Source organism: Peribacillus deserti (assembly GCF_002863585.1).
In the GTDB taxonomy this organism is placed as follows: domain Bacteria; phylum Bacillota; class Bacilli; order Bacillales; family DSM-1321; genus Paraperibacillus; species Paraperibacillus deserti_A.
Genome location: NZ_PGUY01000037.1, coordinates 1 through 57,671, shown reverse-complemented (window position 1 = coordinate 57,671; position 57,671 = coordinate 1). Strand labels below are relative to the sequence as shown.

The 57,671-nt window shown below is 41.7% G+C and carries 58 protein-coding genes and 1 riboswitch (1 of these 59 running past the window's edge); of the genes, 13 read left to right on the top strand and 45 right to left on the bottom strand.

From position 1 onward, the window contains the following. Nucleotides 1-67, top strand: partial view of an ABC transporter substrate-binding protein gene (locus CUU66_RS12075; protein WP_101642473.1) — the end only. The gene continues 1,232 nt to the left of window position 1, outside the view; the window shows 67 of its 1,299 coding nt (coding positions 1,233-1,299); the start codon falls outside the window, past its left edge; the stop codon is at nucleotides 65-67. Nucleotides 68-755: 688 nt separating this feature from the next. Here CUU66_RS12075 and CUU66_RS12070 read toward each other — a convergent pair. From CUU66_RS12070 to CUU66_RS12015, 12 genes are all read right to left on the bottom strand, one after another. Continuing rightward, on the bottom strand, nucleotides 756-1,187 hold the full coding sequence (locus tag CUU66_RS12070; protein WP_101642470.1) for an ASCH domain-containing protein: 432 nt from the start codon (nucleotides 1,185-1,187) through the stop codon (nucleotides 756-758). A gap of 187 nt (nucleotides 1,188-1,374) precedes the next feature. Beyond that, the gene (locus tag CUU66_RS12065; RefSeq protein ID WP_180955264.1) at nucleotides 1,375-2,787 is read right to left on the bottom strand and encodes a DUF4179 domain-containing protein; all 1,413 of its coding nucleotides are present in this window, start codon (nucleotides 2,785-2,787) and stop codon (nucleotides 1,375-1,377) included. Next, nucleotides 2,780-3,319 carry a sigma-70 family RNA polymerase sigma factor gene (locus CUU66_RS12060; protein WP_101642465.1) on the bottom strand — a complete coding sequence of 180 codons (540 nt, stop codon included), beginning with the start codon at nucleotides 3,317-3,319 and terminating at the stop codon, nucleotides 2,780-2,782. Before CUU66_RS12060 ends, CUU66_RS12065 begins: the two co-directional genes overlap by 8 nt. Nucleotides 3,320-3,534: 215 nt before the next feature. Then, entirely contained in the window at nucleotides 3,535-4,830 is a 1,296-nt protein-coding gene (locus CUU66_RS12055) for an NCS2 family permease (protein ID WP_101642462.1), read from the bottom strand. Between the two features lie 90 nt (nucleotides 4,831-4,920). Further along, a riboswitch (purine riboswitch) is annotated at nucleotides 4,921-5,022 on the bottom strand. 291 nt (nucleotides 5,023-5,313) lie between these two features. Continuing rightward, nucleotides 5,314-7,242: a ribosomal protection-like ABC-F family protein gene (gene abc-f, locus CUU66_RS12050; RefSeq protein ID WP_101642460.1), complete on the bottom strand. Its 1,929-nt coding sequence runs from the start codon at nucleotides 7,240-7,242 to the stop codon at nucleotides 5,314-5,316. Between the two features lie 494 nt (nucleotides 7,243-7,736). Then, nucleotides 7,737-8,444: a M48 family metallopeptidase gene (locus tag CUU66_RS12045; RefSeq protein ID WP_101642458.1), complete on the bottom strand. Its 708-nt coding sequence runs from the start codon at nucleotides 8,442-8,444 to the stop codon at nucleotides 7,737-7,739. A 24-nt stretch (nucleotides 8,445-8,468) separates the two neighbouring features. Further along, complete coding sequence (locus tag CUU66_RS12040; RefSeq protein WP_101642456.1) at nucleotides 8,469-8,966, bottom strand: DUF1456 family protein; 498 nt, start codon at nucleotides 8,964-8,966, stop codon at nucleotides 8,469-8,471. A gap of 91 nt (nucleotides 8,967-9,057) precedes the next feature. Further along, nucleotides 9,058-10,428 carry a 23S rRNA (uracil(1939)-C(5))-methyltransferase RlmD gene (gene rlmD / locus CUU66_RS12035; protein ID WP_101642454.1) on the bottom strand — a complete coding sequence of 457 codons (1,371 nt, stop codon included), beginning with the start codon at nucleotides 10,426-10,428 and terminating at the stop codon, nucleotides 9,058-9,060. 175 nt (nucleotides 10,429-10,603) lie between these two features. Beyond that, entirely contained in the window at nucleotides 10,604-11,881 is a 1,278-nt protein-coding gene (locus CUU66_RS12030) for a TIGR02679 family protein (protein WP_180955263.1), read from the bottom strand. 5 nt (nucleotides 11,882-11,886) lie between these two features. Then, nucleotides 11,887-15,999, bottom strand: a complete 4,113-nt coding sequence (locus tag CUU66_RS12025; RefSeq protein WP_101642449.1) for a TIGR02680 family protein — start codon at nucleotides 15,997-15,999, stop codon at nucleotides 11,887-11,889. Then, entirely contained in the window at nucleotides 15,986-17,155 is a 1,170-nt protein-coding gene (locus CUU66_RS12020) for a TIGR02678 family protein (protein WP_101642447.1), read from the bottom strand. The genes CUU66_RS12025 and CUU66_RS12020 overlap by 14 nt, the downstream gene beginning before the upstream one ends. Nucleotides 17,156-17,158: 3 nt before the next feature. Continuing rightward, nucleotides 17,159-18,646 (bottom strand): TIGR02677 family protein, encoded by a 1,488-nt coding sequence (locus tag CUU66_RS12015; protein ID WP_101642445.1) that lies wholly within the window; start codon nucleotides 18,644-18,646, stop codon nucleotides 17,159-17,161. Between the two features lie 104 nt (nucleotides 18,647-18,750). Here CUU66_RS12015 and CUU66_RS12010 point away from each other — a divergent pair, with 104 nt between their 5' ends. The 6 genes from CUU66_RS12010 to CUU66_RS11985 all read left to right on the top strand — a co-directional run bounded on the left by CUU66_RS12010 (nucleotide 18,751) and on the right by CUU66_RS11985 (nucleotide 23,073). Then, the gene (locus tag CUU66_RS12010) at nucleotides 18,751-19,017 is read left to right on the top strand and encodes a hypothetical protein (RefSeq protein ID WP_101642443.1); all 267 of its coding nucleotides are present in this window, start codon (nucleotides 18,751-18,753) and stop codon (nucleotides 19,015-19,017) included. A 148-nt stretch (nucleotides 19,018-19,165) separates the two neighbouring features. Continuing rightward, nucleotides 19,166-19,594 (top strand): ester cyclase, encoded by a 429-nt coding sequence (locus tag CUU66_RS12005; protein WP_101642441.1) that lies wholly within the window; start codon nucleotides 19,166-19,168, stop codon nucleotides 19,592-19,594. Next, a complete protein-coding gene (locus CUU66_RS12000; protein WP_101642440.1) occupies nucleotides 19,594-20,010 on the top strand; it encodes an NUDIX hydrolase in 417 nt (138 codons plus the stop codon). The genes CUU66_RS12005 and CUU66_RS12000 overlap by 1 nt, the downstream gene beginning before the upstream one ends. A 151-nt stretch (nucleotides 20,011-20,161) precedes the next feature. Beyond that, nucleotides 20,162-21,205, top strand: coding sequence for an ArsR/SmtB family transcription factor (locus CUU66_RS11995; RefSeq protein WP_101642438.1), 1,044 nt, complete (start codon nucleotides 20,162-20,164; stop codon nucleotides 21,203-21,205). Nucleotides 21,206-21,217: 12 nt separating this feature from the next. Further along, a complete protein-coding gene (locus CUU66_RS11990) occupies nucleotides 21,218-22,150 on the top strand; it encodes an ABC transporter permease subunit (RefSeq protein WP_101642436.1) in 933 nt (310 codons plus the stop codon). Continuing rightward, nucleotides 22,147-23,073 (top strand): ABC transporter permease, encoded by a 927-nt coding sequence (locus CUU66_RS11985; RefSeq protein WP_101642434.1) that lies wholly within the window; start codon nucleotides 22,147-22,149, stop codon nucleotides 23,071-23,073. Before CUU66_RS11990 ends, CUU66_RS11985 begins: the two co-directional genes overlap by 4 nt. A gap of 450 nt (nucleotides 23,074-23,523) precedes the next feature. Here the strand turns inward: CUU66_RS11985 and CUU66_RS11980 are convergent, their stop codons facing one another. The 8 genes from CUU66_RS11980 to ssuE form a co-directional block, all read right to left on the bottom strand. Further along, complete coding sequence (locus CUU66_RS11980; protein WP_257967979.1) at nucleotides 23,524-24,840, bottom strand: DUF2254 domain-containing protein; 1,317 nt, start codon at nucleotides 24,838-24,840, stop codon at nucleotides 23,524-23,526. A 104-nt stretch (nucleotides 24,841-24,944) separates the two neighbouring features. Next, nucleotides 24,945-25,502, bottom strand: coding sequence for a GNAT family N-acetyltransferase (locus CUU66_RS11975; protein ID WP_101642432.1), 558 nt, complete (start codon nucleotides 25,500-25,502; stop codon nucleotides 24,945-24,947). 92 nt (nucleotides 25,503-25,594) lie between these two features. Next, nucleotides 25,595-26,509 carry a diacylglycerol kinase gene (locus tag CUU66_RS11970; RefSeq protein WP_101642430.1) on the bottom strand — a complete coding sequence of 305 codons (915 nt, stop codon included), beginning with the start codon at nucleotides 26,507-26,509 and terminating at the stop codon, nucleotides 25,595-25,597. A gap of 605 nt (nucleotides 26,510-27,114) precedes the next feature. Further along, a complete protein-coding gene (locus CUU66_RS11965) occupies nucleotides 27,115-28,581 on the bottom strand; it encodes an alpha-amylase (protein ID WP_101642428.1) in 1,467 nt (488 codons plus the stop codon). 186 nt (nucleotides 28,582-28,767) lie between these two features. Beyond that, a complete protein-coding gene (locus tag CUU66_RS25415) occupies nucleotides 28,768-28,962 on the bottom strand; it encodes a DUF2197 domain-containing protein (RefSeq protein WP_142383725.1) in 195 nt (64 codons plus the stop codon). 46 nt (nucleotides 28,963-29,008) lie between these two features. After that, the gene (locus tag CUU66_RS11960; RefSeq protein ID WP_101642425.1) at nucleotides 29,009-29,983 is read right to left on the bottom strand and encodes a DMT family transporter; all 975 of its coding nucleotides are present in this window, start codon (nucleotides 29,981-29,983) and stop codon (nucleotides 29,009-29,011) included. Between the two features lie 574 nt (nucleotides 29,984-30,557). After that, entirely contained in the window at nucleotides 30,558-31,172 is a 615-nt protein-coding gene (locus tag CUU66_RS11955; RefSeq protein WP_101642423.1) for a PH domain-containing protein, read from the bottom strand. Nucleotides 31,173-32,104: 932 nt separating this feature from the next. After that, nucleotides 32,105-32,629: an NADPH-dependent FMN reductase gene (ssuE, locus tag CUU66_RS11950; RefSeq protein ID WP_308302481.1), complete on the bottom strand. Its 525-nt coding sequence runs from the start codon at nucleotides 32,627-32,629 to the stop codon at nucleotides 32,105-32,107. A gap of 352 nt (nucleotides 32,630-32,981) precedes the next feature. Between ssuE and CUU66_RS11945 the strand changes: the two genes are divergently transcribed. Continuing rightward, nucleotides 32,982-33,338: a cupin domain-containing protein gene (locus tag CUU66_RS11945; protein WP_101642419.1), complete on the top strand. Its 357-nt coding sequence runs from the start codon at nucleotides 32,982-32,984 to the stop codon at nucleotides 33,336-33,338. Between the two features lie 52 nt (nucleotides 33,339-33,390). Here the strand turns inward: CUU66_RS11945 and CUU66_RS11940 are convergent, their stop codons facing one another. Next, nucleotides 33,391-34,827, bottom strand: coding sequence for an NAD(P)H-hydrate dehydratase (locus tag CUU66_RS11940; protein ID WP_101642544.1), 1,437 nt, complete (start codon nucleotides 34,825-34,827; stop codon nucleotides 33,391-33,393). Between the two features lie 289 nt (nucleotides 34,828-35,116). Then, nucleotides 35,117-36,109, bottom strand: a complete 993-nt coding sequence (locus CUU66_RS11935) for an LLM class flavin-dependent oxidoreductase (protein ID WP_101642417.1) — start codon at nucleotides 36,107-36,109, stop codon at nucleotides 35,117-35,119. Nucleotides 36,110-36,295: 186 nt separating this feature from the next. On the opposite strand from CUU66_RS11935, the gene CUU66_RS11930 reads away from it, so the two are divergent. Further along, nucleotides 36,296-37,288 carry an NADPH:quinone oxidoreductase family protein gene (locus CUU66_RS11930; RefSeq protein ID WP_101642415.1) on the top strand — a complete coding sequence of 331 codons (993 nt, stop codon included), beginning with the start codon at nucleotides 36,296-36,298 and terminating at the stop codon, nucleotides 37,286-37,288. Between the two features lie 32 nt (nucleotides 37,289-37,320). On the opposite strand, the gene CUU66_RS11925 is transcribed toward CUU66_RS11930, so the two are convergent. The 15 genes from CUU66_RS11925 to CUU66_RS11850 all read right to left on the bottom strand — a co-directional run bounded on the left by CUU66_RS11925 (nucleotide 37,321) and on the right by CUU66_RS11850 (nucleotide 48,087). Beyond that, the gene (locus CUU66_RS11925) at nucleotides 37,321-37,629 is read right to left on the bottom strand and encodes a hypothetical protein (RefSeq protein ID WP_101642413.1); all 309 of its coding nucleotides are present in this window, start codon (nucleotides 37,627-37,629) and stop codon (nucleotides 37,321-37,323) included. 457 nt (nucleotides 37,630-38,086) lie between these two features. Continuing rightward, nucleotides 38,087-38,278, bottom strand: a complete 192-nt coding sequence (locus CUU66_RS11915) for a hypothetical protein (RefSeq protein WP_101642409.1) — start codon at nucleotides 38,276-38,278, stop codon at nucleotides 38,087-38,089. A 54-nt stretch (nucleotides 38,279-38,332) separates the two neighbouring features. Next, nucleotides 38,333-38,794 carry an NUDIX domain-containing protein gene (locus CUU66_RS11910; RefSeq protein WP_257967978.1) on the bottom strand — a complete coding sequence of 154 codons (462 nt, stop codon included), beginning with the start codon at nucleotides 38,792-38,794 and terminating at the stop codon, nucleotides 38,333-38,335. Between the two features lie 89 nt (nucleotides 38,795-38,883). Beyond that, nucleotides 38,884-40,092, bottom strand: coding sequence for a hypothetical protein (locus CUU66_RS11905; RefSeq protein ID WP_101642406.1), 1,209 nt, complete (start codon nucleotides 40,090-40,092; stop codon nucleotides 38,884-38,886). 12 nt (nucleotides 40,093-40,104) lie between these two features. Further along, nucleotides 40,105-40,941, bottom strand: coding sequence for a hypothetical protein (locus CUU66_RS11900; RefSeq protein ID WP_101642404.1), 837 nt, complete (start codon nucleotides 40,939-40,941; stop codon nucleotides 40,105-40,107). Then, complete coding sequence (locus CUU66_RS11895) at nucleotides 40,938-41,627, bottom strand: ABC transporter ATP-binding protein (RefSeq protein ID WP_101642401.1); 690 nt, start codon at nucleotides 41,625-41,627, stop codon at nucleotides 40,938-40,940. The genes CUU66_RS11900 and CUU66_RS11895 overlap by 4 nt, the downstream gene beginning before the upstream one ends. An 11-nt stretch (nucleotides 41,628-41,638) precedes the next feature. Next, the gene (locus CUU66_RS11890) at nucleotides 41,639-42,010 is read right to left on the bottom strand and encodes a GntR family transcriptional regulator (protein WP_101642399.1); all 372 of its coding nucleotides are present in this window, start codon (nucleotides 42,008-42,010) and stop codon (nucleotides 41,639-41,641) included. Nucleotides 42,011-42,160: 150 nt separating this feature from the next. Then, nucleotides 42,161-43,297: a DUF4179 domain-containing protein gene (locus tag CUU66_RS11885; protein WP_101642398.1), complete on the bottom strand. Its 1,137-nt coding sequence runs from the start codon at nucleotides 43,295-43,297 to the stop codon at nucleotides 42,161-42,163. 13 nt (nucleotides 43,298-43,310) lie between these two features. Then, the gene (locus CUU66_RS11880; RefSeq protein WP_101642397.1) at nucleotides 43,311-43,820 is read right to left on the bottom strand and encodes an RNA polymerase sigma factor; all 510 of its coding nucleotides are present in this window, start codon (nucleotides 43,818-43,820) and stop codon (nucleotides 43,311-43,313) included. Between the two features lie 147 nt (nucleotides 43,821-43,967). Further along, nucleotides 43,968-44,756 carry a Stressosome protein rsbRB gene (locus tag CUU66_RS11875; RefSeq protein WP_101642395.1) on the bottom strand — a complete coding sequence of 263 codons (789 nt, stop codon included), beginning with the start codon at nucleotides 44,754-44,756 and terminating at the stop codon, nucleotides 43,968-43,970. Continuing rightward, on the bottom strand, nucleotides 44,743-45,393 hold the full coding sequence (locus CUU66_RS11870; RefSeq protein ID WP_101642392.1) for a cobalamin B12-binding domain-containing protein: 651 nt from the start codon (nucleotides 45,391-45,393) through the stop codon (nucleotides 44,743-44,745). Before CUU66_RS11870 ends, CUU66_RS11875 begins: the two co-directional genes overlap by 14 nt. After that, entirely contained in the window at nucleotides 45,394-45,768 is a 375-nt protein-coding gene (locus tag CUU66_RS11865; RefSeq protein WP_257967977.1) for a hypothetical protein, read from the bottom strand. Continuing rightward, nucleotides 45,765-46,070 (bottom strand): antibiotic biosynthesis monooxygenase family protein, encoded by a 306-nt coding sequence (locus tag CUU66_RS11860; RefSeq protein WP_101642390.1) that lies wholly within the window; start codon nucleotides 46,068-46,070, stop codon nucleotides 45,765-45,767. Before CUU66_RS11860 ends, CUU66_RS11865 begins: the two co-directional genes overlap by 4 nt. A 152-nt stretch (nucleotides 46,071-46,222) precedes the next feature. Then, nucleotides 46,223-47,761 (bottom strand): solute symporter family protein, encoded by a 1,539-nt coding sequence (locus CUU66_RS11855; protein ID WP_101642388.1) that lies wholly within the window; start codon nucleotides 47,759-47,761, stop codon nucleotides 46,223-46,225. Continuing rightward, nucleotides 47,758-48,087, bottom strand: coding sequence for a DUF485 domain-containing protein (locus tag CUU66_RS11850; RefSeq protein WP_257967976.1), 330 nt, complete (start codon nucleotides 48,085-48,087; stop codon nucleotides 47,758-47,760). The genes CUU66_RS11855 and CUU66_RS11850 overlap by 4 nt, the downstream gene beginning before the upstream one ends. A gap of 423 nt (nucleotides 48,088-48,510) precedes the next feature. Here CUU66_RS11850 and CUU66_RS24165 point away from each other — a divergent pair, with 423 nt between their 5' ends. Next, nucleotides 48,511-48,666, top strand: coding sequence for a hypothetical protein (locus CUU66_RS24165; RefSeq protein ID WP_180955262.1), 156 nt, complete (start codon nucleotides 48,511-48,513; stop codon nucleotides 48,664-48,666). A 408-nt stretch (nucleotides 48,667-49,074) separates the two neighbouring features. Here CUU66_RS24165 and CUU66_RS11845 read toward each other — a convergent pair whose 3' ends face one another. Then, nucleotides 49,075-49,620: a DUF402 domain-containing protein gene (locus CUU66_RS11845; protein WP_101642385.1), complete on the bottom strand. Its 546-nt coding sequence runs from the start codon at nucleotides 49,618-49,620 to the stop codon at nucleotides 49,075-49,077. A 359-nt stretch (nucleotides 49,621-49,979) separates the two neighbouring features. Between CUU66_RS11845 and CUU66_RS11840 the strand changes: the two genes are divergently transcribed. Next, nucleotides 49,980-50,282, top strand: coding sequence for a hypothetical protein (locus tag CUU66_RS11840; protein ID WP_101642382.1), 303 nt, complete (start codon nucleotides 49,980-49,982; stop codon nucleotides 50,280-50,282). A 22-nt stretch (nucleotides 50,283-50,304) separates the two neighbouring features. On the opposite strand, the gene CUU66_RS11835 is transcribed toward CUU66_RS11840, so the two are convergent. The 5 genes from CUU66_RS11835 to CUU66_RS11815 form a co-directional block, all read right to left on the bottom strand. After that, nucleotides 50,305-50,922, bottom strand: a complete 618-nt coding sequence (locus tag CUU66_RS11835; RefSeq protein ID WP_101642380.1) for a flavin reductase family protein — start codon at nucleotides 50,920-50,922, stop codon at nucleotides 50,305-50,307. A 47-nt stretch (nucleotides 50,923-50,969) separates the two neighbouring features. Further along, nucleotides 50,970-51,581, bottom strand: a complete 612-nt coding sequence (locus tag CUU66_RS11830; protein WP_101642378.1) for an alpha/beta hydrolase — start codon at nucleotides 51,579-51,581, stop codon at nucleotides 50,970-50,972. Further along, nucleotides 51,581-52,537: a ring-cleaving dioxygenase gene (locus CUU66_RS11825; RefSeq protein WP_142383724.1), complete on the bottom strand. Its 957-nt coding sequence runs from the start codon at nucleotides 52,535-52,537 to the stop codon at nucleotides 51,581-51,583. The genes CUU66_RS11830 and CUU66_RS11825 overlap by 1 nt, the downstream gene beginning before the upstream one ends. A 10-nt stretch (nucleotides 52,538-52,547) precedes the next feature. Continuing rightward, nucleotides 52,548-53,522: a ring-cleaving dioxygenase gene (locus tag CUU66_RS11820; protein WP_101642373.1), complete on the bottom strand. Its 975-nt coding sequence runs from the start codon at nucleotides 53,520-53,522 to the stop codon at nucleotides 52,548-52,550. A gap of 84 nt (nucleotides 53,523-53,606) precedes the next feature. Continuing rightward, a complete protein-coding gene (locus CUU66_RS11815; protein ID WP_101642371.1) occupies nucleotides 53,607-53,993 on the bottom strand; it encodes a DoxX family protein in 387 nt (128 codons plus the stop codon). Between the two features lie 221 nt (nucleotides 53,994-54,214). Between CUU66_RS11815 and CUU66_RS11810 the strand changes: the two genes are divergently transcribed. Then, nucleotides 54,215-54,883, top strand: coding sequence for an SOS response-associated peptidase (locus tag CUU66_RS11810; RefSeq protein WP_101642369.1), 669 nt, complete (start codon nucleotides 54,215-54,217; stop codon nucleotides 54,881-54,883). 432 nt (nucleotides 54,884-55,315) lie between these two features. On the opposite strand, the gene glsA is transcribed toward CUU66_RS11810, so the two are convergent. Next, nucleotides 55,316-56,251: a glutaminase A gene (gene glsA, locus CUU66_RS11805; RefSeq protein WP_101642538.1), complete on the bottom strand. Its 936-nt coding sequence runs from the start codon at nucleotides 56,249-56,251 to the stop codon at nucleotides 55,316-55,318. Between the two features lie 116 nt (nucleotides 56,252-56,367). Next, entirely contained in the window at nucleotides 56,368-56,805 is a 438-nt protein-coding gene (locus CUU66_RS11800; protein WP_101642367.1) for a GyrI-like domain-containing protein, read from the bottom strand. Nucleotides 56,806-57,010: 205 nt separating this feature from the next. Between CUU66_RS11800 and CUU66_RS11795 the strand changes: the two genes are divergently transcribed. Further along, nucleotides 57,011-57,439 carry a VanZ family protein gene (locus CUU66_RS11795; RefSeq protein WP_101642364.1) on the top strand — a complete coding sequence of 143 codons (429 nt, stop codon included), beginning with the start codon at nucleotides 57,011-57,013 and terminating at the stop codon, nucleotides 57,437-57,439. Nucleotides 57,440-57,671: the final 232 nt, after the last annotated feature.

Sequence of the window (57,671 nt, the reverse complement as noted above, 5' to 3'; positions counted from 1 at the left end):
AGGGAAATCTTCTAAAGAAGAAGCACTTAAAGCATTGGATACAACGTGGGCTAAATTTAAGAAATAATACACCCTTGATTTAGGAGGGCCGCCGGCAAAGTTTCGGCGGCTTTTTCTTTTCGGCTGTACCGATATGTTTTTGGCGCTATCAATGAATCGTGTTTTCAGCAAGTGGAGCGGCCGGATCCAGCTATTGCAATTATATTTGTGTTCTTCCCGGTCAGATAAGCATAAGCCTTGAAACATAAGCATAAAGGCTCCAGATTAAGCATAAAGCAGAAAACATACGCATTGGGTAATTAGAGATAAGCATAAACCTTGAAAAGACAAGCATAAAACATTAAAACCTAAGCGTAAACCTCCAAAACATAAGCATAAACTCCATAAAGTTAAGCATAAACTCCATAAAGTTAAGCATAAACCATTCACAGGCTGTTAAAAATTCTGCCAATCTGGTAAAAACCTCTTACATGCACGCACTTTTTGACATAGCTGCAAATAGAAATACGCAAAAGGTCCTCTAAATCTATAATTTTAACAAAAAATAGTGTTAATCCACATAGTCTTGTACACTCATCAGAAAGACAATTCCTTTACATGCTTGCAGCAAACCACATGTTCCTTAAACCAGTTCTTTTCTTCGACGGGGAACTCTTAACCCACTGCCGCAGCGCGGATAGTTTGGCAAGCTGAAGGCTCTGCCGCTGTGGAAGAGCCTTTAAGTTTTGCCGGATCCTCTTCCTATTGATTTACAGTTAGATCTCTCCATTATATTCCCACAGCCCAAGCTGTCCTTTTGCAGGGATATATTCGTCCAGCTGCCGCATATCTTCAATTTCCCATACATACCCCCCAACGCTATAATCCCCTAAAAATAAGTCATTACCAGAAATAATCCGCCCATCTTCTAATACAGCCCAGGTGCCGTTGTTTTCAACTACTCTTATACAGTTTTGCAGTGTACAGACTCCGATTATCATTCCAGTCGGCAGGTTATCCACTGTATAACCATGCTTATTTAATAGCGCTTCGACTCCATCCAGTCTGCATGCGGGCTTATCTACTTTTTTACTCGTATGAATGGCAAGAGGACCTCGATATTTAGTTCTCCATGTCCTTGTTTCATATTTGGCTTCGCCAATGACAAACAAACTTGCCCAAGGCTGGATCATCGACAGTACTTTCAAAATAAAACCTCCAGCATCAATGTATTAATTATTATAGACTTCCCATGGATGAAAAAAACTATACCAAATGTAGGTTGAATGGAAGTAAAACAAATCTCCTAAAACATACCCTGTAAAAAAACAACTCCCCGATACATCGGGCAGCTGTCATTTATTAATACCATTGGCTGTAGCACTGGCAGCAAATTTACTTATTTTGCCTTGGAATTTTAACAGAAAAGGGCGCTATCTTTTTGTTTTCTATAAAGCTTGAAAAATCAAATTGCAATACTGTATTCTCCATCTTAAAATGGTCAATTCTTTGTTCTCCATTAAGCTTGAATACCGATTGATAATGAGACGTTTTTTCGTTGAGAACTGTTACCTTGTTTCGGGATATGATATGACTTTCGGGTGGAACAGGGTTTTCCGGATCTATTGTGTCAACATAATCTTTATCGACTAACATAAACTCGTAGGCTAAATTATTTTTTATCAAATCTAACTTATCTTTGCTTAACTCATTCGGGAATCCATGGAACTGATAATCAAGAACAAGGTTATCCCCTTCGACCCATGCATCATTTATCCTAAGTGATAGACTAGTCCGTTTGCTGTTTAGAGTGAACGTTTTTCTGTCTAATATTTGTACTGCTTTGGGGTCGGCGATGTGTAGCGAAGGATAGAAAGTAAGCGATGATATATCAGGATGTACTTTAGTCATTTTACTCCGCACTATCTCATGGAAACCGTCCTCTTTTGATTTTGAGAGAATGGTTGAGTTCCCAAAATGGTATACATTCCCTTTATCATCGATTGCTTTCTCAAGATACACCTCATCTTCATTCTTAAAAACAGTTTCATAGATTAAGGCCGAAGACGCTTTTGCAACTAAAATATCTTTTATTCCTATCTTGATTCCTTCTTCTGCATAGCTTTTTTCCTGGTTTACAGTAAGTCTGCTTAGGTTCTCTTGGTTAACAGGAATCACAAATTCCCACTCGCCCTTGATTCCATTTATATTATGGATCGTCACTGGCAGAGTGAAATTCTCCTTAAACGTCTTAAAAGGATATACCATCTTCCACAGAAACATATACCCGTTTTCGGCTTTCCTAATTTCTGTAGACTTTCCATTCAACCAGGGATCATTATCCCCTTTATGATTCTCAAAATTCATGTCAAAACTGATTTCCCCTTTTTCGTTATGGCCCTTGTCAACATCTCCTTCTACTCGACCAGTAATTGAAACAACTTCACCGTCAAAATAAGCACTGTCGAGTTTGACCGTTAGACCATTTCTTGTTACGGATTGATTTAGTTCTGTAACGAGGTTCTGCTTCGACAGCTCCACGCCCATTGAATCTTCAAACTTTTGAAAGATCCCGCCAATTAACGGGGTTTTCGCCAATACTCCATTCATAGTTGGGTTAACAAAACCCGACGAGAATGTGATTCCAAGTACTGCGGCTGCAGCAATAGTACTGACCATTGTTTTCTTTTTAACAGGAGAGGATTCAATACCGCCGGCTTTATTCAGACCACTTTCGATTGCCTTTAACACCTTTTCTTTTGGCACCTCTATTTGTTCGATGGCCAGTTTTAAGTCCTTGTTATCCATAGTTTTGTTCCTCCCCATTATAAAACTTTTTTAATGCGGCTTTTCCCCTGCTTAAATATGTTTTGACAGTTCCCTCTGGTATCTCCATCACATCACTAATGGTTTTTATCGGATAGTCATAGTAATAGAATAGTATAATTGCAGTTCGATAAGTTTCCTTAAGCCCTCCAATAGCTTTTAAAAGCTGGACGGACTCTTCCTTGCTGTATTCCGCAGGTGCTTCTAAGTTAGACAATATATCCTCCGTTAATGGAACCACATTTTTCTTATTCTTGATTACGCTGGTGGAACAGCGAATGACAATTCTGGTCAACCAGGTCATAAAATACTCAGGTTGTTTTAGTGAATGAATGGACCTGTATGCCTGATAGGCTGCCTCCTGGACTACATCCAAGGCATCTTCTTCATTTTGAACATACAAGTATGCGGTCCTGTATATTTGCTCGTAGTGACGCTTTATCAGTTGTTCAAAAGCTTTATTGCTGCCTTTGGCAGCTTTTTTTACTAATTTTTGATGTTCTTTGCTATCCATATCTTTCAACCCCCTTCACCTATTAGTGGATTACAGCTCCACTAAAAGTTTCAAAGAATTAAAACTTTTGTAGTCTTTTAGAATAGAATACACTGGAAATAGGATTAATTTAGTACAGAAAACTAAGTTAGCCAAAAAAAAAGCAGGAACCAAATTGGCTCCTGCTTTCTTTTAGGTTTACCTTAGTGCAGCATCAATGGCTGCTATCAACTTGATTAAATCACATATACAAAATAACCAATAAAGATTAAAAACAGAACATACATAATCGGATGGATTTCTTTGGTTTTTTTCATGGCAATCATGCTGACCGGATATAGAATAAAACCTAGGGCAATCCCTGTTGCAACACTATAGGATAATGGCATCATAATGATCGTGACAAAGCTTGGAATGACAATGGCCACGTTGCTCCAATTGATCCGGCTTATCTCGGTCGCCATCATTGCACCGACGATGATAAGGGCTGGAGCTGTTACTTCAGGGGTAACAATAGATAGAATAGGTGAGAAGAATAATGAAACAACGAAGCCGGCTGCAATCACAACGGAAGTAAATCCTGTCCGGCCGCCTACTGCAATTCCAGCAGTAGATTCCACCATTGAAGCCGTGGTGGATGTCCCCAGAACCGCTCCGACAGTGGCTGCAGCAGAGTCTGCAAGCAGAGCTTTGCCCGCATTCGGAATCTCGTTATTCTTCATAAGCCCTGCCTGGCTCGCGATGGCAATTAACGCACCGGCTGTATCAAAAAAGGCTACGAATAAAAAGGTAAAAATGACAGCAAGCACTTTCGGAGAAAAGACGTCGTCCATATGGCTGAAAACCACTCCAAAGGTTGGTTCCAGACTTGGAATTTTTCCAATGACCGCTTTAGGAGTTTCAATCACTCCAAATAGGACTCCAATAATGGTCGACAGTACCATCCCAAAGAAAATACCTCCCTTTAATCCTCTATGTAATAGAATGACTGTAATGATGAACCCGGTAATGGCGAGCAGGGTCGGAGCAGATTTAAAGTTTCCGAGCGCAACAAATGTGTCTTGATTCGCCGTGACAATCCCGGCATTTTTCAAGCCGATAAAAGCAACGAAAAACCCGATTCCGCCGGCAATGGCATGCTTTAGATCCTGCGGGATACTATTGATGATCTTTTCGCGGATTTTTAACAAGCTTAATATCATGAATAATACACCCGCTATAAACACACCGGTTAATGTAGTTTCCCATGGTATTTTCATACCGATGCAGACCGTAAAGGTGAAAAACGCATTAATGCCCATGCTCGGGGCTATCCCGATCGGGTAATTGGCAATCAACCCTATTAAGAGGGAACCAATGATGGCGGACAAGGCTGTTGCCGTGAAAACTGCACCTTTGTCCATGCCCGACTGGCTTAAAATGACCGGGTTGACAACCAGGATATATGCCATTGATAAAAACGTTGTGATGCCCGCAATACTTTCTTGTTTATACGTAGTATTACGTTCGGAAAATTGAAAGTAATTTCTCATGATGTGTCCTCCGAATCCATTTAGAAAAAAAAAAAATCCTCCGACTTGCTGTCGGAGGAGTCTGCAAAGGACAATCGCACGGCTAAAAACGCCTATATCATTGCCCCTTGTAGACAGACTATTTACGGCAGCCTGGTAGAGACGTTCAAGCCATATTCTTGAACTTATACAAGGTAATCTACTATTAAATAATAGTGAAAATAGTATCAGGTATATAGGACTGCGTCAATAACATAGATTATTTTCGTGCAATTAAGTTTATTCTTACAAGGTAATCCTTGGAATGTATGCTTAAGCCAAACTAATTTGCACATTGCTTAATTTAGTTTCCCGCCAAGCCGGCAAACCTGAAATTCGAAATCGTTTAGCTCCAATGCGGGTTCATTTACTGCCAAATATCGGAATCTCCGTTACTCCTTGTGGCGGCCCGCAACTAATCTTTCGCGCAGATCCTCTGAAATTTCATGCTTATCTTGATTCAATTCACTTACTGATTTTGATCCACAGATCCATAACGGAATCCAGTTCTTCCGTTAATTCCTGTTTCCTGTTATACATCCAATTAAGTTCCTCATATTGAATATTGTTCGCAGCCATGGCCTCATTGATTTCTCTGATTTCATTTTCAAGGGTCTCAATCTTTAGCAGAACTTTACTTTCCTCTTCTTCCTTCTTAATACCTTCTGGAATACTTTTTTGCTTCTTGCCTTTTTCACGATTTACGATAGGTTTTATCGTGTCCAGTAAGGCTGCATTCTGTTTAACGCTTTTATAGTAATCGTAATTCCCTGGATAGCTTTTAAGTGAACAGCCTTCCACTGCAACCACTCTCTTACCGATTTTATTAATAAAATATCTGTCGTGAGAGATGAAAAATATAGTGCCCTTAAAGTCTTCCAGTGCTTCCTCAAGAGTTTCGATGGAATCAATATCAAGATGGTTTGTCGGCTCATCCAGTATTAATAAATTAATATCTTGATATAACAGCATCCCTAGCTTTAACCTTATTCTCTCTCCCCCCGATAGATGCTTTACTTTTTTGAAGACGCTCTTTTTATAAAACATGAATTTGGAAAGATATTCACGCGCTTTCCCCTCAAGGATGCTAATATCCTCCCGAAAAGCTTCGAGGACTGTCAGCTCTTCATTACTAAATGAAATTTTCTGAGGTAAATAGGCCGCCATCACATTAGCACCCAGTCCTACGACTCCAGCATCGGGATCTTCTTCACCTAACAGCATCCTTAAAAAAGTTGTTTTCCCGCTGCCGTTCGGGCCAATTAGTCCCACTCTTTCGCCGAAATTGATCATCAAATCGGTGTTCTTAAATATCACTTTATCTTCATAGCTTTTTGATAGCTGCTCTGCCTTGATGGTTTCATTTCCAGAACGATGTGCAGCTTTTACATTCAGCTTCATATTCCGTCTCTCAAAACTCGGTTTTTCAATCCGGTCCAGTTTATCGAGCTTCTTTTGGATGCTTGCCGCTCTTCGGAAGAACTTGTTATTATCGGCCCGCATTGCCCAGTCCCTCAAACTCGTTACGGTTTGTTCCATATTACTTATCTTCTTTTGCTGCTCTCTGAAATGTTCATATTGAATCCGCAAATTTTCTTCCTTTTGGCTGACATAAGATGAATAATTGCCCTTATAGGTTATGGACTCCATATCTTCTATTTCCACAATTTTAGTCACTACATTGTCCAGAAAATATCGGTCATGGGACACAATGATAACCATTCCTTTAAAACTTTTAAGGTAGCCCTCGAGCCATTCGACTGAATCCATATCCAGGTGGTTCGTGGGCTCATCCAGAAGCAATAGGTCCGGATTATGAATCAGGAGCTTTCCAAGCACTACGGTAGTTTTTTCACCGCCGCTTAAAAGGTCAAAATCCTTCTTTAAGAAACTTTCGTCAAATTTCAAGCCTGTGCAGATCTTGCTTAATTTTTCGTCGCGATCATATCCACCCTTCACTTCAAATGATTGGACTAAGTTACTGTACTTGCCTAAAGCTTTCTCAAGGGCAGTATCCTCCAGGGTCTTCATTTGTTCTTCTAATTCCCGCATGTGAATTTCTATACTGTTAATCTCTTCAAACGCCAGATTTAATACATCAACTACCTTTAGGCCCTCCGGATATACGGGAGTTTGTTCAAGATAGGCCCGGCTTGTTCCTCTTGGCAAGTGAATAAGACCTTCATCATAACCGGGGCTTGACGTCTGCGGATACCCCGGATAGTAATGCATCGGCTCTATCCCGGCAATCAATTTGAGAATCGTACTCTTGCCGCTTCCATTTCCACCTACAATCCCAATCTTCTCTCCTTCATACGCTTCAAAGCTAATGTTTTTTAGGACAAGTGTGGCTTCCATATATTTTTTAATGCCATTCAATTTCATTTCAAGCATGTAATTTCCCTCTTTCATCCATAATGTACGTTATGCATTTATGGACAGGACAAAGAAGAAACTTCATTACTATTTAGTTGTATAACAAAAAAGACCATAAGAAGATGGTTTCTTCTTACAGTCTTCAATACACAGCGAATATAATTTATTTGGAGAGATAAGCTCAGGAAAGCATACTCCGCCTATATACCTTGGACCAGCTATCAAACTGGCAGTATAAAACAAATTATAATCTCGATATCAGTAAAGTAAGTTACCTTCTAAATTGCCTTCATTCCATAAAGAGCATAACAAATAAACCTAATAAAACTAGGTAAATGAACACTCCATAGAAAATCCATATTAATTTAAAATAAATTAATATTTAGCAATTAGATGGCATCATAAACTTACTTCCCTCCTTCGAAATTTTCTTAATTATCTCACTTTACTATTTTATTGTAAATACTTTTTAAAGTTCCGCTTTCAATGATAATTCCTGAGCCAGATCATTCTCAAACGGTCATTTTCCAATTAGAGAAAGCTAACCAGCTCTCCCGTGACTTATAATCCGGTATGATTTTTCCAACAAGGCGCCAGAAAGACCGGTCATGATTCAAATGGATCATATGGCACATTTCGTGAACGACTACATAGTCGATTACCTCAGGCGGTGCCATGGCAAGCTTCCAATTAAAGGTTAACTGCTTTTTTGAATCACAGGTCCCCCATGTCGTTTTGCTGTCGGAAATACGGATAGATCGCGGTTTTACTTTGAAATACCCTTGATAGGAGGCAATGCTCTTTTCAACCAGTGCTTTACACTGCTGGTAATAAAAACGTTTTAGAGTCTGTTTAATTTTTTCGTCCTCAAGATCATTTACGTATATATGCAGCTGATCTCCCCCAAGCACGGCATGGTCCTGCTCTACATTACTATCTGTATGGATCTGAATGGGGTATGTTTTTCCCAGATATAGAAATTCCTCACCATGCTTGTAGGTCTTCGCCTGCGGACCAAGCAGCCTGTCCTTCATTTCCTTAGATTGCTGCTGGATCCAATCCCATTTTTCTTCTAATAATTTTAGTACAATGTCATCAGGTGTCCCTTTTGGAGCCTGTACTTCAATATTTCCATAAAAATCTATAGAAATGCTCACGGAAGTCCGTTTTTTGTAAACTATATTAAACCTGAGCGTCTCGCCTAAGTAAGTATGAATCATATAATCACCAAAATCTTGTAAGACTTATCCCCTGTATTTGATCGCTAATCCTTTTAAGAAATTCCTGGCGAACTTATCACCGCATTCTTTATAATTCTTATGCCCTTCTTTTCTTAATAAGGCGCCTAGTTCTCCCTTGGTTACAACGAGACCTGCTTTTTCGAATATATCCATCATATCTTCACTAGTTAACGCCAGCGCAATTTTCACTTTCTTTAGCAGAAGATTATTGATATGTTCATGACTATTTGAAGGCATTGCTGTATCAGGCTGTCCTGGCTTCGGTTCTTGTTTTCCTCTCTTATAAGTAATAAAGCCATTTAAGAATGACTCTAACATTCGATTAGTAACTCTTATATTGTCGTCATCTTCAGCATCCACATCTTCATTTGATTTAGTCAGGATCTTTGGTACTTCTAACCTCGTTACTTCCACGCCGCCAAGTTTAAATATTTCTACAACATCTGAATTTTTTATATCCAGAGCATATCTTAATCGAATTAATATATCGTTATTATCCATTCATGTTCCTCCTTAAAGCTATCCAAAATGCCAACACTTTTTGATTATTTATTAAAGTCTGAATAGCACCTTTACACACTTTTTTCCCCGATTATCTTAGTTCTATCCTCGCAACAGCCTCGACGTGCATCGTCTGAGGGAACATATCCACTGGCTGTACTTCCACCGTTTTGTATCCGCCGTCCTCAAGCACCCGCAAATCTCTTGCAAGAGTGGCTGGATTACAGGAGACGTACACTACTTTTTTCGGTTTCATATCTATAATTGTCTGAAGAAGAGCTTCGTCACAGCCTTTTCGCGGCGGATCCACCACCAGCACATCGGCCGCATTCCCTTGTTTGTACCATTCAGGGATAACGGCTTCGGCTTCTCCTACTGCAAATTCTACGTTTTGAATGTTGTTTAACTCCGCATTTCTTTTCGCATCTTCTATTGCTTGGGGAACAATTTCCACTCCAAATACTTTCTTAGCCTTTTGCGCGAGGAATAAAGAAATCGTCCCGATACCGCAATAAGCATCAATAACGTTTTCCTCGCCAGTGAGTTCAGCATATTCCAATGCTTTATCGTAAAGCACCTTGGTCTGCTCTGGGTTTACCTGATAAAAAGAACGGGCAGAAATGGCAAAGTTGATATCGCCTATACGATCGTAGATTACTTCACTGCCCCAAAGAGTCCGTGTTTCTTCGCCAAATATGACATTCGTTTTTTTTGTGTTGATATTTTGTACGATAGACTTTACATACGGGACTCTAGCTGCGATTTCTTCAATAATGCGCTCCTTAAATGGCAGTTCGGCCGTCCGGGTGATGATCACCACCATAACTTCGCCGCTCACTTTACCAAAGCGGGCCATGATATGGCGCAGCACCCCTTTGTGCGTTTCTTCATTATAAGCGGGGATGCCCAGCTCGCTGCAGATTTCTTTTACGGTCTGGACCGTTTCGTTAATAACCGGGTCCTGGATGATGCTTTCTTTTGCATCCACAATCTCGTGGGTCCGAGGCTTGAAAAAACCCGCAATCAGAACTCCTTCTTCTTCACCGACTGGAACCTGCGCTTTATTCCGGTAATGCATGGGCTTGTCCATGCCGATAATTGGATGCACGCTCACATCCTCAAGCTTGCCAATACGCTTTAAGACTTCCCGGACTTGTTTTTCTTTAAATGTAAGCTGGCCCTCATAGCTCATATGCTGGATCTGGCACCCGCCATAGAGACTAGGGTCTTTTTGAGACAAGTCCACTCGGTACGGGCTCTCTGTATAAATTTCAACCAGCCGCCCAAATCCATACCCCTTGTTCGCTTTAAGGACTTTAATCTTCGCCTTTTCCCCTGGGAGCACATTAGGCACAAAAATCGGATAGCCATCCACCTTGGCAACGCCAGCCCCTTCATGGGTCAAATCCTCAAACACCACATCCACAAAATCATTTTTTGCTACAGGTGCTGTTCTTTTCATCTGCATACGTCCTTTTCTATTAGAGGCGCCCTGCAGGCGCTTTTTATTATTCACATATCTATGAATGGTTTTCTTAAGTTCAGATCCCTTCAAACACTGTACATGATTTTATCATATCTGGATTTTATTTTCATATAAGGTAAAAAAGCATTCTGGCTGCTGCCAGTATGCTTTTTTACCTTATATCAGTATCAGTTATTATATCCATCTTAAGCAGATCAACCAGGCCTTCCTGGTAAGCTGCGTATCCTGTTGTGGACATAGCATTAGCTACCTTTAATAAGTCTACGTCATCTAAGTTCTTTAATTGTGTAAGCCTGTCTGCTACGGGTTCAGAAGATAAGGCGGTCTGGTAGGATTCTTCATCCATCCGCCAGAGCTTTACATGCTGGGGATACCGTTTTTTTAGACGCTGAGCCATTAGAACTCCTTCAGGATCTAGATCCCCTGCATAATAAATCATACAATCTGATTTTGTTAGAAGGCTAAAGAATATCCAGCTTGCAGCTCTAAATTGACCGTGTGTGCAGACAATCGCTTTATCTGGCAATTCATCCATTAAAGCAGAACAGACTCCTGAGTTTTCAACAATGTATACCTTGTGCCCCTTTAGTGGCTGTATCCTGTCAAGAGATGTTAGTTCTCTTACTGGAATGTTAAGAACGGTATTGCACTCAGCTGCAGCTACCCATACTGGATGTACTCTGTCTTTCTCGAAGGCTAATAATCCTGAACAGGTGACAAAGCTCCATAAATCATCTCTAAGAAGTCCATACTTTAACAATAAATCGTTTATCTGCTCTATATTATTTAGCATTGCAGATTCCCCTGCTCCGATATTACTGGAGAGCATATTCAAGAAAATTTTACCCTGAATTGTATGAATATCAAAGGCATGTGGATTTCCGCTGACTCTTTGAGAAAATAAAGGTAGTCTTTCATAGGTCCCCGTCGGTGGTAGCATTGTATAGGCAGCCGCTGCCAGATCCAGCATTTTTTCCAGATTACTTTTATCCTGCTTATAGAGATTGGCTATAAATCTTGTGTCAGGAGTGCCCTTCGATATCTTTTTAAACCAAACGGCCAGAATCGGAAAATCGTCTATAAAGTCCTGATAAAACCTTTCCTTCTGAGCTTTTCGCTCAAACTCTTCCTCTTCTTTTGAAATAAGATTTTCACCAAAATATTCTTCCAGCAATAGTATTAGTGTTACGCCAGCTAGATTAGTCTCTGAAAGCCTTTGTTCAAAGTGTTTTAAAGAAATTGTCCCTTTTCGCTTAAGGACCTCAGGTGATACTCCAAAAAACCCGCTAACAGAATCCACTTCTTCGTCTGAAAAATCATGAATATTCACCGTCCCTCCTATACGTCCAAGGGAACGGTATTTGGCTCTAAAGCGCGAAAATAATAAGTGAAAGCCCGGTTCATCGCGAAAAACACTGTAATCTCTCATAATCATTACTCCTGTAAAATAGGCTCTTTATAAAGAAGGTTCTTGGTCTTTCCATCCCAGTGATAACGGATGACCGTAACGAAGTCAGCATTTTTGGGACGCACGAGTTCACAAATAGATAAATTGGAAATTGTTTCGTAATCCCCCCATAAGGCCTGGGAATTCATAATAAAATTGAAGCCGAGCTCCTCAACCACTTCAAACATATCACGTATATTGTTCTCATCCACTCCGGCAAATGCTTCATCGAGTGAAATAATGTAGGGAGCATCACTTTCTGCTTCCTGATATCGGGAGTAAGCTGCCGTGAATAACGGAATGTACATTGCCATCGCCTTTTCGCCGCCGCTGAACTTATAAAATGCATTATTCGTCATTTCCCGTTTAGGTTCTCTTTCCCTGCGGTACGATAAGACGAAAGAGAACCACTTTCGGTAATCAAGGACTTCCTTTAACACCTGGTGCAGGGTATTCCCTTCATTCCGGAGCTCAATAATATCCTTTGCCCTTAGAATTTTCGACTGGAAGTGGCGGGTAATTTTTTCAAGGTTCTCTTCAGTTAAAAACTTGCTATTCATTTGTAAAAGCCCGACCAATTCTTTAGTATCCATTTCTGTTTCTGATTCAGCAGTAAGCGGCTTCCACGCAATGGAAAAAGTAAGTCCAGATGAACTGTTTCTGCTTTCCATCAGTGTATTCATCTGTTTGACCCATCTTTCAGCACGCTGGATTCGGGTTCTTAATATTCCCCCTACAGACTTTAAAATAATATCTTCATAAAGATTCCGATCCTGCTCATCCAGCCAAAGCTGCTGATTTCTAAGCTCTTGATTTAGGGCTTCACTTACAAAATACGGACTCACTTTCTGTCCGTGATATTCCATAACCATAATTTTACGTCTGTTCTGCTGGCTCCACCGCTCCATATGAACACGGTGTTCCTCCGTCCAGCCTTCTTTCTTAAACCATACGGGTTCTTCATGGCTTCTATCGTATTCAGTTAACTTATATTCCATTAACTGAGGTTGTTCATTAAAATAGGTTTTGGTCAGCTGCTCGCTGACTTTCTGACGGTCGTATTTTCGATAATCTTCCATAAACCTTTGCGAGATTTCTTTTGGATGGTTTTCTATCTCCTGTATAAAACCATTCGACAGCTCGTGTGCAAGGGCTTCCTGCCAGTTTTTCAGTAATAGAGTCCAGAATTCAAGTTCCCTGACAATAACTTCCAAATCTTTCTTAAGCTGTTCTTTTTGAACCAGTTTTGTGGGAAGATCATTCTTTACCCGATCAAGACTAGATTCCACTTCTGACAATTCATCCTGTACTTCCTTAATTCTAGTACGGACTTCATCTATCCCTTTTAACTTTAATTGATTATGGATCGTTTGAATTTCGGCAGCTGTTTTGTTGATTTCTTCACCCTGAATATTATAAAGGCCAGTCCCCTCCATAATTTCCTCTTGTATTTCCTCCAGTCTTTCTAGTAAGGTTTCCTGCTCACGGTAGGAATGGGTAATGCTATTTTTGGTTTTATCCAATTTATTCAGGAATTCCCTATAGCTCTTTATACTTCTCAGCGCCTCCTGGAATGATTGAAGATCTTTCTTTATTAAAACATGCACCGTTTTCACTTTTATCTTCTGTTTTAGGAACTGAAATTCAGCTACTGCAGTCTTGTAATGTTCATCCACTTTGGCTAGAGTATGCTGTTTTTCCTTAAGCTGATAAGAAATCTGCCTTATATTCTTGTCTATTTCCTGAAGATCTTGATCTGATGGAAAGTGTTCTCGCCACGTTTTAGATATACTTAAAGCATGTTCGAATTGTTCAATACCCTTTTGATACTGGCTGATTTCAAGTCTAATCTTTTCAATTTCTGCTTCCAATTCTCTTATTTTCTCCTGTTGATACCGTTTTCGTGATGATCTCCCTATGAAGCGGGAAGTTCCATAGCTGGGAGCATGTCCTAATAAGCCACCCAGACGATAACGCCCATTCTCATCAATGCACATATTCCCATCTCCTGATGCAGATGCAGGATCCTCAATCAGAATACTGCGGAGAACATCATCGATCAGCTCCTGAGAAATATGGTGGCAGTTATCTATGTCCGGTTTAAGGTAATCCGCCAGAGTATGGCCCATCATGGATGGATTCGGAACGATACACCGGTCGTCCTGTATCCCGTCATTTTCCGGAACAATAAGGCTGTCCAGAATGCCAGCTTCCCCTAATGCAGCTTCCACTCTTTCTTTGAGTTGATCTGTCACTTGATCATGGAACTCTACCGCCGCATAAAAAGGGATAAATGCCTTCCCTTCTGACTTCAATGACTCACGGTATACACGGGTTGCTTCGGCACGTTCGGGTTCTGGGTCTGTCATGTTTTCCCACTGAAGTTTTTCTTCTTCTAAGTCCGCATTCCTCTGCAGCTTAGTTCGGAGCCCGCTTTTCAGCACCGCTTTTTGGCTGAGAAGCTTCTCTTGATATCCTTGTACGGAATCAGAAATGAATGATTTAATGTGTTCAAAACTAGATGTCTCATAAAGGAACTGAATCGCCCGTGAAATCTCTCGTATCATTTCTTCGCTTATTGCAAATTCTTCATGTTCTTTAATCCAGCGGTAAATTTTTTCCTCAAGTTTCTGTTTGTCACTCTCAAACAGCTTTTCATAATCCGATTGTTCATTCCTCATTTTATCAATAGCTTCTTTTAACTCAGAAGACTCCTTGTATTTTCGTTCCATTTCATCGCTATATTGTTTTTGCCGGACAAAATCATCTTTCACTTCTTCTAGAAGACTAGTGAATTCAGAAACTTCTTTTTGCCAGACAGTGAAGTCAAATGCTCCTTTTCCAGCTCTGTTAAAATCAGCAACATTGACTTCATGCTGAGAGAAGCCGGAATCTCGCGCATCCACATTCATTTCCTGGATATATTCGTCCGTTTCTCGGATAAAGTGATTGATATTAGCTTCTGTCTCATCGAGCTTTACCTGCTGTTGGCGTTCCTGTCTTTTCTTGTAATCCAGCTGTTCTCTTTTTCTTAATAAATCTTGCTTAAGGGCTTGTATATGCTGTTCTGTTTTTGTTAATGTTTCCTGCAACGTCCATACTTCATGGCGGCTGAGGCGGTCTCTTTCCCCTTGTGCTACCCTTTTTCTTATATCCAGCTTAGATCTGGAGTCTTCAAGGAAACCAATTTCCTCGGACAGCTCCTTTATAGCCCTTTCAGCGGCCATCTTGTTATCTTGTGCTATTTTAAATCTATCCTCAGTTTTAAGAACTGATTCCGCTTTCTGAGCCAATAGATATCTATTATATTGATCATATACAGACACCAGTTTCGCTGCCGACTTTTGCTCGCGCTCCAATTGTTCCAGCTGCTGGCGTGCCTGATCCATATTTTCAATAGTATCTGACAGGTGGCGAAGGTCATCATCAGCAAGAGGGGGCAGTGCTGATTCAAGGATTTCATAGATGACTGTAGGCCTAAAATCTTTTGACAACTTAGGGCTCCTCAGCTGAATAAGAAGCTTAATGAGCTCCTCATACGAATCCAATGACTGAAAGCCAAACACATACTTATTAACAAGAGCCATATATTCACGCTGGCTTCGTACCACCTGTCCCCCATTCCCAAGCCGATTTTCGAGCTCTTTTACAGAAAGAGGTATTTTATCAGAGTGATGGGTTTGATACAGCTGAAAGTCCTGGCCGATTCTCCTATTATCCGTGATTACGAATCCCCAAAACTTCATTTCTTTATGTCGTTTGGCCTGAAGCCCAATCCCAGTCGTAATGTACTGATTGCTTAATTCTTTTTTATACTCTATAAAAAGATAACCTGTTCTTTCATCCCGGCCGCCCACGTCTTTTTCACCAAGAAGATAATCTTCCATTCTTCTTGCTTTAGAGCCAAAGGGATCCAGCCGGTCTGGAGATTTTTTGCCATCGAGCAAAACAGGAAGAAAGCTTTGCATCGTTACCGATTTTCCCGATCCATTGCTGCCGCGGAGCAATAGCCTTCCATCTGAGGAATCAAATATTTCTTCGTCGTAGTACCAAAAATTAATAAGACCAGCCCGGTTCATTTTCCACTTATTTGTCTCCATTGTTTACAACTCCTTCTCTAAAATCCTGGGGATATACTCCTGTCAGCAAGCCTAGCAAGGGTTTTAATGTGATGATTCCCATTGAGGCTTCGTATTCTGCCATTAGCCAATCCTCAAGAACTGACAGCAGCTCCTTCCGTACTGATTGCAGCGTTCCTTCCCGGTATAGCTTTGCCCATCCCAAACTAAGGCGTTCTTTCATCTCGAGGAGAATTTGATCAAAGCCCTCTTCTGTCAATATGACCTCTCCCCATTCATTTCTGGGGTAGACAGCTATATGTTCATGAATGAAAGCCGAAAGTTGAAGAACTAAATCACTGGAAGCCTTTTGATTAGGAAAAAGAGTATGATAAGCTTTCGGCTCTGGTACAGTAAGCATGGCCGTATTTTTATAAAGAGAGAAATGATAGTTTGTATGCTTTTCGATATCATCATTTATCCGGTTACGAAAATTTCTTATGTACAGGAAGTCTGGATCATTACTGTCATTGCGATAAACAGCAGGAGACATGAACAATTTCCTGTACACACGTTTTCTCCTCTCATCGTCTGTCTGCATTTCCCACTCTTCATTTAAAATCTGATTCCATTCTTCATAGTTAAATAAATCCTCAGGATACGAGCGCATAAAATAGCGGCTGTAAGTGGTCACCTGATAAAGCGCCTCTTCTTCCTGGTTGTTATCAAATTTATTTACATCTCCGTCAATTTGTTTCATTAGCTTAAAATCAATCAACACTTGGACAGCCCGTACCAATGATTTCCTGTTAGCATATAAGGTCCAGTCCAGGGAAAGCTCTCCAGGAAACTCTGCGCGTATTTCTTCACAGAACTCAGATAGCAAAAACTGTTCATCAACCGCTTTACTCTCTAGAAACGCCAGTGCACAGCAAAAGATCGCGTAATCCAGCGGTTCCTGGAAATGCTGGATGCCCATCCAAGACTCCGGTTCGACTGGTATTTTTTCTAACTTGGCAAAATGGCGATGAATAATCAGCCTTAAGCCAAATTTCTCATCTATATAACGGCGCAATACTTTCTCCCGTTCCCGGATCAGCTGGTACCACTCAGGTTTTTCATTCCGAAGAATCCAGTAATGGTCAAAAAGCAGCTGAAGACCTTGTTTCGCCTTATCATCAAATAAATTTTGCTCCATGTTCTATCCTCCCATAAAAACCAGCTCAGCATCCGGCATTTCTAGTTTCCCGTCTTCAGCTTCAAGAATAACCCGCCTATTTCTATGAAGAAAAACCTTTACAATCGTTCCGTAATTGGTCTTAACTATGTTTTCCCTGCTGGTCATCGATTTACCTATCCAGGTAAGGAGCATTTTCCTGACATTTGGCTCTACTATTGGAAGCTCTGAAATCGTGATTTTCTGATTAACTATATATTTCTCAATCATCTCTTGTTCTTCTTCAAGCTCCTGAAGATATTTTCTCTTTAGAGCCTCCTTTTCTTCAGAATTAGCGATGATAGCACCTGGTTTGGTTTTCTCCCGATACTGATTGATTCTTGGCTTAATTGTCATTTCAAGAGGATGTTCATCCCAGATATCAGAATAAATATCCTCTGTTCGTGTCCCTTCAAAAAATAGATGCCTGGTTTCTAATGTTCCAAAAACGATGGACGAAAGCTTATGGGCCTCTTGCTGATCTTCCATTTCGTAAAACCATTTAGCTAAATGAAGATAATCCTTTTTCCTGCTTCTAAAGTTTTGATTCCGTTCTCCTATTCGCTGTACAAAGCGGGTAATCCTCCTGATCATCTCATTCGTCTGAATCTGTAGTAAATCGAGCTCACTTTGCTGGTTAGGACTACCAAGGAACCAGTGGCACAAAGAACCCCAGAGACCTTCCTGTTCATTTAGTAGTTCATCCTCCGATAGGCTGATTTCCTCAAGTCTCGGTGTCGACATTTTATGCTGTACAACCTTTGTAAAGAAGGCTTCCATTCCCCCTTCACTTAAGTCGTTAAGCCGCTGTTGAATTTGCATACTCGTTTTTTGAAGCGAAACAATAAAGTCCCGAAGATAAGCGGTAAATTGGTTCTTATAAACTAGAAACGCTTCCGTCTGCATCTGTTCTTCTGCTTTCTCACTATTTACATAAGCTATGTAATCAGCCGTACTTTGTCTGATATTACGGAAATAACTAAAAAGATCCTCCCACATCTGGGCAGCCTCCTCAGCTTTCTCAAGCTGTAAATTCTGCTTCATATCCTCCAGTTTAATAAGCGCCTGAAGCACCCTATCAAATTGAGTACGTTCAAGTGATCCTTGAAAAGAATCTCCCAACCCCTCTAACCTTTGAAGCATCCGTTCAATTTCAACAGTATAAGGGGTACATTGGTAACGAAAACGCTTCTTCTTATATTCCTCCACTGTTTTCGCATTGCCCATATCCTGCCGGGCAATTAAGTTATTCCATTTAACAAGCTGAGCAAGATCTAAGTGAAGCTGCTCCTCGCTATATGCATGAAACTCTGGGATCGTTCTAACAAATTGATAAATTTCCTCTGGAGTAATAAAATCTCTCATCCGTTCATGTTCTCCGAAAAAGAATCGTAGAATCGTCCTATAGCTCCACGCTTTCTCAGCTGTTAAATAGCTTGCTTCTATCACCTTTTTCATTGTATATAAGCTCATATTTTCACCGCCAAAGTTAACTATTTACTATTATTGTAATTGAAATTCAGTGAAACTTGTCGGAAAATAAATGGAAAACTACTAAAATTCAGGGAGAATACACTGTGTGTAAGAGTAAGAAAAGAAAACAAAAACAGAAACAAAAGAAGAAGGAATTTGGAACAGCCTCATTTTATTGCAGGCAATGTGATTACCATTTTGAAATAGATTGGGAGACCATATGGGATATTCAGGAATCCACTCATGGGTATGTGGGCTTTCATTTAAATGATACCTTTATTTCATGTGACAAATGTGGAGTAGTAGTTACAGAAGAAGAGGAACCAGAATCCATTTCGGCGGAAATTTCATTGGACCTACTTTTTCAATAGATTCCTAACCTTCACCGGTAATTTGTATTTCTGTAAGTACTAAATGATCAATCCCTTTCAAAAAGTCACAGCTTCGACATAGGATGCAAAAGGACACTGGCTTGCCGAAATCGAATATGTACATAGATACATTTTAGGAGTGTGTTCTATGATAAGCGCAAACAAACTTGCCATTGCAAAGCTTTGGTTCAATGAGTATTTTACGAAAGGAAATACTGCAATACTAAATGAACTAACAGCTGAAGATTTTACGTATCATGGAAGGGGTGGTGATTCTGGCCGCGAACAGATGAAGTCTTTTATGAGCTGGTATCGTGAAGTGTTCCATGATGATACTTGGGAGCTTAATGATTTCATTGAACAAGGAGAAAAACTGGCTGTGCGATATACCGGCTGGATGACCTACAAAGGCGGCTGGTTCAACATCCCTGCTGAAAATCAGCGGGTCAAAGAAACAGGAATTATGATTTTTGTGTTTAAAGATGGAAAAGTCAGCGAGTTATGGTGCGAGAACAGCGATGCAGCGATTCTATATAACCTGGGTGCTCTTCCGAAAGAAACGCATGAGGTGTTCTAATGAAACATGTTAAAGTAGCTTACGCCTTTATTTACGATGAAACAGAAGAAAAAGTACTAATGGTTCACAATCTTCCGGGAGTATGGACATTGCCTGGAGGAGAAGTCGAAGCAGGAGAATCTCTTCATGACGCTGTTATCCGGGAAACAAGAGAAGAAACCGGTTTGACGGTTGAGGCAGGTAATGTTCTTGCAGTAAATGAAGCGTTGTTCCAAGAGAGAGATCATCACGCGGTCATGTTTACATTTGAGGCACGAGTCGTTGACGGAATTCCTGCGGTACAAGACCCAGCCGAAATCTCTGAAGTGAAATGGGTGAATCTCGAAACAGCAAATAAATATATGCATTATATCCCTTGCGGTGCAGAGGGGCTCCTTACTGTTTCTGCTCCTTACACATATCAAGGCAAATGCTGACAAGACGCCTGGACATCAATATGTCCAGGCGCTTATTTATTCTTGTACAAAGAAAACGTTGACATTCTCCCTCACATGCATTAGATTATCCTTAATTTTCCCCAATAAAAAAATTGATTAGGCAAATGACTAATCAGTAGAAGGTGAGCCAATGTTTATTACTATACAGTTTTCTCCCTTTACCGAAATGCTCGCTAGTATGCATGTTCTCTGCAATAGTGCCCACCATCCGTATCGAAGAAAGTGGGCTGAAGAAACTGAGCGCCTGCTGCCAAAGCAAATGCTTAAGGAAATCCGTTCACTCGGATCACTTTTTTATGATTGGTTTTATGTCGTAAATATCTGCAATGAATATCAGCTAAATGAAGAAAACGTAGAAGAGGCTATTGAATTTATCTGCTCGATGCCCCACGATCCCTTCCTCTTTTATCTGTTAGGTGAACGATTTTCCTTAGATGAGATTAAGGAGTGGAGGAAAGACAACCGTACTTCTCCTCTATCCAATATGCAAAAGGATTTGGTCAGCCGTCCCGGTCAATGGCAGTCGAAGCTTCAAGAATTATTTTATGAATATAACAAACTAGTTTTCGCCCGAGAGCTTTTTCGGATTCAGCCGTGGATCACTGCAGCTTCCAGATCTTTTCAACAAAAACTTGATTCTTCAAAGATATGGGCTCTTAATGAAATCCATCCGGATATAACGGTAGATTCTCAGCGGATTAAAGTACAAAAAGGGGAAACCTATCAATTTACTTTAAAAGAGTATGACCATATTACTCTGCAGCCTTCCACTTTCATCACCCCTCATGTTATGCTTGGCGTTTATCCAGGGAGAATTTGTCTCGGGCTGCATATAGCTGTACCAGACGTGGTTATATCAGATGAACCACCTGTTGATTTAATTTTAATGTTAAAAGCATTAGGCGAAGCGACCCGTTTTAAAATATTGCGGGATGTTCTCTATCATCCATACAGCACCAAACAGCTGGCCGAAACATATGGGCTGACTGAAGCTACTATTTCCGGTCATATTAAATTGCTTCAGCAGGCCGGATTAGTTTCTGGAGAGAGAAAAGGCTACTACGTATTTTATTCAGGCAACCGGGAGCGCATGGAGGGCCTAAGGGCCGATATCAGCCAATTTATCGCTATGCCTTTATTAGAACAGTTTATATATGAAGCGGATAAGACCTAAGGAGAGGTAATAATGGAGATGTTTAGAAATAGCGTGATTCAATATGTTCTACTATGTTTTAGTATCGTTCTTTTAACCGCCTCTCCTGCACTTGTCGCTGGGAATGATGGTTTGGGCTTTTATGTGCTGCCTTTTATCCATACGGTAACGGCGGTCTTGCTCGCACTTATTCGGCCTCTGGATTTAACATATATGGTTAAAACTCAGACCCTTTCTTTTCCAAAAATGCCAGAAAACAGATCGGAAGTATTTCTTGATCAGGATCTGGCATACGAGCTTTTCCCCTATGTACTGACACCATTCAGTTACAGCTTCCTGCTGCTTTCCGGCAGCTTTATTATTGCACTGCTGTTTTCTACTTTTGGAAGTTTACTAGTCTATAGACTGCACCCCTTTGTTAAAAGAGGCATCATCCAATGCACACAGCTGCTAGAGGCCCTTCCGGACGTGTTCTTTATTTTCAGCGTTCAATTACTAGTCGTATGGATTTATAAGAAAACAGGCTGGCAGCTATCCTATCCATACTACACTCATGAAGATCTTATTTTCATTCTTCCATTGCTGGCGTTAAGCATACTTCCAGCCATCTATCTATTCAGAATCCAAGTTCTTCTAATGGAAGAAGAGTCCCATAAAGATTACTATCTTTTTGCAAAATCAAAGGGCCTGCCTGAACACTATATATCTGTTCAGCATATTTTCCGCAACACTTTGGTTGAATCTATTATTCATCTTCCCACGTTAATTATGCTTCTGTTCACAAACTTAGTGGTGCTGGAATTCTTATTTAACAGCCAGGGTCTGATGAGCCTGATCGTCAGCGACCAGCCTGCATCAACGAGATGCCTGCTTGTTATCATGCTCATGACTCCTTTTTATGTAATTATAAAAGTAACAGCAGCATTTCGGCATAAATTTAATGGGGAAAAGGGGGCTTCCCAGTGAAGAAAAAATCAAATAAACGATTTAAGTTTGGATTAATCAGTCTCTCCGTTTTTCTGCTATTTAGTATCATTTGGCCGGCGCTAGTACCGGAACCTGACATCATTCCTTTTTTGCATGATGAGCACGGCCGCTCTATAGCGATGCCGCCATATCCGCCTTCTGCCGACTTTTGGTTTGGTACGGACCGAGAAGGCGTCGACATTTTATATGCACTCATTAAAGGGGCCAAGTATACTCTCCTATTTGCACTGGCTGTATCGAGTCTGAGACTTTGTTTAGCCACTGTCCTGGGGCTTTTATTCCGGCGCAGTTTTTCTTCTCCTTGGATGGCTGGCTTCCTGCAGGCCTTTACTTTCATGCCACAGTCACTGCTTGCCATCATCTGGCTGGGTCCCTTTATTTTATATGAGCTGCGCAGTGCTTCGCCTCTCGGCTTTACCGGGACCGTCGTGATACAATTGTTAATTGTTGTCTGGATTGGCATCCCTTCTCTTGCTAAAATGGTCGCCGAAACAGCAGACCATTTGTATCAGCTGGATTTTATGGAGAGTGCACGGACTTTAGGCGGCACACCCTGGCACATCGCCAAAACTCATCTGTTCCCTCATATTTTACCGAGGCTGGTGATCCTTGCAGGCAGACAGCTCGTTCAAGTGCTGACCCTTATCCTTCATCTCGCCATCTTCCATATATTTATAGGTGGAACTACCATCCGCTCCGGCCAGGCACATGATCAATTCAGCTTATACTATACCGGCACCTATGAATGGGCCGGGCTGATCGGTTCCAGCTATCAAAACTTAATGACCGAACCCTATATCGTTTTCTTCCCAGTGCTCGCATACACCCTGCTGATTCTGCTTGTCAACATAACGGTGAAAGGGTTTGAACAGCAGGCAGGCGGAAGACTTCGGTCTCGATAGGGAGGTGTTGATGATGTGACTTTGGGGTTATTAATGAGGGGCTCACTATGGCTTAGCTGGAATTGCAGGTAATGTGGCGGACCCGATAGTATCCATATCTTTGGCTAAATACTAGTTTGATACCTCCCCATTTTCCAAAAGTGGCTTGCATTGGGCTGCTTCTCACTTGAATCTAATCTAACCCGGTTACTCCTAAATTCCTTCTCGCAGGTAACCGGGTTACTCGCATTTCTGAATTTTGATTTCCATAGTTCAAAAGTTAGGCATTTATATCTCTTACTCGTATCCTTTTATTTTTGCCGCATCCCGCTACTTCTGCCTCCAAATATCCCCAGTTCCTATGCACGGATTCCCAATGACTCACCGCGAGAGCCTTAACATCCGAAACGGCATCCTGTAAATAGCAGAATTCAGCGCCCACTTACACCCGCAATACAGTCTTTCTTCGATTTATGTTAAAGTAATCGCTTCAGCCGTCCTACCACATGAACTGGCTAACTTATTTAAACGCCTGTTCAAATATTTCTTATCCATGTCAAGCCAGTCCTGCTGCTTCATGCCCTCAGATATATAGAAGGAAAATTCCCAGACGTCTTGTTTTATGGCTTCCCGATTGGTTTCGGCTATTAGCGTTAAGGCATTAATAATGCTCGTCATGACAGACACATCAGCTTTTCCGTAGTGCCGGATTTGATAGAAGCTGCTATAAAGCAGGTCAGAGAAAGTTGGTTTTTCAAGAATCACCCTTATCTTTTTTTGTGAATCATAATAGTATGGGGACGGCGAGTAATTCTTACCGGCTTTCGTGAGAATTTGTGATATGTTTTCGATGCAGTTGATGGCTGTCTCAGGGTCATTTTTCCCTGGGGCGATTCCTCTTAATGCAATTTCAACCAGCTTTTGAATGCCAAATTCGATATCCTCCATTACTTCCTGGGTAGGAGAAATCATTAAAAAGTCTAGGAGCTTCTCATCATCCAGTAAATCTGTATCACTCCACACGGTTAAAATGGGAGTATCTATATCTACGTATTCCCCTGGAACTTTTTCGAATTTGATGATCAGCTCATTGGCTTCAGCAAAAGCTGCCAGTTCCACAATATCTGCATATTCAATATATCCCCGCTTCTTGCTCATAATCCCTGTGGATTTTAAGGAGTCCAGATCTACCGTCTTTTCGCCGGGAGTTCCGGTCATTTCCTGTCCTTTATTGTGTTTTTCAATAGAGACTAAGGTTTCTTTCGTAATGTTTGCAACCAAGTTGCCTACTTTGATCCAGTCGGTAACATGGTGAATCAGGAATACGAACATCCCCAGGCAGATAATAGCAACCAGTATAGCAAACGATGGCACAATAAATGTATGATTCTGCTCACTTGCCTTTACCTGGCTTAATAGTACGAGTGAATAAATGTACCCTCCAATAAAGGTCCCAAGTACCAGCTGTGTTTTAGAATCGTTAATGAAGTTTTGAAGAGTCCGCGGGGAAAATTGTGATAAAAAAGTAGTCAGTACAACCAATACGGATGAAAAGGTAATGGTCGTCATTGTTAGAAGCGAAGTGGATATGGCGCTTAATACGGTCTGCGCCAGCTCTTTGTCTGTAAAAAACATGGACGGAATTCCATTTTTTATAGATCCATGCTGAGACACATAGTGTTCGATACCTGCACTCAAGACAGCCAGCACCACAGCACCTGCTCCATAAAGAGCCGGCAGAACCCAGAAATTTGTTTTGATTTTGTTTTCAGCCTCTTTCAGAAGCATGGCCCTCCTCCATTCACCCTGAGACTTTCTTTTAGTCAGCCTTCCCATAAACCTTAGCTGCAAATCCAAACACTAAGGACCTTTACTAAAAATCCCGCAGACTCCTATCCCAGCCGGTTAACAAGATAATGATAGACGTGTCCATTTATTATGACTTCATCTTCTATCTTAAATCCAAGCCGGGAATATAGTTTATAAGCTTGTTGATTTTCTTTTTCTACATTTAAAGAGACCGCTGCATAGCCGTAGTTTACAGCAGCGCGTAATGATGCCTGAATCAGCTCCGTCCCTGCTCCTCTTCCCTGATACCGCGAATTTACAGAGATTGTATCTATGTAGAAATCCGTTTCTTTTGCTTCTTTATCGATGTGTGCCGCTCTTCCCTTTTTGCGAAGATGATCGGATATGGGTTCATCTAGTTTTGCAGCTTCAGAACCGTGATAATGTACTAAAACCCCTGCCGTTTTTCCATTTATTTCTGCAGCCAGGCAGTTATGATAACTTAATCGGTTTCCTTCCTGCAGATAGAAATTCTCTAAGTCTTTCACAATGTTTGAATGTTCTTTTTCCCCAGTCAGAGCTTCAGCTATATCTTTAATAGCCTCTTTTATTAGAATTGCAGCCAGGTGCGATTCTTTCTTGTGTGCAGGGCGAATCAGCATATAATCACCTCTTTTCTATACCCTTGCAAGAATCTCTTCATTCCTTAATTAGGAAAAAAAACCGCCTTATGCGGCGGTCTCTTTAGTATTCCTTATTTAAGCAGATCTTGTGCTGGCAGCATCACTTTCGGTACGAAAAAATCAAAGTGGCGGTAGAGATTTACAAATTCCGCAGGTGCGTCCCCGCCGTATTCTCCATCCAGATTGAGGTGCATCCGTTCCTTGGCTTGTACTTTAATTCGGTTTGCTTTGACATAAATGATATTTGGGTCGGTCAAATGCTCCCCGCGTATAGCAAGCGTTGCGATGCGGATAAAGTCAGCCAGATTGGTTTTCTTTAGGATCAGCAGCGTAAACATCCCGTCGTTTAGCGAAGCATCAGGAGCCAGACGCTCAAAGCCTCCGACCGAGTTTGTATTCGCTGCAAGGAAAAGCATGATTTCCCCTTCGAAGAGCTTCCCATCATACTCGATGGATACTTCAGTTGCTTTTATCGAAGGAAGCATTTCCATCCCTTTTAAATAATAGGCCAGCTGCCCGAGCATCGTCTTCAGCTTGCTCGGCACTTCATACGTAAGCTCTGTCAAACGCCCTCCACCCGCAATATTAATAAAATAGCGGTCGTTCATTTTACCAATATCAATCGGGATCGTTTGACCTTCAGCTATAATGTCGGCAGCTGCTTCAACATTTCTTGGAATTCTTAATGCACGTGCAAAGTCATTCGTGGTACCCACAGGAATGATGCCGACTTTCGGACGGACAGGAGCATCTGCAAGACCGTTAATAACCTCATTGATGGTACCGTCTCCACCTGCTGCGATCACTACATCGTACTGGCGTTCAATCGCAATCCTCGCTGCTTTCGTGGCATCCCCTTCACTTGTTGTCGCATGGCAGGATGCTTCATAACCTGCTCTCTCCAATTTAACCAGCACTTCCGGCAGATGCTTTTTGAAAGCTTCCCTCCCAGAAGTGGGATTATAAATAATTCTAGCTCTTTTCATATTCATCATCCTATTTTCATAATTCAATGACCTTTATTAAAAAATGCCGCTGCCCGCGGTCATAGGTTTTCCATCTAATATATTAAACCTCCACAGTATGGGAAGCAACTTTCTTATCAAATAATCCCATTTTTTTACTTTTAAGGAAAGGCTATGTTAAAGGTCATTGTTGATTTTTGCACGAAGTTGATTGGAACGGATATGCGAGACTCCTGCGGGAAAAGCGGGGCAAGGGAGACCCCACAGGCGTCAATGCCGAGGAGGCTCCCGGAACGCCCCTAAGGTCCGCGAGTGCCTGCTAGCTGCAATCAACAGCCATATTTAACAGAGCTTTAGGATAAGTAAATTAAGGCTTTTTGATGCCCGCAACTTAAAAGTAAGTACAGATGTTATTTCCAATGCGGGCGGGGAAACCAGCCATTTTTTAAAAGAGGAAACCGCAATCCCAGACAGGCTACAATCATTAAACTCGATTATTCTGCATGTTGCCAGCTTGCATCTGAACGAAAAAAAGAGCAGGTACCCATTTAAGGCTCCTGCTCTTTTCCTTAGACAGCGCTTGTTGAATATACCAGGCTTTTGGTATCTTGGGAAGGATGGTTAGGTCAATTATCAGCATTCTCAGTAAGAGCCCACACCGAAACACTGCCTCCGTTTACAGGGAAAGTAGCGAACCCGTCTTCTTCAATCAAGATTTGGTCGGCTCTAGAACGGGTTATATCAGTCCATACTTCCCCGGCGCGGTGTTCGCCTATATACATCCTCTTTTCTCCTTCATCTCCATTGGAAATAACAACCGCACATCCTGACCCTTCCATCTCTTCAACGCCGCGCCGAACCCATCCGATTGTATTAGGATGGTCAAAGTAGTCCTCCTGTTCACCGTAGGCTTTATGGCTCCTGGCAAAGAGCAGGCGTTCCAGTTCCTCTTTTTTGCCGGGTACAGGTTCATCTCCGCCTATCCCATAATAATCCCCGTAAAAAACTACGGGATATCCGTCCTTACGCAGAAGGATAAGAGCATAGGCGCTCGGCTTGAACCAGTCCTCTATCCATGACTCGAGGGCTTCATTTGGCTGTGTATCATGATTATCCACAAAAGTGACTGAATTCATTGGATGAGACTGGACAAGTGTATTCTCCAGGATGGTTGAAAGGTCAAAATCGCAGCCTGCCTTGGAAGCTTCATGTAATTTGTAATGCAGCGGGACGTCGAATAAATCAATCTGGTAGTCCACTTCATTTAAGAACTGCCGGCAGGATTCCAGCTCAGAATTCCAGAACTCTCCTACCATATAAAAATCATCGCCCCTATGATTGATAATTTCCTTTGCAAATGAACTAATAAATTCATGATTGATATGTTTAATTGCATCTAAACGAAATCCATCACAATTCAGCGTATCGCTCAGCCATTTTCCCCAGGACAGCATTTCCTTGATTACATCAGGGTGGTTATAGTCGATGTTGGCAAACATCAGGTAATCATAATTCCCGAATTCATCATCCACATTTTCATTCCAGTGTTTATTTTCTCCGAGTATACGGAATACACCTGTCTTGTCCGTTCTGGCATCATAATCGGTACCATTGAAATGGTCAAAACTCCACTCAAACGCAGAGTATTTCCCTTCCCGGCCAGGAAAAGTAAATTTTGTCCATCCTTCAATCTCAAAAGGCTCTGAAACTTCTTCATTCCGATTCATCGGATCGACTTCTATTACCTGGAAAGTCTCTGTATCATCGGCTCCTGCTTTGTGATTCATGACTACATCAGCAAATATACAAAGACCATGTTCCTGACATACAGCGATAGCGTCTAGCAGTTCTTCCTTTGTCCCGTATTTTGTCCTTACGGTTCCCTTTTGGTCAAATTCACCTAAATCATAGCCATCATAGATGCCGTAGCCATTATCGTCCGGTGTCAGCCCCTTCGTTACGGGAGGAATCCAGATTGAACTGATTCCGATTTCCTTTAGCCGGGCAGCATTCTCCCTTAAAAAATTCCAATGAGTACCGTCTGCTTTTACATGCCATTCAAAAAACTGCATGATCGTGTGATTTCTTTCCATTCCCGATCCCCCGACTATAGCATTTTTACTCCGAGTTTCTAGTAAGCTAACCTACAATTACCCTCCAGTTTTCCAGCATAAACCGGGATGGAAAAGTTTTCTTCAACACTTTTATTTAGTAAAGAAAAAAAGCCCCCTGGGGAGCTTAACGAAATCTCTTGGCTGTATAGTTGTTACCAAGAAACTTTAACGTAAATACTTATCGTGGTGATCCAGCATATCCGGATTTAACCCAGTTGAGGTTTGGGCATCTTTTTGCATACCGCGGCTGCAATTAGTACAAATATATAATGCATGAGGGTTCTGGATCAGTTTCTTGTATTGGAGATCCGTTGACGAAATTATATAGTTCTTCCGGCAGGACAAACATTTTTTCTCCATAAAATACACCCTTTTTCTTCCAATTATATCATTAATTTTAAGGAGATTACGTTTTAGCCGTCACTTGTCGATTAACTGTCACAGATTTTCTGCGGGAAGTAAAGCTGTGAAGTATCATTCCGAGCATTACCGTAAAGGCCCCGATCCATGACAAAGGATGGGGTATGTCCGCCGATAGAAAAATGACTTCACCCAATAAAGCAAATAGTACAGAGACCGACTGTGTCGCCTCGACTGATGCCATTTTAGGAATATCATTCCGGACAAGGTCGGTCGCTTTAAAAAACAGCACGGTTGCAATCACACCTGAAAAAATGGCAACAAGAAGCGACTGCAGTGTTTGTTCCTTGCTTGGCGGTCCAGCTGTAGTGAACCCAATGACAGAAAGCAGAATCCAAAAAGGTAGGCTGGCCAATGTCATCCCCAGTACCCTCTGAAAGGTATTGATCCGGTCGCCGCAGATTTCCATCATCTTACGGTTACCGAGAGGATAAGCAAAGGATGCAATTAAGACCGGGATGAACCCAGCAAGCATTTCATTAAGTGTGAGATTCCCCGCGTTTTCCGCCTGCATTAGAATAATCCCGAGCAGAATAATAAGCGACATGGACAGACCTCTTAGAGGAAGTCTGCCCCTAACCTTAACAGGCCCCCCCGGCGTCATTTTAGTTTCATAAAAAAATGGAACGAGCAGTGAGCCCGAGATGATCGTAGTCTGCCAGGTGCCGGCAATCAGCCAGCCGGGAGAGTACACAGCTGCAAAACATAACGGAGCATAAAATAAGCCGAACCCAACAAATCCCCAAAGCAGCCAGGAGCCAGGCTTCTCCTTCATAATTTTCAGAAGGGGCCTTAAGCCCTTTTGGACCATAACAATAAGCGCGAGAAATGGAATCATAAAAATATAGCGAAGGGATGCACTCCAAAGCCAGCTGCCCCCTGACAACTCCATCGAACGATTTAAAACAAATGTGGATGCAAAAAAGAAAGCCGCACAGACTCCCAGGATAATTGGCTTCAAATCCTCAACCTCCTGACCATTATTCTTTACTCATACCTATTCGCCCTAGAATCCCTTATTCCCTCTTATTTTCGTCTATGTATCTATATGTCTGGATACGGGGGGATGCTATCTGATTTCGAACCTCTCCGTTGGCATTGCCCTCTCAGGTGTGATTTCCGTTCCATTTTTTATTCCAGGCTAATGTGCCTCAAGCCGCCTTCGTTTAATAGGCTGCACACTAAAAAAACCACCTATGCAGGCGGCTTCGGGTTTATGTTTATATTAAGTTATGAACATACAATGCTACTGCAGCAAGCAAACTAAACACAGCCGTTAATTTCTTGTTCATCATTGGTCCCCCTGCCGCGTGCAAATTGCAGCTGCTCTTCTCTGTTGTAATTAATAAATTTATAGCTTTCAGCTATGTTCTTTTTCCCTTATTTCATACAAATAAACATTCATCTAGGAAAAAACTACGGGAAATTGGGGACTGTCCCCGCAGGAATGCTGTCATATCAAGGATAAGGGCTCCGGGAAATAGGGGACTGTCCCCACAAAAAAAGGGCCTGATCAGATCAGGTCCCAGGATTTTTTAGTTGTTGATGTATTTTTCGAATACATACCCGAAGTCTTTTACTTTGAATTTCCGCCTGTTGTTTACAAGCCAGCTGAATGCTGTTTCGTTCACTTGTTTGAAACTGTCTACCAGTGAATCTTCTTTGGAAGTAACCCTTGCGAGAGTATTTGAAGCCAGATTCAAGCTCTCCTGGGCATATTTCATATACTCCTCATTTTCATGGCAGGTCTCTGCAACTTTGATCAACGATTTATACAAGTCCTTTAATTCCTCAAGAAACTTTTTATGTACATCAATAGAGAAAGTCTTAGAACCGATTGTAAATTTAATTTCTACGTCGAGGTCCACAGTTCCCGCTGTTTCAAGCGTTACATTAGATATACTATTTGTATAATAGCTGTATCGGTTCAGTGTCCGCTTTTTGCTGATGGCGCTATTTCCGTCAAGGTGGATCAGAGCTTTATTGGTAAAACAATATTCATCTGTCTTTGATTTAATTAAGAAATAAATCTTTTCATTATCTTCATGCATTACATAATCATCTGCGTCCACCTTATCATAATCAGCAGGGCTGATGACACTTCCAATATCACTTAATCCCAAAACATCTGAAGCTACTTTCTTAAACACGGCACTCTCCCTCTCCTATTTTTATTTCTTATACGATTGTATCCGGGGTTAAGTTTCGGATTACAAAAGAATTTATGTAAAAAAATCATCACTAATGAATCAAAAGCTGAAAAGTTCCATTTAATTGTAACCCACTTAATGCTGACTGTCTTGTTTATGATTAAAAATGACGCTGATTTGAAGATTTTGGTGCATTTATATATTTTTTCGGTTGTAGTAATGCAACAATATTGTATGTTTTGTGAGTTTTTACTAGATTATAAGGGAATTTAGTAGAATGGGAATGGTTTATGCTTATCCTTATGAAATTTTATGCTTATATCTTGAAGATTTATGCTTGGGTTTTGGGATATTATGCTTATCTTTTTAAGGTTTATGCTTATCTCTTTCAATCGAATGCTTAAATTCTTCCATTTATGATTACCTCATGGCCGTTATGCTTATCTTATGAAGATTATGCTTATCTTAGAGTGTGGGGGCTGAATCAAAGCGCCTCATAGCGCCCATCCCCCGCTCTTATCCATGAAGTTTTCATCAAAGGCTGCTTTTTCTGTCCCTTCAATCGATAAATTCCTTTTGCGAACATTATTACCGCTTTATTTACGCAAGGCTCTTTTCTAAAAGATGGTTGTTTTTTAATAAGTTCTGTGAACCTGCCCTATTGTTAAACAGGTTGATTGGAATGTAAGGTGCGAGAATCCTTGATCCCGCTGCAAGCTGAGACCCTCGAGTCATAAGTCAATCCGTCTATGGGGAGAAAAGCAACCCCGACAGGCGAAGCCGAGGAGACTCAAAGGCGCCAGCCCCGCGAAAAAGCGAGCATGCAGTGGAAATCAATCCCCTTGTTCAATAACAACAAAGTTTGCGAAAACAGCCCTATGCAAAAAAGGCAGCCATACACATGTACAGCTGCCTATCTCAAGATTTTTTCGTTATACCAGTCTTTCAAGCGCCGCCTGTAATCTTTGGACCGCATCGGTATCGATTTCGAAAGTATGTTCGTTAGTTCTTTGGATCTGTTGATCTAAAGTAAATACACCTTTTACGATATTGCTCGCTCCCAGGGAAGAAAGAACAGGGTTGATTGCATAATCAATAACTAAGAGATGTCCATACGTCCCGCCAATAACAAGTGGCAGTACAGTTTTGTCCACGAGTCCTTTTTGAGGTAGAAGATCTAAATACGTTTTTAGTACACCTGTATAAGATGCCTTATAAACCGGAGTCAAGATGATCACAGATTCTGCTGCGGCAACCTTTTCATTTGCTTCAATAATGGCAGGGCTGTCAAATGCCGCCTGAATTAGGTCCTCTGCCGGCAGCTCCCGCACGTGTACTACATCATAGGATACGTCTTTGTTCTCTAAGTATTCGGTGGCAAAATTCAGAATTCCATTCAATCGTGAATCCTTTACCGGGCTTCCGGAAATGATTACAACTTTAGCCAAAACAATCACTCCTCTTTATGTAAAATGCATAGTCTACATTAATATAGTCATATTTAGGATGAAAAATAAACTAAAGACCGCTGAATATCATTAATTTCTTTTTAGCTCTACTATACTTGCCTGTTGGTTTTCTCTCCAGGCACTCACTTGCTGCTGTCAGCCATACAGATGTCTTAGCGCTAGATCCTGTAGAATCCCTCTGGAATCCCTTACCAGAAGAAGATCCATACAGTGGCAGAATCAAGAACTCTAGATATTTTTTAAAAAAAAGGCGCCAAAATATGTACATGTTTTAAAGGAAAACCCTTTTCACTGTCTAATAATACTCATTGTGATTTGATTTAGGCAGGGGGGGCAGATTATGGAATTTTTCAGATTTGATCAGGAAACGGGACGGAATATTGAACAATACGATTCGAAGGCAGCAGTATTTTCAAGAATCATCCGGACTAATGAGTTCGCTTCTATCGGATGTATGTACGTAGAACCGGGCGGGGTAATAGGCTTCCATGAAGCACCTATCCCCCAGCTTTTTCTAGTGGTCGGAGGTGAAGGCTGGGTTACCGGAGCTGACAGACAACAAATAGCAATAAAAAAGGGAGATGCCGTTTTTTGGAACGCAGGAGAATGGCATGAATCAGGCAGCGGGACTGGAATGGATGCAATCGTGATTGAATCAGGCTCATTAGATCCCAAATCATATATGAGGGCAAAATAAAAGACACACAAACAAAAAGATGAATCCACATGAGGGGGATTCATCTTTTGCTTTAGTCTTCAAATTCCTTCATCACAAAAGGCATCGTTTCATTAAGATCACTGGCAAGCAGGGTGGTCTCCGCTCTCGTCTCTTTCCAATAATCTGCACAAGCAGCGTGAAAATAAACTGCGTTAGCTGCCGCCGCTTTTATATCCTTATAAGACGCAGCGAAGGCTAACAAAATGCCTGTCAGTGAATCGCCTGATCCGCCTTTGGCCAGCCCCGCATTTCCTGCCGTATTAATTCTCGCCTCTCCGTCCGGAAATGCTATGACGGTATTTCTGCCCTTCAACACCAGGATTACTCCGTTTTCTCTAGCAAAATCCACCGCGGTTTGGATTCGGTTTTTTTGAAAATCGGCCACAGGTATTCCTGTCATTTTCTGAAATTCTCCTGGATGAGGAGTAAGGATGACAGGCGCTTCCCGTTTTGGATATTGCCGCTTTGTTAAGGCACCTGCATCGATAATTAAAGGGAGATTGGTTTTTAATAACTGAGCTGCTGCCAATTCTACTGTCTCATCAGATGGAAGCCCCGGACCTATTGCGGCTGCTGTCATTTTCTCAGGCATCCGTCCCTCTACTATTTTTTTAAGTCCATCATGCAAAAATACACATTCAGGAAGTCTGCTTGCGATAATACCTGAAACAAAGCGCGAGGCTGCAACAGTCAGTTTGCCGATTCCGCTTCTTTTAGCCGCAAGGCTGCACAGAATAGCTGCTCCCGGCATTTCATCGGTACCCGCTATAATAAGTCCGTTGCCAAAGCTCCCTTTATGTGAGCCGGGTTTCCGTTTCGGAAAGGTCCTTTTCACATCCTCTTTTGTCCATACCTTCCATTTTGCTTTATGAGGAAGGCCGATATCCAGCACTTCAGGAATTCCATAATATTCTGCTGTGCTCTCCATGAATACGGACGGTTTATATCCATGTATGCAGAATGTCCGGTCTGCCTTGAAGGCTGATTCATCACTTTCCCCTTGGTCTGACAGCACTCCTGAGGGAACATCAACTGCAAGCCGCAGTGAGTCTTCCTTGTTCGCCCATTGAAGCAGTTCCTGTACCTTTTTATCAAGGGGAAGCCGGGCACCCACCCCCAGCAGTGCATCAACAATGACGTCATACTTGCCCTGGATCTCATTTACACTGTAACCAATGCTTTTATAATAACGAAAATGTTCACTTGCGGCTTCTGATCTTGGGTCACCAATTGGAAAGACTAAATCACACAGATATCCATGTTGTTTTAGATAGCGGGCAAGCACAATCCCATCTCCGCCGTTATTCCCTGTACCAGACAGAATTAGAACACGCTGATCCCTATTTATTAATTTTGCTGCTGCCTGATATAATTCCCTTCCCGCACTTTCCATTAGGGTATATCCTGTAAGTCCATTCTCCGCCGCTTCGTCCGCAGCCTTAATCTCGTCAGCCCTATATATATACAATTCTAAGCACCACCCGTCTTTTTTCATTGTATATTACCCTTTATTCTGGTTTGTAAAAAGGGAAAATTGCCGGCCCGGAATGTGCAAACAGCGAACCGCTACTAAGCTAAGGACGGGTACAATTAATCCAGCATGAATCGGTGAAACTCTTAATAATCGCGGTAACTCTTTAACAGTACATTACAAGCTGACGCCTGTAGCTTAGGGAAAACAGCCTTAGATGCTTGTCCCACATGTACTAGTCGTACTTTGTCCAGTAGTACCACATCTCCACTTTCACGCCTTCATTTTAAAGAAAGGCCTCCGCCAGAAGAGTATAAGATTGAACTTTATCCTCAAAGTTATGAACATTGGTGATGATCATGAATTCGTCTGTCCCATATATTTCTTCTAAAAGCAGCAATTCATCTCTTACTTTATCAGGAGTTCCTATGATGGTCCTTTTTCTGTTCTCACGGACTCGGGCAAGCTGGTCCTTGGTTAAAGCCATACTCTTCGCTTCGTCTACAGATGGAATTCTGGTATCTCCTGTTTTTTCAACAGCAAGCAGCCACATATCCTGACTTAAGGCAAGTTCTTCTGCTTTTTCCTGTGTGGGGGCACAAACAACAAATATACAAACATTGGCTTTCGGCTTCTGTAAAAGCGGAGATGGTGTAAAATGCTCAAAATAGTAGTCCATTGCCCTCTTTCCATTTTCAGGTGTAATAAAATGGCCATAGGTGAAGGCTGTACCATGTTCAGCAGCCACTCTCGCTCCGCGGTGGGTGATGCCCAGGAGCCACATTTCAGGAAGTGTTTCTGTCAAAGGAAAAGCCATGACATCTGAATAAGTGTGATGCTCCGGCATATTTCCGGCTAAAAATGTCTGCAGGTCTTTCACCTGCCTGGGAAATTCATTCAGGCTCCGCCTTACTCCGTCTGTCAATGCCAGACGCGTGGTTGCACCTCCCCCTGGGGATCGGCCGATTCCGAGATCCAGGCGGTCAGGAAATAAAGCTTCCAGCACTTTGAAGTTTTCCGCAATCTTAAAAGGGCTGTATTGAGGCAGCAAAACCCCGCCCGAACCGACCCTGATTCTTTCTGTTTTTGATGCGATATGAGAGATTAATATTTCAGGAGCAGTACCAGCCATTCCATTGGTATTGTGATGCTCAGCCACCCAGAATCGCAAATAGCCCAGTTGTTCTGTTATCTGCGCTAATTTTACTGTGTTGGCAAGAGCCGTTCTGGCGTTTTCCCCCTTTGGTATGACAGATTGGTCAAGAACACTTAATTTCATGAAAACGCGAGCCTCCTTCTAAGAATGTCGATGATTTTATTATCTTAACCATCATTCTTTAAAGAATCTAACTTTTTGACCTTTAACCTGCTGAAGTCTACAATAACAATTAATGTAACAAGACCAATCAGGTGAAACTATTAAAGACGTTCCGAGCCAACTTAAAAGAAGGGAGCCGAGATACATATGAACCAGCTATTTAAAGCCCTCGTCGTGGATAAAACCGATGAGAACTTTTCAGTTAACATTAAAGAAGTTTCCCTTGAGGACCTGCCTCAAGAAGGTGTATTAATTAAAGTGGCTTATAGCAGTATTAACTACAAGGACGGATTGGCAAGCATACCTGAAGGGAAAATTGTCAGGTCGTATCCCTTTATCCCAGGAATAGACTTAGCCGGTACGGTCGTATCGTCAGATGACCCCCGCTACAAAGAAGGCGATCAGGTCATTGCGACAAGCTATGAAATTGGGGTGTCCCATTTTGGCGGGTACAGCGAGTATGCCCGTATTCCTGCAGATTGGATCGTACCGCTTCCGGAAAATTTAACACTCAAGGAAGCTATGGCCTTTGGGACTGCTGGGTTCACTGCAGCTTTGTCTATACAAAGGCTTGAAGACAATGGGCTGACGCCGGAAAAAGGGAAGGTATTAGTTACAGGAGCAACCGGAGGGGTAGGAAGCATTGCTGTCTCCATGCTGTCCAAGCTTGGATATGATGTGGTTGCGAGCACTGGGAAAGAAACCGAGAAACACTATTTAACGAGCATTGGTGCTAAAGAAATAATCAGCCGCGGGGATGTTAACGGCGGTAAGGTCAGAGCCCTGGATAAACAGCTCTGGGCGGGAGCCGTCGACCCGGTAGGCGGAACAACTCTTGCGTCCATTTTAAGCAAGCTCCAATATAACGGATCTGTAGCTGTCAGCGGATTAACTGGTGGAACAGACGTACCAGCAACGGTGTTCCCTTTCATCCTAAGGGGAATAAACCTGCTGGGCATCGATTCCGTTTACTGTCCAATGGACGTCAGACAAAAAGTCTGGAGCCGGATGGCAAATGACCTAAAGCCCGATGTCCTTTTGGATTCTATCCAGAAAGAAATCACATTGGAAGAACTGCCTGGGCACCTGCCTGTCATCTTAAAAGGAAAAGCCCGAGGGAGAATGGTTGTAAGGTTATAATAAAAAACATCGCCGGGCACTTGGGCGATGTTTTATTCTTTATAGCGGAGATATTCAACCTTTGTTGTCGGGACACTTTTGATCTCATTACCGCTCTTGTCTTTAAACACTTCATATTCCTGATAGGTTTCCACAATATAGCCATCTTCTTTTTCTGTGTGTATCAGCCTGCTCTCGAGAATCGGCACTTCGGTCTCTTTACTGGTTTCTTCATCTTCTGACGGACCATACACGGCCTGCATGGAGCTGGTGTCTTTCTCCTGCAATATACCCGGCGTTTCCATAAAGGCCGCAAAGGCTAATAAACCTGCTGTACAAAGAATCGGAAAGAGGTGTTTCATAAACTGCCTCCTTTTTAGTGTTCACTTGTACATGTCTATGCCAGTCCAGGTTAGGTTTATGACATTATCTGATGTCTTCAATGTATTCGGTTTCTCCTTGAGGATTAGAATTCTCACATCGGCTTGTTCATTCTATCTTACAATAGATACATTCACTGCGTGCCATGTTAAAAGGAATATAACTTTATCCCCCTATTTTTTCTCTGTATACTTCGGAACCTATTTCTTCAGGCAATCCCTTCTGGCTCATGGCCTTTACTGTAATCCTCCGGAGAGTTCGGAACCATTCCATGAATTCATTGTAAATCGGAACGCATATGTTATCAGCAGTATTTCCCCCTCAGCCGCAGGGGTTATACGCAGTGATATGCTGGGCCCTTCATAACTGTACCTGCAGCCGAAAAGGATTAGAGGACAAAAAACAGCTTTGCTTTTCGCAAAACTGCTTTTCATTGTATTAATCATACTCGTGCTTTTCTTCTAGTTCATAAACAATCCCTAATTCGTCTAAAACAGCCTTCACTGCTTTCACTGGAGTCACAGAATCCAGAACTTGTTTCCCATTAACCAGAAGGCGGGTGCCGCTTTCATAGCAAGAACCCTCCTCACATTCTTTTTCCCAGTCTTCAAAAACGACCTTATGTTTCATGTTAGCTCCTTTCAACCCGAGTTTATAAGGGTTTTACAAAAGTTAATCAAACGTTTAATTAATATTTCCTAAATAGATTGGAGACTTTGCTCCGGAGTAAACATCTATAATATTCTGCCTCATCGCCCTCGGATATAGCCTGTATTTCATGATATCTTTTAGCGGTATCCATTCCGTACCAATTTGCAGCGGATCCGGTTTAATTCCCGCTTGGTCTTTATTCAGCTCTTTCAGTTCACAAGTAAAATAATACTCTATCTGATGAATTTTACTGTCGTCCTGGGCATATTCATGGGTTTTTCCAATATATTCACGGATAAACAAAAGCTCCCCAATATTCACGTGCTGCCCAATCTCCTCGAGGCACTCTCTTCGAAGTGTTTCATGAAAGGTTTCTCCATGTTCCTGGCCTCCGCCTGGAAACAAGTAAAAAATGCCTTCTCTATCCTGATTTTTCGTAACTAAGACTTTGCCCTCATTAAATATGACTGCCTTAACAGAATTTCTGATATTCAATGCATTTCCCCCTCTCCCTTTTATTTTAATACGTATATGGATTTCTTGCTTAAAAAAGGCATTTCCCATTTTAGAGAAATGCCTCAAGCTTACTTAACTAGTATGTTGTACAACTGCAGGGAACGGATGGACTGGCTTTTATCAGTCATGAGGGTTCCTGAGTATACCATTTTTTCAGTTTTAATATCTGCAATCATTATCTTGATTTCTGCATTTTGCATTTTATTGTACTTAATAAGGAGATAGAGCTTCCCATTTTTAATCATCGATTGAATTTCACGGCTATCGCTATGTTTTTCAACCGGGAGTGTGATTTCGTTTTCTAATTCCCTCGTATCTATATTGAATACTTTAAGCCTTACTGCATTGTTTTTCTCTTCCGTAAAATAGATGGTTGAACCATCTACAAAGGCTGGAAGGGCATCTAAATTCATTTTCAAGATATCTTTTGGAAAATTAATATCCACCTTTTGATTCTTTCCCAGGTCGTAAACCACCAGCTCTTTTTCTTTCGGCTTAGGCGGTTCCGTTCCTTCTTCATTTTCAAGCTCCCGTTCACTGATACTATAAACCGCATACTTGTTTGGCTTGAGCGGATCAACGCCCGGCAGTCGTGTATACACCATACCGTTCTTGCTGTGACCCTTTACTTCATCTTTACTTAAAAGCTTTTTATTCGGAATGTCAAATGTGTAAACATCCAGTTCTTCTCCGTCTAACTCAGTATCTTGAAGGTAGCTCCTTGTAAGGACTTTTAGTTCCTTTCCGAAATACTGAACATCTTCCACGTATACATGGTTGTATTGATCAGGGTTTGGAATGGCATAATCAAAAGAAGTGCTGTTATTCGTTTTTTTGTTAAGTACAGAAATTTTAAATACAAAAGAGCGGCTTCCGCTGTTTGTGGTTGCATTTAGTATGTCCGCGTATGAGAGAAGCTGATTATCTTCATAGAAGGCTTCTGTATTGTATTTCCCTCTCATGAAATTCCGATATTCTTTCTGAAGCTGTTTGATGGCAGGATCTCTGTGTGCAAATTCTCTGTCAAACTGTTCAATAAAAGATTTTTCAGTATCATAAGTCGTTTTATTGTGTTCAACGGTAACTCCTTGATTAATAGAACCTACCAAATAATCTCCGCTAAAGGTCACTTTTTTTAGGATGCTGCTGTCCCCTGAGTCCTTTTTTATGTAAAACTGGGGAAGCTGAGTCGAAGAATAGGCAGAATGGGTGTAAAAAGACCCGACTGTTAATACGACAACCGCAATGAGCAAGCTTATTTTCCAATATTTTTTCATCGTCTGCCCTCCCTATACCGAAACCTTTTTATTTAGTAATTTTTGTCCAATCACGATCGAACAGGCTGAAGCTATTAATCCCAAGATAATTTCAAGCACCAAGAACTCAACCGGATAGAAAAAGTCACCCATATCCAGTACGGCGGGAATGATTAGAGGTGAAATAAAGAACGCCAAAACTGCCGCGCAATATACTATTCCAAGTAAAATACCTTTCAATCGATAGCTTCTTTCCATAAGAATGGCTGTAAATAAAGTGAAAACAGCCATAAGACCTGCCAAGTAATGTAAAACAAACTGTGTGAAGGTGGCAGGGATTAACGTGCTGGTAATTATATTCGAGTGAATCAAATCCTTAACTGCCAGAACATCCCTGAAGTCTGCCGGAACTATGGCTTCGAATAATTCATTCTCCAGCGGAAGCAGCAAGATTTGTATTCCGACAAGCCCGAGAACCATTAAGAAAATCGCTGATGCCTTTGCAAAATAGATGCTGTATCTTGAAACAGGCAGCATGAGCAGTCTGTAAATGAACGTGTTCTTGCCATACCACTCTCTATACCAGATTAAGAAGATATAAAAGATAAGTGCAGCCGCAGCTATGGCGATCGGACCTGCGAACCAAAACGAATCCATTATTAACGTGAATCCCGCTTTCCCATTATTTTTTATCAATTCCTCCTGTGTCCATCTGTTCTCCATCATCATCCTGTCAGCGCCTTGGACATAGGAATTGGATTCAACTATAACACCAATAAATTGGAGAACAATGATGATTGCCAACAGAGCAGCATAAATTTTACTGAAGCGATTTATCTCAAAGTTTAACAGCTTAATAAAACGGTTCATGCCCTGTACACCTCCCTCATGACATCAATGACCGACTTCCCATGCTCTGAGCGCATTTCTTCCGTATAGAATTCCTTCAGCACGCTTCCGTTGTCGAGCAGTATCACCTTATCGATTAAATGCTCAATATCATTTATTTCATGAGTGGTAATGATGACTCCCCGGTCTTCGATTAAGTGGCTGGTGAACACATCTGCTATCTGCTCTCTGCTAAAGATATCAATACCTGAAAAAGGTTCATCCATCAATAAGTAATCCACATCGATAGCAAGTCCCATCAAAAGATTTATTTTTGCTATATTTCCTTTTGACAGCTCTGCTATCCGGAATTCCTCCTTTAATTTGAAAAATGCAAGCAATTCTTCAGCTCTAGCAGAATTCCAGCTCCCATAAAAGTCCTTCATAAATTCAAAGGCATCACGAATCGTCATAGAAGGCGGCATGATCGCAGCATCGGGAATGAATGTGATTTTCTCATAGCTTGTTTTGGTCAGCGGCTCATCATCGATAAGAATGGTTCCGCTCTTATATGGGGTCAACCCCATAATAGCCTTTAAAGTAGTGGTTTTACCTACTCCATTGATCCCGATAAGGCAGGTAATTTGCCCCTTTTCCGCTGTAAAAGATACATTTTCCAGGACTCGCCTGCGTCCGTATTTTTTTGTAAGGTTTTTTACCTCAATCATTTCTTCGCCCCCTATTCCTCTGGCTGTGAATACTTTTCACTCACCATTTTTATTAGTTCCTCGAGCGGAACATTAATCGGCCGTACCGATGCTATAAAAGAGGAGACAGCCTCAAGTATCAGCTCTTCTCTTACTGAATTTAAGATCTTTTCATCTGTAGTGATCCGGCTGGGAAAATTTCGTTCGGTGGTGATCAATCCTTGTTCCTCCATTTCTTTATACGCTTTTTGTGCGGTATTCGGATTAATTTTTAACAAGCCCGCCAGTTCCCGCCGTGATGAAATTTCCTGTCCTGCTGTAAGATTACCTATGGCAATTTGTTCTTTAAAGTATCTGACAACCTGAAGATAAACAGGATCGCGGTTATTAAAAGTAATCTCCATGATAACAACTCCCAGTGTGTGTACTAATTGGTTCATACACCTTATGTATGTACTATACGATTAATACACAAATTAAGTCAACTCATTTCTGAAAAAAATTCTCCTAATACGAAAGGACCCTAAAAGGTCCTATGGTTCGCAGGGTTCATTTTACTTAGTCAATGGGATTTTTATATTCGCACCCACTTCAAGAATGGTATTCCTGCAGTCTTTGACAGGAGCAAAAATCATGAGGTATTCATCCCTTTCACCAGCCACTTCACCCTTACTGAAAATGGGTTCAACTTTTTCACCTGCCGACTTCAAAAATACACCCGATTTTTTAGGATCCACAATATATCCGTATACTTTATCAATTTTCCTGGCATGAAGGAATTGCTGCTCTAATTTACTCATGATTCTATATTCCATACCATTTTCATCCTTCAGGAGTTTAGTGTCAGATCCTGTCACAACCACTCTTGTTTCCATGGATGAAAATTCTACTTTTTTTATCGTATATGTTTGTTTTCCATAAGAGAAGCTTTGATTTATTTCTGCTGTTTCCCTTGTGGAGACAGCGGATTGATCAAGCATGAACTCAAGCGGCCAGAGAGCTTCTGCTTTGCCGAACCCATCCTCCTCATATATGGTTATATCTTTGATTTCTAAACGGATGTTTTGTCCTTTATATTCCTTTATCGAATCGAAGGATAATGCTTTAGCCACTTTATTTTCTTTACGATCATAATATCTGCTGCCCCAGCCTACACTTTTTAGCTTTTTTCTTTGTACGTCCCCAGTTATCAGGTTAATAGAACTTTCACCCTCAAATATATCAATATTATAGTTCTTCAAATCTGTTGTTTTGCTCTGGAAGGTTAGTAACAATTTGGTTTCCTTTTCATCGGTTAATATACTTTCAAAGTGCACGTTTATGTCATTCGCTTTATCATAAAACGTTTGATTAACCGCCTGGCCCTGCCCGGAGCTAAGTGCAGTTTTTAAACCTGTATCATCAATATGGTTACTAGAAAATATTTTATCGTAAACTTCTTTAATAGACGCTAATACGGGTGTGTAAGAAAATGCTGAAATAGCAAGTAAACAGGCTGCTGCAGCTAAGGAAAGTCTCTTGGAGCGGTTTCTTTTTTTAGTTCTCGGGATGCGCTTGTCTTTCAAATGAACGACCTTACCATTTCTCTCACCTTCCATATGCTGAATCTTCCTTGTAAGCTCATCCCAAACATCCGGCACTTGGTTCTCCATGGCATTGTTTAAATGTTTTATAAATTGATCCTTCTCCATAAAATACCCCTCCTTACTCAAGCCCTTTTCTTAATTTTTTTAAAGCTCTGCTATACTTCCACATCACTGTACCCAGAGGAATTTCAAGTATTTTTGCAATTTCTCTATGCTTCATGCCTGTAATATCCTTCAGAGTAATGATCTGCCGTTCCTCCGCATTCAGTAGTTCCAAATATTTTAACAACACCAGCTTGTCTGCGGGATCTTTAGGCAGATCCTGCACGCGCTCAAAGTAGTCATTATCAAATCCGGTTACCTCACGCTTCTTTTTCCGGTATAAGTCTAATGCTGTATTTCTGGCTACACTCATCAGCCATCCTTTAACATTTGAAATATCATGATGCCTCATATGCTTAAACAGTTTTATATAGACTTCCTGCAGCACATCTTCAGCCAGCTCATAATCCCTAAGAATAGATAACGCCATCGCAAACACCGACTTCTTATGATCCATAAATAACTGTCTAAATTCCGGCCCCAGCTCATTGGAATGATCCAGCCCATCCAAACTTCTTTGCTCCACAATTGTCGCCCCCTCTCAAATAATAGACGTATCAGCGTCCCCTTTTATTGGAAAAAATTTTTGGGGGACTGTCCCCCATTTCCCGGATTATTTCCCAAGGTCTTTTCGCGGCAAAAAAAACGCCCTCATTGTAATTGATTCTTCCCATTACGTGAGGCGTTTTTGTATTTGTTTTTTCTGTTGCACTGTTTTTATGACTTGCTTAAGTGTTGATTCAAAGACAACCGGCCAATCAATCAGATGGTCGTTCAGCTGAAAGCAGTGGCTCGGTTTCAGCCCGATCAATTTAATTTTCTTGTTTCCCATTAAGTTTAGCATTTGAAACAGTTCACCTAATAATAGGATGCCGCTGCTCTTAAAGTTTCCGACTGCTGTAAAATCGAATAGAACCGTGTGGAAGTCACCCTCGTACACATGTTTTATCGTATTTGCATTGATGACTTTCATTTTTTCAGCAGTAACATTTCCAAAAATCGGAACAAATGCAAGCTCTTCCGATATAGGAATAAATGGTCCAGAAAGCTCATTAAGGCGCTTCATAGCCTTTACAAGCTCCTCTTTCTTTTCAAATAATTCAAAGTCCGTACTTAACAGTCTTTTCTGCAGAGCTGAAAGGCGCTCTTCGAGAATATGAATGGAATTTCCTATCGGCATCAGCACTAGATGGCAATGATCCTCATGGTCTGTAGAGATATGAGTTTCAAATAATGCTATTTCTTCATATTTGGTTCGGAAATTCAGTTCAATTTTTTGGTTATTTTTAGTAGAAAAAAGATTGTTGTATAACTTGTCGATACTGCCTTCGTCAATCAGGCTGGTGAACTTCTTGCTTTCAAGATTGAAATGCTTCAGCGCCTCAAGTGAATAGCTGATAATATTCAGATTGTTATCTATTTTAAAATAGGGAACAGGAAGATATTCTTCAGGATAATGCATCTAATTTTTCCCCCAGTATGGTCTGGCTGACCCAGCTCTCCAATGATTCCAGGTCTTTTAATATAACCGCTTTGTTCTCACAGTAGGGCTCTAAATCATATTTCCCTGCGAGCCTGCCGCCGACAAGTATGATCGGTTTATACGGCAGTTTAGCAAGTGCTTCGACACAGGTCTTTAATTTAGGAAGATGGTAAACAATCGATACGGATAGTCCAATAATATTAGGTCTCCAGTCTCTAGCGTAATTAAAAGCGTATTCCAGAGGCAGATTTGGACCGAGATTTCGAGTGCTCCAGCCTTTTTCTTCAAAAAGGCTGCTGACCATTTTCAAACCAAGATAATGCTGTTCTCCTTCGAGGCAGAAAAACATAGCCTTCTTCGCAAGGGATCCTGCAGATCCTGCAGGAGGATAGAGGCGTGAAAGGACAAAGTCACATACTCCTGTAGCCAAATGTTCATCTGCAACAGATATTTCATTCTGTTCCCAAAGTTCGCCTATATAAAATAGGGAAGGAGTTACTATATGGTCAAATATAGAGAATCTATCAAAGTAATTATATTGTTTAATATATTCGAGAGCGGCTTCCACATTGCCTTCTAGTAGAATTCGGGCGAAAGCTTTATGTCTATCATCCATTTAGATAGCCCCCTTCGTCTCCTCATTTAACAAAAGCACTTGTACTGCTTCCTCTAAGTATGAAAGATATGCAATAATCTCGTCTTCCTGATTGAGTTCCGGCTGATCTAGCACTTCATGTATAATGGAAAAATTGTCTGTCAGATGCCTTGTCTCCATCCCATGCTTTGTCAGTATGCCATTCAGCCATATGGCATAATCAATGAAGAACTGAGAGTCTGCCAATTCGTACGCCGTATGCAGATGTTTAAAATGATGGTGGTTATCTTCCTTGCATTTGGCTTTCCCCTTTTCACCATATCGGTCGAAAAGAGCAGGCTCATTTTGATAGATTAGTTCGGTAACAGAATTAATGATTCTATCCATATGCATCATTTTGCCACCACCTTAAACTGTTGAACCTTCGGAATTACGGCTGCCAGCTCTTTATCTGGATATTTCTTCTCTAAGTCATGAATTCTCTTAAACTCTTCACTTCGAACCCATTTTAGATAATCCTCTTTTGCATCAAACAAAAGCTGTACCGTTAATTCGCCAGGCTTTTTATCATTCTGTAAAAGAAAGAAATCAACAAATCCGGGAGCCTGATCCACCGAACGCGAACGATTCCGATAAATCTCAATTAGCTCATCCGCTTTACCGTCCGGAACATCAAAAGTAGAAAAAACAGTATACATTCCTTGCCAAGCCCCCTCAGTTATTTGCAATACTCTAATGATAACAGTAAACTTCAGCCAAGACAAAAAGGAAATGGGGGCCCATTTCCCGATTTTTTCCCCTAAAGAAAAAAGAGCTGAAGGCTCAGCTCTTTTATAAGGTTTATACGGTTTTATTGGCCCATTCCAATACCTGTATTTGTTTTGACTAATACTTCTTCATATTTCTTGACATCGGCTTTTTGGCTCGAGAAGATGGTTCCAAGGTATCCTGCCAGGAATCCAAGCGGAATCGACACTATGCCTGGTGTTGTATACGGGAATAGCGGTTCGCCTACAAAGATGGCCGCTCCGGCTACAGGATTGATAACATTTGGACTGATCAATACCAGGCCTACAGCCGATATTAAACCAACTGCCATCGCCGAAATGGCACCTGTGGTATTAAATCGCTTCCAGTAAATTGTATATAAAATAACTGGAAGGTTTGCACTTGCAGCAACGGCAAAAGCAAGAGAAACAAGAAATGCGACGTTAAGAGACTGCGCAAATAACGCAAGGATAATAGACAGCACAGACACACCTATTGACGCATATCTCGCCATTTTCACCTGCTGCCCCTCTGTAGCTTTTCCTTTGCGGAGAATTTCATTATAAAAATCATGGGCAAACGCAGAAGCTGCTGTAAGAACAAGTCCAGCCACAACAGCCAGGATGGTGGCGAAGGCTACGGCTGAGACAAAGGCAAACAGCATATTGCCGCCAAGGGCCTTGGCTAAAAGCGGAGCTGCCATGTTTCCTGCAGCATTGGCTGCCGTAATTTCTGCCGTTCCAACGAAGGCAGCCGCACCAAAGCCAAGGAAAATCGTCATCACATAGAATATACCGATGATCCATGTCGCATACACAACAGACGAACGGGCTGTCTTCGCATCCTTAACCGTAAAGAAACGGACAAGGATATGAGGCAGACCGGCTGTACCAAGAACAAGCCCCATATTCAGTGAAATGGTATCAAGGCCGTCTTTATATTTCACCCCTGGATTTAAAAACGCTTCTTTTAATGGGGTGGCGTCTTTCATATGGGCAAACATACCTGTAATGCTGAAATTAAACTTGGCAAAAACAATGATCGAGATAAGGAGAGTTCCCCCCATCAGTAAAACCGCTTTTACAATCTGAACCCAGCTTGTGGCATGCATCCCGCCAAAAATTACATATACCGTCATCAAAACTCCAACGATAAGCACAGAAGTAGTATATTCCAATCCTAATAATAATTTAATAAGAGCACCTGCCCCTACCAGCTGTGCAATCATGTAAAAGATGGAGATAGCAACTGTATTCATCGCTGCAAATCCGCGGATTTTCTTTGTGTCAAAACGTGCGGCTATCATATCAGCGAATGTATATTTTCCAAGGTTGCGCATCGGTTCGGCAACCAGATAGAGAACAACTAAGTATGCAACCAAGAATCCAATGCTGTAGAAAAATCCGTCAAATCCTGATAAAGCAACAGCACCGGCAATACCGAGAAATGAGGCCGCCGACATATAATCCCCAGCGATAGCCATGCCGTTCTGCCACCCGGTCAGCCCCCCTCCAGCCGTATAAAATTCACTCGCATTATTAGTCTTTTTCGATGCGTAATACGTAATGATCAAAGTTACAAAGACAATTCCCAGAAACATTGTAAAAGCAGCAGTATTCATGATCCTTTACCCCTTTCTTGAATTACCTTTTCAGCCAGCTGATCAAATCTTGCAGCTTTTCGGGAGTAAAGCATGCAGAGGCCCCAGGTCATGATAAATTGAAGGAATGCAAATACCCAGGCCCATGTAATACTGCCAATAAATGGAGTATTTAAAATGTCGGAATAAGAAGTAAGAATGGGAAGGGCAAAGTAAAAACAGAAAAAGAAGATGGTGATAGGCAAAATAAATTTTTTCTTCTCTGACAGCAGATCTTGAAATGATTGCGAACGAGCGATTCTACTGTAATCGCTTTCATTAAATTCGTTAATTTTTCTCGCTTCCACTAAAGAAATCCCCCTCTCGAACATGTGGCCAGCCCATACGCCGGACAATTGATTATCAAAATCCCCAGTTGATTTTCTCTTCGTTGAAAAATGATTTTAGGAATTTATTTGCCACCACCTTTCACCAAAATTAAAAAAGACTGATTTTTCAAAATCTTTTATGGCTTTAATTATAGTAATTCACTTTACAAATATGCAAGAAATTAGTGCGAAAAACACGTAATTTATGTTTTAGGGAGCACAACAACTGTTGAATCTGCTTCCCAATTAAATGAGGCGGCAGCCCAAGATTTAAGAGATCCATCTGATGCAATGAGGAAAACAGTTTTTAGCAATACAAGTTCAGGTCTAAATCAAAGCTTGATAAAGCTTGGGTTTAAATTCTTCAATACCGGTAATACTTGTATCTGGGAGGGTTGATAAATGAGTGTAAATGACTTTCATATCGCACATTTAACCAATGAAGAAAAAGAGAAATTGAGACAATTTGAAAACGAGTTAGGTTGTACCCTAATAGCATATGAACATTTAGAAAAGTCCAATTCCAATGAAACTCCTTCGGAAGCACCCCGGGTATAACTCCCGAGGTGTTTTTATTACTTCCCGAAACCTGCCTTAAAACATTTTTCGGCAGGAAAGGCTGTTAAGTTTTCGCTGCTCGCACATCGTGTACAGCGGCTTAAGAAACAGCATAATCCATATAAATAAAGGCTGTTTCCGCAAACTTTATTGTTATTGAACCAGGGGGTTGATTTCCACTACAGGATGCTCGCGGACCTTAGGGGCGGGCGCCCGAGCCTCCTCGGCTTCGCCTGTGGGGGTCTCACCTGTCCCGCTACTCCCGCAGGAGTCTCGCACCTTACGTTCCAATCAAACTGTTTAACAATAGGGTAGGTTCACAGAACTTATTAAAAAACAACATTTTTTAGAAAAGAGCCTAAATAAAACCAAGACACCCTGGTCGTTATCGGGTGTACTTGGTTTTTTTCATTTATAAAGATTCACTTTTTCAGATGCCTTCATTTTATAATTCTCACTTATCTCAAGCAGTGGGAAAGACCCTGATTTGTGCATTTCAATGAGCTTGAAAAGTGTTCGATACGCTGAATCAAATTGTTCCTGATTGATGAGCTCAGAATCTAGGGCTTCCTGGAGTTCATCTTCATCTAAAATGAAGTATTCTCCTGTCGGCAATATGACAAGATCGAGATATAAGTCATCATACCACGGAATACCATTCTCATTGATACCATGCTGCCAGCAGACATCCATATACCATTGAATGATCTGCCCCTTTTCATTAACGACAGCGGTTACTGTATACAGCTCTCCCTTTGGAAAAAGCTGAATCCAGCTGTAGCCTTCCTGTACAATACACTGAGTTACATTATTGTACGTTACAAAAAGGGGTTCGCGGATTTTGAAGATATCAATACGTGTCCACATTCCGTTATAATCGTTTGACCTGTTACTTTGAAATTGGCTCTTCAGCAAACGGTCCCAAGTCTCTCGATCCGCATTTTTCCTTTTCATTGTCGCTCCCTTTCTTGTCTTTTTTGTTATTTTAACAAAATTAAGGAAAAATGTGACACTTATTTTTTACTTTTGCCAATATTTTAAGGCGTGACTGTCTTTAGGCGCAGCCGGCTTCACAAATGCAGGTTAAAACGTGCTGATCCCTATTAAATAAAGGCTCTTTTCTAAAAAGATTGTTGTTTTTTAATAAGGTTTGTTACGCCACCCTATTGTTCAGTGCCTTGCGCTCCAATCACCCTGTTGTTCAATAGCAGCAAAGTTCGCGAAAACAGCCTAAATAAAACCTGCATTCCCTATTCTCAGCACCCGTGCCTCTTCATATGATAAAGGCAAGAACGTATTAAGGGGATTTTCATATGTTGCTCGGTTCCTTCTTTCATACATCACTAACTTTGATTTTGTTGTTCGTTTCATTTGTTTTTATTTATGTTTCCATTGGCAAAAGAACAACCCGGATCAAACGAAGCCTAGGTATAATCTATATATTATGTTCTATTCCACTTTTGTACGTTGTCATTGCCTCTCCCATACCAAGCCCCGGCAGCTTTGCCATCGGCCGTGTCTTTGTCTTTACATGGATTCTCTCCATTTTCCTTTTATTTGCTGCGATGTTCATGACCGTCGTTTCTATCGTAACGAATTGGCAAAAAAAGCAGTAAGGCTATCTGTTTGATGGCAGCCTTACTGCTTTTTAGGACGTTCTAAATCAAAAATGTCCCCCAGCTTCGAATAGCTGTTGCCTGCGAGTCTGCTGACAGGCTGAAGCCCTATTGGATCTATTCTTCCTTTGTCATATAAATCTTCCCTTATATGATATTGAACGACCTTCCCAATAATGAGGTCACAGCCGGGTTCATTGTCTGTTCCTCCGAGGGGGATGATTCTGTCAACGATGCATTCTAAACGGACTTTCGCTTCCTTTATTCCAGGGACTTTCAGTTTGGTGCTCGGGACAAGCGTAAGTGAAACACGTTCCAGCTCACTCTGATTATGCTCTAGCTCAATGGCCGTTCCATTGGCGGCTTCTACGATGGTTTCATCTGTAATATGGACAACCATTTCTCCTATTGCGTGTGCATTTCTGGCCGTATCCTTCGGCTTCCCATTCCGCCGCTGTATGGATACTGAAATCATCGGTGGATTTGAGCTCACAATATTAAAATAGCTGAAAGGCGCCGCATTCACTACACCCTCATCCGATATTGTCGACACCAATGCAACCGGACGGGGAATAACACTCCCAATCAAAAACTTATAATTCTCCCGCTCACTCAACTCTAAGGGATCCAACGAAAACATGCCATCACCTTCCTTTGGGAAATGGGGGACAGTCCCCCATTTCCCGATTATTTCCCAAACCTGCGCTTAAACCAGTCCCCTGCTTTGTCTACTTCTGACCGCGTTAGCTGATGGCCGTAGTTTTCCCAGTGTATTTCCACGTCTGCTCCGGCCCCCTCGAGGATGGTGCTTAGTTCTTCTGTTTCGGCTGCCGGACAGATTGGGTCGTTCTTACCCGCGCCGATAAAGACAGGCAGGCCATTCATTGCCGGCACGTCAATTCCCCTCCTTGGCACCATTGGGTGGTGAAGGATCGCCCCTTTAAGTGAATGTTCATAATGGAATAACAAGCTGCCTGCTATATTTGCACCGTTGGAATAACCTACCGCTACCACATTATCCCGGTCAAATCCATGTTCAGCCGCAGCCTCATCTATAAAATCATTTAGCTCTGCCGTACGGAGAATAAGGTCTTGTTCATCAAATACTCCTTCAGCGAGCCTGCGGAAGAACCTGGGCATGCCGTTTTCCAAAACATTCCCTCTCACACTTAATACGTTCGACTCAGGACTGATTAATTCTGCAAGACCAAGCAGGTCGTGCTCCGTTCCCCCAGTTCCATGCAGCAGCAGCAGTGTAGGAGCCTCAGGGTTTGTCCCCTTATTAAAAATATGTTTCATCATTGATCCTCCTCCAGAACTCTTGCCTCTGCCGGCAGTAAATTTGCTTCTATAAGTGCGCGTCTTTCCTCAAGCCAAGGAGGAAGCAGAAGATTTTTCCCCATTGTTTCAGCGGATTCATCTTTAGTAAATCCTGGCGGGTCGGTAGCAATCTCAAAAAGAATCCCGCCTTTTTCTCTAAAATAAATAGCATTAAAATACTGTCTGTCCAAAATTTGTGTGACACCATAGCCTTTGGAGCCAATATACTGCCTCCAGCTTTCGTGGTCTTCATAATCTTTTGCCCTCCAGGCAATATGATGGACGATCCCTACTCCCATAGATCCTTCCGGCAGCGGAGACAGCTTAACATCAATGACGTTTCCAAGATCAGCTGTTGATCTGAATCTTGTAAAGTCTCCCTCAGTGTCTGACTTTTCGAGCCCCATTCCATTCACCAGCAGTTCCATCGTACGTTCGGGATCAACGGAAAGAAGAATGACTCCCCCAAAACCCTTGATTGCCACTTCCTCCGTCACTTTTCCAAACGACCATTTGCTGGCTGGGCCTTCACTTCTTGCAACCAGCTCAATATGCAATCCGTGTGGATCCATAAGCTGCAAGGATTCTTCTCCAAAGCGGGTGATTTTTTCAAAGGCTATTTGAAAGGAATACAGCCTTTCTTCCCAGAATGGGAGAGCCCCCTCCGGAACAACAAATGATGTGACTCCAACCTGGCCGGAGCCCCTTTTTCCACTGTATGCATTTGGCCACGGAAAGAATGTCATAATAGTTCCCGGACTTCCGGCTTCATTGCCAAAATACAAGTGATAAGTTCCTGGATCATCGAAATTCACTGTCTTTTTTACTAATCGGAGCCCTAACACTCCGGCATAAAAGTCCACATTTTCCTGTGGATTACCTACTATGGCTGTGATGTGGTGTATGCCTGCCGTTCTTTTTTCCATAATACGCACACTCCTTTCTTTACTTAATCTTTGTATCTAATGGTTTCAAGCGTGCTTCGATTTCTTTTCGTTTACCCTCTAAAAACGGAGGTAACGCAAGAGATTCCCCTAGATGTTCTATATTCTCATCGGTATCAAAGCCCGGCCCATCTGTCGCTAACTCAAATAGTATTCCATTCGGCTCCCTGAAATATAAAGACCTGAAGTAGAAACGGTCTACGTAGCCCGAATTTAAAATTCCGGATTCATTCACTTTTTCTATCCACTTCTTCATTTCTTCCTCATTAGCCACACGGAAGGCCACATGGTGGACTCCCCCTCTTCCCAAACGTTCCCTGGGAAGATCTGGTCTTTCTTCTATATGAACTTCTGCACCCGTACCGCCTTCTCCTGTCTCATATACCAAAATCTCTGGCTGGCCCGGTTCTAGGTTTGGATATAATCCTTTGTACCGGAATCCCAGTACATCCGTAAGGATACCTATAGTTGCTTCCGGATCGTTGACAGTCAGTTTTACAGGACCAAGTCCAAGCACAGCATACTCAGCAGGGACAGGGCTTTTTTCCCACGGTCTTCCCGCTTCGACACCCTGATTTTCTTCGTCAGATACAAGTATCAGCCGTTGTCCTTCTGGATCACGGAAGGCGAGCGTGAGCCGGCCGCCTCTGTTGGCAATCTCTTCATGCGGCACCTGGTGCTCTTCAAAACGCTTTTTCCAGTATTCCAGGGCTGCGTGGTCTTTTACTCTAAGGGATGTGGCTGAGATACTGCTGCCCCCCTCATGGGTCCGGGCTGCCATTGGGATTTCAAAAAATGTTAATTCCGTTCCTGGGTTTCCCTTCTCATCGCCGTAAAACAAATGATATACAGAGGTATCATCCTGGTTGACTGTCTTTTTAATCAGTCGCATACCCATGACCTTTGTATAAAATTGATAATTGTTTGAAGCCTTAGCCGTTAGTGCGGAAACATGGTGTATGCCTTTCAGTTCCATGATGATACCTCCGATTTTTCAGTAGTTTTTGCAGATTGTATATTCGAATGTATAAAAGGGTGCAATTTTTTTATAAAGTAAATTTTATAAAAGCGTATAGGCTCCAGGACCTGTTAAAGCGATCCCTAATACTAAAGCTATTAAAATCAGATTGAATTCATATCCATTCTGAGTTACCCAGAATCCATTAGCCGCGTGAACTTTAATAATGGCTACAAGCATGGTTGCAATGATTAGAATGGAACCTGCCCAAGTGAATATACCAGAAGCGAATAGGAATCCTCCGCCAAATTCCCCCAATCCCGCTAAGAGAGCCATGCCATAGCCCGGCTTAAGGCCCAATGATTCCATCCATTGACCTGTTCCCTTTAATCCATAGCCGCCAAACCAGCCAAATAATTTCTGAGCTCCATGAGCCATCAATGCTAATCCTATGACTAACCTGATAATTAATAAACCTGCGTCTAACATAATATATTCCTCCAAAAGTTTTATTTATATTTAAATTAAAAGTCTTTAATTTGAGATATTAGGATAAAAAAAGAAGTACTTGACCATTTACCTTTAATTTAAATATCTTGAATTAAAGATATTATATTTCATAGTATATGTCAATAAAAAAAATTTGTGCCGCTTCAAAAGTAGATTCCTTTCATTTTTAAAGGGTATGATGAAACCTGAGGTGAATAAAAATGTGTGGACGATTTACATTAACGGAGGGCTTGCAGCAGCTGCAGACGAAATTCGAGTTTGAATGTAGTGAGGAATTAATTCCTCATTATAATATAGCACCCAGCCAGCAGATCCTTACGTTGACATCTGATGGATCTAAGCGTACCGGGCAGCTAATGAAATGGGGCCTCGTACCTTATTGGGCCAAGGATATAAAAATCGGCTATAAGATGATTAATGCACGCGCTGAAGGAATTGACGCGAAAGCAAGCTTTAAGATGCCCTTCCGCCGTAAGCGCTGTTTGATTCTGGCTGACGGATTTTATGAATGGAAGAAAACAGAGGGCGGAAAACAGCCTTTCCGGTTCATTATGAATGACAAAGAGACATTTGCCTTTGCAGGGCTTTGGGATACCTGGACCCAGGACGGGAGCCCGCTGTACTCATGTACCATCATCACTACCGATTCCAATAGCGTCACGGAAGATGTGCACGACCGGATGCCGGTCATTCTTCCGGCTGATGTGTATACCGATTGGCTGAATCCGGGCCTTCAGGACACCGAGTACCTGAAATCACTGCTAGTCCCTTATCCCGCGGAAAAAATGGACAAATATCCAGTCTCACAGCTGGTAAACTCACCAAAAAACAATAGCGCAGAACTGCTAGCGCCATTAAACAGTATATAAAAAGAAAAGCGGAAAGCGGTGCCTTCCACAGATAATGGATTATAAAAACAATGTAACTTAGACAAATTCAGAGATCATATTAATTGGAAGGCAGAGACCCGATAAAGAAGACTTGCTGATTGGCGAACGGTAGGAAGCCAGAAGCTTAGTCGCACTTATGCGTTAGCCAAGCAAAAGACGAGCAGGCCGTGAGAAGAGCATGGACTGATTGGCTTATGACTCGAGGGTCTCAGCTTGGAGCTAGATCTTACGATAGGCAGTCTACATTAAACGGAGGGGACTGTCCCCCTAGTATGCCCTGATCCATGTCTGTAAATGGCCGGTACAGTCTGACATTATTTATGATTGTCATGCCAATGCCTCCCAGCTCTAGATAAAACGTATTTACCCTCAAGGACGGAGCAAATTACACTGGAAAGAATGGCTGAGCTTCTAAAACATGCTAAGTGAGTATTTTCGTGACATCATTTCCAGCAGCCTGATTCCCGCAATACTATTGCCCTTTTCATCTAAAGCAGCGCCAAAGATGCCGATCCCGCATTTCCCCGGGATGGATCCCATAATTCCGCCTGACACACCGCTTTTCGCTGGAATTCCCACTTTGATGGCAAACTCGCCAGATGCATTATACATCCCGCAGGTTACCATGAAGGTTTTGCAAATCCGCGCGATATCTGAAGGAATCAGCCGATGGCCGCTGGCAGGATCTTTTCCATCATTCGCAAACACACACCCCATTTTAGCCAGGGACAAACAATCCATTTCAATGGCACATTGCTTGGAATATAGTTCCATAAGCTCCTCTACATCTTCATTTATAATGCCGCTCTGCTTCATAAAATAGCAAAGGGCACGGTTTAAGTGAGAAGTATCATATTCCGAAAGTGCCACTTTCTTGTTGTAGGAGAGACCGGGATTCCCGGTTAATTCATGAATAAAATGCAGGATCCTATCAATCCGTTCTGCACCATCCTGCCCCCTGATCATGCTTGTTATGGCTAAAGCACCCGCATTGATCATAGGATTTAAAGGCTTTGAAGGATTGATCGTCTCTAGTTTAGCGATGGAGTTGAACGGATCTCCCGTTGGTTCCTGTCCTACCCGTTCAAACACAAAGTCCTCCCCCCTGTCCATAAGAGCAAGAGCTAAGGTTATGACCTTGGAGATACTTTGCAGAGTTAAAATTAAATTGCCGTCCCCAGCTGTATAGCTGCATCCATCTGGATAAAAAAGAGAGACCGATAATAATTCACCGTCAACTTTACTTAGTGCAGGAATATAATCGGCTACTTTTCCTTCCTTAGCAAATGGTTTTGCCATAGCCACAAGATGTTCTAATTCAGATGCTGATTCGCACAACAATTTCATCACCCTTTTAAAATGAGTCATTTCATATCCTTTAGTGTCCGCGCACAGGCACAAATCATTCCATCCATAAAAAAAAACCATTTTCTCTTAATCGAAAATGGTTCTTTTCAGTCAAGCTATGCAAGCTTAAAATATAAGTCATATCCCCGCTCTTCATTATATTCGGGGGAATACTGGATCTTAAAATCAAATGGATCAATGGTAAGGCAATTTTCTTTTGCCCATTCAATCATTCGGCCAAAGTGACCTGCGATATCCATCACGGAATCCGTATGTTTAGAGTAAATATATTTTTGTTTTGGTATTACGGCCCCATTTAATCCATCGGGAATATGCTCTAAGGATGACACTTCTACACCTACCAGCTGTGTGAATTCACCATCGATCACATGCAGGCAGATATCCAGTATGTAAGGAGATAGACGGTTGGGAATTTCGTCCTTTCTCTCCATGACCGTCTTCCAAGCTTCAGGCATCAGTGCTCCCAGCTCCTGCCAGGGACAGGTTACTTTCTTGCCAATTACATAGAATTCCTCTTTCATGACTATATCCATTGGTTATCTCTCCTCATCGCTTTATTTAAGGAGCGCAGCTGTCTTTGGGTGCTGCGGGACCTTTTACTTTAGTAGAAGCATTCTGCAGCTTATGCGTAATCTCCTTCAAATGAGTAGAAAAAAGAATAAATAGCTATGAGGCAGGGTATAAAGGACGGTAGCTGCTTCAGCTTTGTAGTTCAACTCATTTTATAGGGGCTTTTTTATGTTCAAAAAAAATTTCATATCTATCATTTCCATCCTGTATTTCGTTGTTTTGTTTTATCTTTTGTTTTTATCGGGTTATCGTCAGAGTGTCCAGGGAACGTTAGATTACAACCTTGTTCCTTTCCGTTCCATTTCCCGTGATTTTAACGCAATTGACTCCATACATATAGGGCTTCTGACAAATAATCTGGTTGGAAATATCCTGGCCTTTATTCCTTTCGGCTTTTTAGCACCCTTACTATGGCGGAAAATTCATAACTGGGTGCGTTTATTTCTTTTTTCATTCCTGATCACATTTTTGATCGAAGTCCTTCAATTGCTTTTTAGAATAGGTTCTTTTGATGTGGATGATATGATACTAAACGTTTTAGGCAGTTTGTTTGGCTTCTTTTTAAAGGGTTGGCTGTCTTTCCGAAACAAAGATTAAATACGTAAGAAATACGTTGTAAATTGGCATAAACATGGTTCTCATCGAATAAGTAAGAGAGTATGTTTTTTTATAGGCTGTTTTCGCAAACTTTGTTGTTATTGAACAATGAGGTAGATTGGAACGTGAGGATGCTCGCTTTCCGCGGGGCGGGCGATGAGCCTCCTCGGCTTCGCCTGTGGGGTCTCACCTGTCCCGCTGCTCCCGCAGGAGTCTCGCACCTTACGTTCCA

Coding starts and splice junctions, on each gene's coding strand:
- CUU66_RS12065 (WP_180955264.1), bottom strand. CDS start 2,787: ATGGATAACAAGGACTTAAAACTGGCCATCGAACAAATAGAGGTGCCA.
- CUU66_RS12060 (WP_101642465.1), bottom strand. CDS start 3,319: ATGGATAGCAAAGAACATCAAAAATTAGTAAAAAAAGCTGCCAAAGGC.
- CUU66_RS12055 (WP_101642462.1), bottom strand. CDS start 4,830: ATGAGAAATTACTTTCAATTTTCCGAACGTAATACTACGTATAAACAA.
- abc-f (WP_101642460.1), bottom strand. CDS start 7,242: ATGCTTGAAATGAAATTGAATGGCATTAAAAAATATATGGAAGCCACA.
- CUU66_RS12045 (WP_101642458.1), bottom strand. CDS start 8,444: ATGATTCATACTTACTTAGGCGAGACGCTCAGGTTTAATATAGTTTAC.
- CUU66_RS12040 (WP_101642456.1), bottom strand. CDS start 8,966: ATGGATAATAACGATATATTAATTCGATTAAGATATGCTCTGGATATA.
- rlmD (WP_101642454.1), bottom strand. CDS start 10,428: ATGAAAAGAACAGCACCTGTAGCAAAAAATGATTTTGTGGATGTGGTG.
- CUU66_RS12030 (WP_180955263.1), bottom strand. CDS start 11,881: ATGAGAGATTACAGTGTTTTTCGCGATGAACCGGGCTTTCACTTATTA.
- CUU66_RS12025 (WP_101642449.1), bottom strand. CDS start 15,999: ATGGAGACAAATAAGTGGAAAATGAACCGGGCTGGTCTTATTAATTTT.
- CUU66_RS12020 (WP_101642447.1), bottom strand. CDS start 17,155: ATGGAGCAAAATTTATTTGATGATAAGGCGAAACAAGGTCTTCAGCTG.
- CUU66_RS12015 (WP_101642445.1), bottom strand. CDS start 18,646: ATGAGCTTATATACAATGAAAAAGGTGATAGAAGCAAGCTATTTAACA.
- CUU66_RS12005 (WP_101642441.1), top strand. CDS start 19,166: ATGATAAGCGCAAACAAACTTGCCATTGCAAAGCTTTGGTTCAATGAG.
- CUU66_RS12000 (WP_101642440.1), top strand. CDS start 19,594: ATGAAACATGTTAAAGTAGCTTACGCCTTTATTTACGATGAAACAGAA.
- CUU66_RS11995 (WP_101642438.1), top strand. CDS start 20,162: ATGTTTATTACTATACAGTTTTCTCCCTTTACCGAAATGCTCGCTAGT.
- CUU66_RS11990 (WP_101642436.1), top strand. CDS start 21,218: ATGGAGATGTTTAGAAATAGCGTGATTCAATATGTTCTACTATGTTTT.
- CUU66_RS11980 (WP_257967979.1), bottom strand. CDS start 24,840: ATGCTTCTGAAAGAGGCTGAAAACAAAATCAAAACAAATTTCTGGGTT.
- CUU66_RS11975 (WP_101642432.1), bottom strand. CDS start 25,502: ATGCTGATTCGCCCTGCACACAAGAAAGAATCGCACCTGGCTGCAATT.
- CUU66_RS11970 (WP_101642430.1), bottom strand. CDS start 26,509: ATGAAAAGAGCTAGAATTATTTATAATCCCACTTCTGGGAGGGAAGCT.
- CUU66_RS11965 (WP_101642428.1), bottom strand. CDS start 28,581: ATGGAAAGAAATCACACGATCATGCAGTTTTTTGAATGGCATGTAAAA.
- CUU66_RS25415 (WP_142383725.1), bottom strand. CDS start 28,962: ATGGAGAAAAAATGTTTGTCCTGCCGGAAGAACTATATAATTTCGTCA.
- CUU66_RS11945 (WP_101642419.1), top strand. CDS start 32,982: ATGGAATTTTTCAGATTTGATCAGGAAACGGGACGGAATATTGAACAA.
- CUU66_RS11935 (WP_101642417.1), bottom strand. CDS start 36,109: ATGAAATTAAGTGTTCTTGACCAATCTGTCATACCAAAGGGGGAAAAC.
- CUU66_RS11930 (WP_101642415.1), top strand. CDS start 36,296: ATGAACCAGCTATTTAAAGCCCTCGTCGTGGATAAAACCGATGAGAAC.
- CUU66_RS11925 (WP_101642413.1), bottom strand. CDS start 37,629: ATGAAACACCTCTTTCCGATTCTTTGTACAGCAGGTTTATTAGCCTTT.
- CUU66_RS11915 (WP_101642409.1), bottom strand. CDS start 38,278: ATGAAACATAAGGTCGTTTTTGAAGACTGGGAAAAAGAATGTGAGGAG.
- CUU66_RS11905 (WP_101642406.1), bottom strand. CDS start 40,092: ATGAAAAAATATTGGAAAATAAGCTTGCTCATTGCGGTTGTCGTATTA.
- CUU66_RS11900 (WP_101642404.1), bottom strand. CDS start 40,941: ATGAACCGTTTTATTAAGCTGTTAAACTTTGAGATAAATCGCTTCAGT.
- CUU66_RS11895 (WP_101642401.1), bottom strand. CDS start 41,627: ATGATTGAGGTAAAAAACCTTACAAAAAAATACGGACGCAGGCGAGTC.
- CUU66_RS11890 (WP_101642399.1), bottom strand. CDS start 42,010: ATGGAGATTACTTTTAATAACCGCGATCCTGTTTATCTTCAGGTTGTC.
- CUU66_RS11885 (WP_101642398.1), bottom strand. CDS start 43,297: ATGGAGAAGGATCAATTTATAAAACATTTAAACAATGCCATGGAGAAC.
- CUU66_RS11875 (WP_101642395.1), bottom strand. CDS start 44,756: ATGCATTATCCTGAAGAATATCTTCCTGTTCCCTATTTTAAAATAGAT.
- CUU66_RS11870 (WP_101642392.1), bottom strand. CDS start 45,393: ATGGATGATAGACATAAAGCTTTCGCCCGAATTCTACTAGAAGGCAAT.
- CUU66_RS11865 (WP_257967977.1), bottom strand. CDS start 45,768: ATGATGCATATGGATAGAATCATTAATTCTGTTACCGAACTAATCTAT.
- CUU66_RS11860 (WP_101642390.1), bottom strand. CDS start 46,070: ATGTATACTGTTTTTTCTACTTTTGATGTTCCGGACGGTAAAGCGGAT.
- CUU66_RS11855 (WP_101642388.1), bottom strand. CDS start 47,761: ATGAATACTGCTGCTTTTACAATGTTTCTGGGAATTGTCTTTGTAACT.
- CUU66_RS24165 (WP_180955262.1), top strand. CDS start 48,511: ATGAGTGTAAATGACTTTCATATCGCACATTTAACCAATGAAGAAAAA.
- CUU66_RS11845 (WP_101642385.1), bottom strand. CDS start 49,620: ATGAAAAGGAAAAATGCGGATCGAGAGACTTGGGACCGTTTGCTGAAG.
- CUU66_RS11840 (WP_101642382.1), top strand. CDS start 49,980: ATGTTGCTCGGTTCCTTCTTTCATACATCACTAACTTTGATTTTGTTG.
- CUU66_RS11835 (WP_101642380.1), bottom strand. CDS start 50,922: ATGTTTTCGTTGGATCCCTTAGAGTTGAGTGAGCGGGAGAATTATAAG.
- CUU66_RS11830 (WP_101642378.1), bottom strand. CDS start 51,581: ATGAAACATATTTTTAATAAGGGGACAAACCCTGAGGCTCCTACACTG.
- CUU66_RS11820 (WP_101642373.1), bottom strand. CDS start 53,522: ATGGAACTGAAAGGCATACACCATGTTTCCGCACTAACGGCTAAGGCT.
- CUU66_RS11815 (WP_101642371.1), bottom strand. CDS start 53,993: ATGTTAGACGCAGGTTTATTAATTATCAGGTTAGTCATAGGATTAGCA.
- CUU66_RS11810 (WP_101642369.1), top strand. CDS start 54,215: ATGTGTGGACGATTTACATTAACGGAGGGCTTGCAGCAGCTGCAGACG.
- glsA (WP_101642538.1), bottom strand. CDS start 56,251: ATGAAATTGTTGTGCGAATCAGCATCTGAATTAGAACATCTTGTGGCT.
- CUU66_RS11800 (WP_101642367.1), bottom strand. CDS start 56,805: ATGGATATAGTCATGAAAGAGGAATTCTATGTAATTGGCAAGAAAGTA.
- CUU66_RS11795 (WP_101642364.1), top strand. CDS start 57,011: ATGTTCAAAAAAAATTTCATATCTATCATTTCCATCCTGTATTTCGTT.